Origin of the sequence: Bremerella cremea (genome assembly GCF_039541315.1) — a bacterium.
In the GTDB taxonomy this organism is placed as follows: domain Bacteria; phylum Planctomycetota; class Planctomycetia; order Pirellulales; family Pirellulaceae; genus Bremerella; species Bremerella cremea.
The window spans coordinates 288,358-346,028 of record NZ_BAABFZ010000005.1; the positions used below are offsets into that span (position 1 = coordinate 288,358).

Consider the following 57,671-nt stretch of genomic DNA (forward strand, 5'->3'; position numbering starts at 1 on the left):
GGAACTTCGCCTCTATGCCGAAACCAGCGGCAAGAACAGCATGATCATTTCGTCGGCGGCCGATCTCGATCTAGCCGTGAAAGACCTGGTGCGGGGAGCCTTTGGTCACGCGGGGCAGAAGTGCTCGGCGACAAGCCTGGCGATTGTGCAGCGCGATGTTTACGAGAGCCCGCAGTTCCGCAACCAGCTTCGCGACGCGGCAGCCAGCCTGCATGTTGCCTCGGCGTGGGATCTTTCGGTCGACGTGACGCCGATCATTCGCCCACCGCATGACGAGCTTCAACGTGGCCTGACTCAGCTTGATGAAGGGGAAGAGTGGCTGCTTGAGCCGCAGATGCTCGAGGGCAACCCTTGCCTTTGGAGCCCTGGCATCCGTCTCGGCGTGAAGCCAGGCAGTTGGTATCACCGAACTGAATGCTTCGGACCAGTGCTCGGTATCATCCCGGTCGATACTTTCGAAGAAGCGATTCAGATCCAAAACAATAGCGAGTTCGGTCTGACGGGTGGTCTCTACTCGTTGGACGTGACTGAAATCGAAACCTGGCGAAGCAAAGTCGAAGTCGGCAATGGTTATATCAACCGCACCACGACCGGCGCGATCGTCCAACGTCAACCTTTTGGTGGCTGGAAGAACTCGTCGGTTGGTCCTGGTGCCAAGGCTGGTGGTCCGAACTATGTCGCGGCCTTCCGCAACTGGACCCAGGTCGCATTGCCAGCGACAACGTCGAAGGGAGATGCCCTTCCGGCCCAATTGCTGGAACTTCTGCCAACCGAACGTGATCGCGTCGAACTTCGAACCGCCGCTGCCAGCTATCGGTACTGGTGGAACGAGATGTTCTCGAAACAGCACGATCCGTCGCAGCTCCATGGTGAAACGAACGACTTTCGCTATCGTCCATTGCCACAGCATGTGGTCCGGGTCGAATCGGACGATGTTCGCTTGCTCGACGTGCTGAAGAGCTACGTCATCTGCCAGATGGGCAACGTGCCATGGAAACTAAGCGTCGCCCCAGGCGTGACATTGTTCAACAAGGCTCCATCGAAGGTTCAGTCACAGATTAAAACGGAATCGACGGCGGCCTTCCTTGAACAGCTTCGCCACAGCACCCCTGGCAGCGTCCGCGTGCTGGGTGCCGCTCCGGAAGTTGCTTTGGAGGTAAAGGGCTTTGGACATCGGGTTCTCGCCGGTGAAGCGATAGCCAACGGTCGCCTTGAATGGCTCGGTTACCTCCGGGAACAATCGATCACCGAGATCGTTCACCGCCACGGCAATACGACCTCACGAGCACCTCGCCGGTAAAAGCACGACATCGGCCGGGATCGATGGTAGGATTAGGGGCAATCGGAAACGTCAGGTTTCCTTGCCCCATCCCCTGCCCCATGCAATTCGATCCCAGTCATGCCGACGCTCTTTCGGAAATCTCTGTGCGCTATCTCCCTCGCAATTGCCCTTTTCGCCACTGTCCAACCAGCGATTGCCGAAGACCGCCCGAACATCGTCTGGATCATCGCCGACGATCTGGGTCCGGAGCTGCGCTGCTACGGATATGAAGGTGTCAGCACGCCTCATATCGATCGGATCGCCACGGAAGGGCAACTCTTCCGCCGGGCGTTTTCCACGGCTCCGGTTTGCTCGTCGTCCCGATCGGCATTTATCACCGGCGTCTATCAGACTCGGACCGGTACGCATCAGCATCGAACCGAAGTCAAACTTCCGCTGCCGGCGCCGGTCGTGCCGATCACCAAGCTTCTACGCGACGCCGGCTACTTCGTCACCAACTCGAACTCCAGCTTCAAACGCCCTGGGAAAGAAGACTACAACTTCTCCCACGATGGCAAACTGTTTGACGGCACCGATTGGTCAAAGCGAGCCGAAGCGCAGCCGTTCTTCGCTCAAATTCAAATCCACGAACCGCATCGCGACTTCGTCAAGACAAACGACATCCATCGCGCTGATAACGTCAAGATTCCTTCGTATTATCCAGAACACCCGGTCATTCGCGCTGACTGGGCCGAATACCTCGCCACGATCGAAGTGCTCGACAAGCATGTCGGCCAGGTGCTGGCCAAGTTGGAAAAGGAAGGCGACCTCGACAATACGATCGTCTTCTTCTTCGGCGATCATGGACGACCGCACTACCGCGGCAAGCAGTGGCTGTACGAAGGTGGTTTGCACACGCCACTGATCGTTCGCTTGCCCAACAAGCAACACGCAGGACAAACTCGCCAGGAAATGGTCAGCTTGATTGATGTCTCCGCAGCGACCGTTGCGGCGGCTGGTCTACCGGTGCCAGAGTGGATGGACGGTCGCGACCTTCTAGCGGAAGACTTCGCCGGGCGAGAGATCATCTTCGGCGCCCGAGACCGCTGCGGCGACGCGGTCGATCGAATTCGTTCGGCGCGAACCGACCAGTTCAAATACATCGTGAATGACTTCCCGGAACTTCCCTATTCGCAGCGAAGCGGTTACAAGGAACTACAGTACCCTGGTATGACGGTTGCCCGAGTCTTGAAGCAGCAGGGCAAACTGACTGGCCCGCCGGCGTTGTTCTGGGAAAAGACGCGACCAGCGGAAGAACTGTACGACCTGAGCGCGGACCCAGAAGAAATCAACAATCTCGCCGACGACCCTGCCTATTCGAAGCAACTCGAGATGTTGCGAGCCGAAGTCAAAGCCTGGCGTGCGGAAACAAACGACCAAGGTCTGCTGCCAGAACCTCGCCTGCAAGAAACCCTCGAGGCGAGCCGACGCTGGGCAGACAACGTGATGAAGCGGCGCGGGCTCTCGCCAGAGACCTCGCCAGCAGAATACCTGAAGTGGTGGGAACAGGAATTAGGGGTCGAGTAATTCGCCTTATTCGAGCAAATCAGTCGACTAATGTGAATTCCGGTTTTCTGAAAGATTCCATGTCCAATTCCGTTCGGGTTGGCTCTTCTTTATTGGAGTCCACTTGATGCCAAATTCCGAACCCCCAACGCCGACGCCCATTACCACCTCGGAAGCGAGTTCTGAGCGTGATGCCCGGTTCGTCCAGCTCTTCGCCCAGAACCAGCAGCGGATTGCGGTCTATCTGAAGACGTTGGTCCCTGATCAAACCGCGGCCGACGATATCTTTCAAGAAACGATGCTCGTGCTGTGGCGCGAGTTCGATCGCTTCGAACCCGGCACGAACTTCGTCGCTTGGAGCTGCACCGTCGCCCTGAATCAGGTACGTGCCTGGCGGAAGAAGCAGCAGCGGGATCGCCTGCAGTTTTCGGACGAGTTCCTCGAGGCGTTGGCCCATGATCTGGATGCCCAGGAAGAGCATTTGCATCGCCGCTATCAACTGCTGCACGATTGCCTCGCTGACCTGCCTGACCATCATCGGCAATTGATCGCGTATCGCTATTCTGCGGGACAAGCGGTCGACGAGATCGCCACGCAAACTCAACGCAGCATCGATGCAGTCTATCGCCTGCTTAGCCGAGTGAGAAACACACTTCAGCAATGCGTCGATAGGAAACTGATTGGGGAGGAATCCGCATGAGCGACGCTTCCCTGGAACTCCGACGTCTGAGCGACAAACTCTTTGACGGACAAATCACGGCCGAAGAACTTTCGCGGCTAGAAACGCTCTGCCTGGCCTCGCCGGAACTACGTCGGCAGTTTATCGCGCTTTCGCACTTGAATGCCTCGCTGCAGCATCAGGGAACGTCGGCAGAAATTCCATCGACTGTACTTCGCTCGCAATACTCTTCATCCGTTGCCGATCGTCGTCCGACTTCCACTTTGATTTCTGGCATATCCGTAGCGATCGCGGCCTTGTCTTTATCGCTGCTGATTATGTTTCAGCTTTCCCCGAGGCAAAGCGACTCGTCAACCTTCGCCGCCATCACCACCACCCCCGGCAGCCACTGGTTATCGGCTTCGATCCCCACCTGGAACGACTCCCGCATCGGTGCTGGCCATGTTCAGCTTGCCGACGGCATCGCACGGTTCGCTTTCGACAACGGCGCAACGGTCGAGATCGAAGGCCCTGCTGAACTAGAGATCCTCGACTCGATGCACTGCCGACTCGTTCGCGGCAAGCTGGTGGCAACCATCACGCCTGAGTCGCAAGGCTTTCGGGTCGATACTCCGGACGCCGTGCTGATCGATCAAGGAACGAGCTTCGGTGTGAATGTCTCGGACGAAGGTCTTTCCAGCATGCAGGTTTTCGAGGGACTGGTCGACGTCGAACATCTTCAATCCGGCACACGTCTTTCTGTCAAACAATCGGAAACCGCGACGATCTCAGCTGATGGCGTCGCGAAGTTTGCCGACGTCAACGAAGCCTTTCTCGCCACCGATTCCGCGCCCCCTGCCCCAAGGCCGCAAGTCCAAGTCACCACGGCAACCGGCGGCGGGAAAGATCAATGGATCATCCGCGACGACGAGCTGCGTTATGGTCCCGGAGACCTGCTAATGATCAAGCTCGCCAAAGAAGGCTTCTCTGGCTTTGACCGCAAGATCTACCTGCAGTTCGATCTCACCGCAATCGATCTTACGCAAGTGAGCGAAGCCACCTTCGACATTACTGCGGCGCCGACCGGAATTGGCTATGCCTCGCGCATGCCCGATGCGACCTTCGCGGTTTACGTTCTTACGGACGATCAACTCGACGACTGGCAGCCCGAAATGTTGACTTGGGAGAACGCCCCGGCCAATGTCGACGCTGGCAATCAGCTTGCGGCGGAAGCTGCCCGGCTGGTCGGACAGTTCACGATTCCTCGCGGACAGAAGCAAGGCACGTTCCGTATCGACTCGAACGATCTTGCGGAAACGATTCGCTCTGATACGGACGGACGCGTGACGATCGTTCTCGTTCCCCAGACACGGGAAGCCATCAGCGGTGCGCTGGTACATGGCTTTGCCGGGTCGCTTCACCCCACGTTACCACCTCCGACGCTGCGATTGATTTTGAACGATTAGTCGTCGCGACTTGTCCCCTATCCCCCATGGATGCCCAACCCATGCAAAAGATGCTTACCGCTGCGACGCTCGCTGTCGTGGCACTCGTTTGTGCGGCAATTTGCCCTGGTCCAGCTTCGGCGCAGCAGCCGCGAAGTATCAGCGGAATCTATCCGAATCTCGCTTACTGGAATAACCATGGCGAGTGCGGCATTGGCGCAGTCGTTCCTTGGGCCGGAAAGTTGTGGGTGATCACCTACAGCCCTCACTCGCCCAAGGGATCTTCCGACAAGTTGTACTCGGTGACGAAGGATATGCAGCTTGAGCCGTTTGCCGATAGCGTTGGCGGTACGCCTGCCAACCGGATGATCCACCGCGAAACGAATCAACTGCTAATCGGTCCGTACGTAATCAATAACGAAGGCAACATTCGTGTGCTAACGCCAGAAGCGATTCCAGGTCGTCTCACCGGTAACGCTCGTCATCTGTTCGATCCGGCGAATAAGGTTTACTACGCGACCATGGAAGAAGGCTTCTACGAAGTCGACATGAACTCGCTGGAGGTGACACCGCTGTTTCAAGACGATCAGTCGCACGGCAGCAAAGTGGGACCAGACCCTACTGCCCACAAAGTTCCCTTCGCTGCGCTGCCAGGGTATCACGGCAAAGGACTTTACTCTGGCCAAGGGCGTTTGATCTATGCCAACAACGGCGAAGCCTCGAAACTAGCTCAGTCCCGCCCCGACGTTCCTTCTGGCTGTCTCGCCGAATGGGATGGCAAGAGCAAGACCTGGAATGTCGTGCGAAGAAACCAATTCACCGACGTTCGCGGTCCTGGCGATCTGCTGGGCAACCCCAACCCAGAAACCGACCCGGTGTGGGCAATCGGCTGGGATCATCGTTCGCTCATCTTAATGCTGCTGGACGACGGCGAGTGGGTCAGCTATCGATTGCCAAAGGCTTCGCACTGCTACGACGGAGCCCACGGCTGGAACACCGAATGGCCACGAATTCATGACATCGGCGAAGAAGACTTTGCCATGACGATGCACGGCATGTTTTGGCGTTTTCCTAAGACGTTTACCAAAGCAAACTCGGCTGGCATCGCCCCCCGATCGACTTACTTGAAGGTGATCGGCGACTATTGCCGCTGGAATGATCAACTGGTCTTTGGCTGCGACGACGCCGCGCAAAGCGAATTTCTGAACACGCGAAAAGTCAAAGGCAAAGTCGCCGGGCCAGGCCAATCGCACTCGAACCTCTGGTTCACCTCGCCTGATATCCTCGATCAGTTGGGGGCACCGCTGGGCCGTGGCAGCGTCTGGGCCGCCGATCAAGTCCAGGCCAACGAACCTTCCGATCCCTATCTGTTTTCCGGATTCCAGCATCGCTCGCTCTGTCTGCTGCATGGCAACAAGCAGCCGGTGACCTTCACGCTGCAAGTCGACCGTGAAGGTAATGACCAGTGGTCAGAGCTAACGCAAATTACGGTGCCAGCAGGCGAAACCGTCTGGCACGCGTTCGACGAGAAGGAAACCGGTGTCTGGCTGCGAGTTGTTACCGATCAGGCCTGCGAGCAGGCGACGGCACAGTTCCAGTATCGCAACGACGACATCCGGAACAGTGCCGATGCAGCGATCTTCAATGGTGTTCGCACCGGCGACTCGACCAGCTATAGCGAAGGACTCGTCCGCGTACGTGGCGAACGGCTGCAAACCCTCGGCTTCGCGGCAACGCAAGTCGAAGATGGGAAGGTCGTCCACGAAGGGATGTACGAACTGGACGGCGATTTAAACCTGGTCGATATCAAGGATCCCGCCGCCTTGAAGTGGACGCGAGACAACATCGCCATTCCTGAAAACGTGCTGACGATTGACGAAGCTTCGATCTTGTACATCGACAACAACGGCAATCGCTGGCGTCTCCCCAAACAGAAGACAGCGGAAACAAAGTCCAGGGACTTTGGTCCTGTGCGGATCTCACGAGAAGTCGCGACCGAGCGTGACTTGCTTCACTGCGGCGGCAGCTTCTACGAACTGCCGGCCCGAAACGCCGCGGGAATCGCCAAGGTTCGTCCGATTTGCAGCCATCCTTTCTCCATCCACGACTATTGCAGCTACCGCGGCATGATGGTTTTGACCGGCGTCGATGCCACCGCTGAAAGCGAGCACATCATTCGCTCGGAAGATGGTCGTGTGGCGATCTGGGCTGGGGTGATCGACGACCTTTGGAAGCTGGGCAAGCCGATCGGCCAAGGTGGCCCCTGGAAAGAGACCGCCGTCGAGGCAGGCGTCCCTTCGGATCCTTACCTGCTGACTGGCTACGACCAGCGTACGCTGACAGCAAGCAGCGATCGCTCGACCGACCTTCAGCTGGAGGTCGATATCGATGGGACCGGCAACTGGCAAACATTCGAGACGCTCTCGCTGCAAGCCAACCAACCGCAAACCTACGAGATTCCTTCGCAGGTCCAAGGATACTGGATCCGTTTTACGTCGAAGAACGACGCCACCATGTCGGCGCAGTTGACGTACGAATAACAGATTTTGTCTGACAACCTGAAGGGGTGAACGTTTGGTAAAGTTTGATCAAACCTTCACCCCTAACTTGATTCCTGTACACCACCCGGCCAAAATGCGTTCGTCTTGGATGGACGTCTTTTCTTATCGATGGCGTGGGATGGATGGAATGATATCGATCGACGAAGATTTCATCGCTGCCGCAGCCCCTAACGCGGCGGCTGCCAATAACGGTCGTGGTCTTGTCCTGAAGAATAAGTTCGTTGCCCTGCATCACTCCGACGACAACACGTTGTTGTTCGGCGAATGCCAGGGAAGCGGCAAGACTCCTTATCACTGCTCGGCCGACTTCACGAATCCTGCCGCGGTCACGTATCGCTGCAGTTGCCCAAGCCGACAGTTTCCCTGCAAGCACTCGCTCGGCCTGCTTTACGCCTATGTCGATGGCAAATCGTTCACACCGGCGGAAGTCCCGGAAACCCTCGCCAGCAAACGCGAGAAAGCCGCCGTTCGGGCCGAGAAAAAGAAGGTCGACGCCGACAAGCCCCGCAAGGTCAACAAGTCGGCACTGGCCAAGAAGATCAAAGCCCAACTCGACGGACTTGATCTGCTCGAGAAACTGACGCTCGATCTGGTTCGCCTTGGCATTGGCAACATGAATGCCAAGGCGGCCCGTGATATCGAGAAGCAAGCAAAACGCCTGGGGGACGCTTACCTGCCTGGGGCACAAACGGCCCTGCACCACTACACAAAGCTTTTCTTCGACGAAGACGAAGCGAAAAGTTCCGCCCAGCAGGAACGCATCTACAGCGAAGCACTCGATCAACTTGGCCGCTTGCACTCGCTCGTAAAACAAGGTCGCATCTATCTGAACTCTCGCCTGGAAGATCCGGAACTCGCCCCAGAGACCGAATCAGCCATTGCCGCCTGGCTGGGCCATGCGTGGCAACTTCGCGAGCTGAAAGACGCCGGACTGGTGCAAACCGATGTCGAACTGGTTCAGCTATCGTTCAACAGCTACGACGATGTCGCCCGTCGCGAATGGGTCGATACCGGTACCTGGATGAACTTAAAAACGGGAGCGATCCAGCTCACCCAGAACTTTCGCCCCTATTCCGCCGCGAAGTACATCAAGGAAGAAGACAGCTTCTTTCAGGTCGCTCAGGTCGGCGAACTTTGCGTATACCCAGGCGATGAGAACCCGCGCGTTCGCTGGGAAACGATGACGATGCGCCCCTTAGCCGCAGGGGATTTCCCCAAGATCCAAAGCTTCGGCCATGCCAGCTTTGCCGAAGTGATCAAGAAGGTGAAGACGCAACTGAAGTCCCCGCTCGCCGATCGCCTTCCAGTCTATGCCCTCAATTATCAGCAGATCGGTCAGGTAGGCGACAAGCTGGTGGCTGTTGATGCCAAGGGAGAACGCCTGGTGTTGACCGAACAAGGTTTGGACGAAGAGCCCAATACTTGCAATCTGCTGCCGATGCTTCCGCTTCCTTTGCTTCAGCAGCAAACGCTGATCGCTCGCTTCCGTCATGACCTGGATACCCGCAAGCTCGAGATCAAGCCTCTATCGATCGTCAGCCGCGACGCTATTCATCGCTTGACATACTAACTTCGTTTTCCGCATTGGTTTGTAGGAGTCCAACCGATGAGTATCGCCGTTCTCGGCCAGGTCTATGACGAAGTCCGACGCCTATCCATCGCCGGAAGTAGCGTCGCTAGTGGTGACTTCCGACTGCAGAAATTGATTGCTCCGCTTGAGAAGTCAGGCGAGAAGGCTCCGGTCTTCAAGAAGGTTGCCGAGGCGGTCACGCGGTTGGTCGAAAGCACCGAGAAGAGTTCCGCCGAAGCGCTGCTCGACCTCAGCACATTAGTCAACGCGATCCTTTACACGCAAGGTCAAACGGGTCTGGAAGGCGAGCTTGCGCCCGTGACCCAAGTCGGCACCGGCATCCTGCCAAAGAGGACGCCATCGAGCATCTTGAAAACGCTAAACATTGCTCTCACGCAAGCAGGCTCGGGTCGGTTGGAGGTAATCCAAGAGTCGCTCCGTCGCGAACCCTTCCCAGATCCTCGCTTGCTGGAATCAGCGATCGACGCCCTCGATGGCACTTACCACGAAGTGAGCGATCTGGTCGAAGAGAAGATTCTGCCGCAATATGGCATGGCGATCATTCCGCTTCTGCGCGAGAAATACGACCTGAAAGGCAAGGCAGCCGATGCCCGTCGACTGTCGGTCTTGCATCGCGTCGATCCCGAGGGCACCAAGCCCCTGATTCACGAGGCGCTGGAAGATGGCTCCAAAGAAGTCAAGATCGAGGCGATCTCCAAGCTACGTGAGCCGACCGATCTTCCCTTCCTGATCGAACAGTCCAAGGCCAAGGCTGCCGCTGTCCGTGACGCCGCTTTCACGGCACTTGCGGAGATCGAGAGCCCCGAAGCGGCCGAGGTCATCGTCCAAGGCCTGACGGGCAAAGCGTCGCTGAACCATGTCCGTGGCGGGCTGACCAGTCGCCATCCGCACGTGCTGGAAACGATCATCTCCGAGATTCGTAAGTCAAGTAATAAGATCACCACGGCATCTCCGGCCGACCGCAAGTCAAAGCCGCATGTCAACGAGTGCGAGCGACTATGCGGTTTGATTGATGCATTGGCCGAGCGCACGGATCCCCAGACGGAATCGCTACTACTCGAACTTTTCGGTCACCGTGACCAAATTACGAAGGCAGAAAGCAAAGACACCGTCTATCGCAGCGAGCCGAAGATCTTGCAGAGGATGAATGAATGCACCGACAAGACCCGTGAACTGTTGATTCAGGAACATGAAAGCCTCGATGAAACAGGCCTCAAACTGGCTGTAATGGCGGCGATGCAGGTCGACAATCCAAAGCGATTCTACGACTTGTTTCATGGCTACATCGAGAACGGCAAGTCCGCTTCCACTAAGAAGCGCGATGCTCGTAACAAAGCGGACTTAATCGCTACCACCATTCGCAACCACGTCGAATATGGGCATCGCTATTGGCATACTGATCGTACCTCCGAGCATCAAGTGGCCGCGCGTCGCGATGCGATCGACCCGCGTTGGCTCGATCTCGCGATCAAGCACGACGAGATGGTGCTTCTGATTCCACTGGCCCGCCCCGGACATAAGAAATCGCACGATCGCCTTGCGGCCGAGATGAAGAAGATGCTAAAGGCAGCCAAGCGTCCTGACTATCAGATCGGCGACGTCTTGTCGGCCGTATTGCGATCGGATCACCCGCAGAAGGTTGACCTGGTGATCGAAACAATTCACGCGATGGTCAAGTGGGGCCACGCCTACTACTTCTACATGATCTCGGATCTGATCCCGCGATTGCCGAAGTCGGAGGCCCCTCGCTTCGAAGCGCTGTTGGCCGAACTACCTGACGTGATGGCGGACCGCCTGATTCAAAGCATCGCGGAACTCAAAAACAAATCCGAAGCGAGCTAAGTGGCTCATCGGCTTCGACCTCAACGCATTTACCGAACTCATCCAGACGCAAGGACCCGCCCATGGCGAAAAAGTCACCGGCGAAAGCAGCACCTCCTTCCGATTCCAACAGCGACCTTCGGGCCCCGGCCGAGCAGATGTATGCCGAGGAAATCGAAACGCTCATCCAGGAAGACAAATACGACAAGCCGCCCGGCTGGAAGATGTCGGCCCGCGCGGTGCATACGTACATCTGCGGCGGCAAGGCCGGCAAGCTGACCATCACGCCTAAATACATTGGGCACAATCGCCTGGTCGAGATCGCGATCGCCACGCTCGTTACCGATCGTGCATTGCTCTTAATCGGCGAACCAGGGACCGCGAAGAGCTGGCTATCGGAACACCTGGCCGCCGCGATCAATGGCGACTCGACCAAGGTGGTTCAAGGCACCGCAGGTACTACCGAAGAACAGGTCCGCTATACCTGGAATTACGCCATGCTGATCGCGCATGGTCCCAGCCGCGAGGCGTTGATCAAAAGTCCGATCTTCCGCGCCATGGAATCAGGCACGCTTGCCCGGTTCGAGGAAATCACCCGTTGTGCGTCCGAAGTTCAAGACGCCATGATCTCGCTCCTTTCCGAAAAGCGGCTCTCGGTTCCGGAGCTGGCGGTCGAAGTCCCGGCCCAAAAGGGCTTTTCGATCATCGCTACCGCCAATACCCGCGACCGCGGCGTGAACGATATGTCGGCAGCCCTCAAACGGCGATTCAATATCATCGTGCTGCCTACACCAAGTTCGATTGAAACCGAGATTGAGATCGTCGGGAAGCGGGTTCAAGAGCTGGCCTCGAATCTGGCGTTGAAGTCAGAACTCCCCGCCGCAGACGCCATCGAACAGGTCGTCACCATCTTCCGAGAACTACGCAGCGGCCAGACGCTCGATGGCAAGAACAAACTGAAGTCGCCATCGGGTGTCCTTTCCACGGCTGAGGCCATTTCCGTGCTGGCCAATAGCATGGCTTTGGCCGCCAGCTTTGGTACCGGGACTGTTTCGGCCGAAGACGTCGCCGCAGGCTTGCAAGGAGCGGTGGTCAAAGATGAAGAGAAAGATCGCATCGCCTGGCAAGAGTATTTGAGCAATGTTCTGAAGAAGCGAGGCACGACCTGGCGTCCGCTGTACAACGCCTGTTCGGAGCACAACGCGTGAGTTGGAAGATCCACGTCTTCGGCGTGCGTCATCTCTCTCCGATGGGAGCGTGGCAGCTACGTCATTACCTTGACGAGATCCGACCTGATGTCGTCCTGGTGGAAGGTATCGACGACGCGACTCCGCTGATCGAAGACATGACGCGCAAGAACACGCGTCCTCCGATTGCGATCCTTTCGTATACCGATTCACTACCGGTCCGGACGATTGTGACGCCTTTTGCCCGTTACAGCCCGGAGTATCAAGCGATCTTGTGGGCAAAGGAGAATGGCGCGGAGGCTCAGTTTTTCGATCTCCCATCGGAATGCTTTCTCGGACTGCTCGATGCCGAGTACGACCTGCGTGACAAAGAACGCCGCGAGGCCCTCGAAAAGGAACCGGAAGAATCCGAAACGCCGGAGCCAGTCGATCTTGCCGAGCCAGAGCCCAAGCTTTCCCTCTACCAACAAGTTGCCCAACAAGCAGGCGAAAGCGATTTCGACACTTATTGGGAACGCTACTTCGAGCACAACTCGGCCCAGGGAAGCTACCAAGGATCTTCGTTCGAGTTCGGTCAGGCCGTCCGTGAACTAGAAGAAGACCAACCGCGTTGGCGGGCCGAGAACCTCGTTCGTGAAGCGTACATGCGGCGGCGCATTGAAGAAACGATCGCGGACGGAACGCCTCCGGAAAAGATCGTTGCGGTGGTAGGGGCTTTTCACGCTCCGGTCCTACATGGCGACTTGCCCGCCATGACCGACGACGAACTGGCATCGCTGCGTCGGCGGTCAAGCAAGTTGACCTTGATGCCTTACTCCTATTTCAAGCTCTCTTCCCAATCAGGCTATGGGGCTGGTAACCGAGCCCCAGCTTACTTCGAGCTGCTCTGGAGTTCGCTGAACGAAGGGAACGTCCGGGGACTTTCGCATCGCTACCTATCCCAGGTCGCAACGCATTTGCGTGCCGGCGGAACGCATCGCGCGACGGCCGAGGTGATCGAAGGGGTTCGCCTGGCAGAAACGTTGTCCGCTTTGTACGAAGGTCAGGCGCCGACTCTTTCCGACCTGCGAGACGCGGCCGTCACCTTGCTGGGTCATGGTGAACTGGTCACGGTCAAAGATGCCTTGGTTCGCGTCGATGTCGGCACCGAGATTGGCGAGTTACCAGAAGGAGTCAGCCAAACGTCGATTCAGGCGGACTTCGAGCGGGAACTGAAACGGTTGAAGCTCAACAAGTACAAGACGGCGGTCCCTCAGCCGCTGGAACTCGACCTACGCGAGAATCGCCAGGTCAGCAGCGAAGAAGCGGCGTTCCTCGATTTGAACCGCTCGTCGCTGCTACATCGCTTGCTGATGCTGGATATTCCATTCGCCTCGCTACAACCAAGTCGACAGTCGGCGACTACCTGGTCCGAAAAGTGGGAGATTCAGTGGACGCCCGAAAGCGAAATCGCCTTGGTCGAAGCCGTGCTCGAAGGGGAGACGATTCTGCTGGCGACCGCCTTCCGCTTCAACACGCTGCTCGATCGCTGCACGACAATCGCCCACGCCGCCGTCCTGGTCAACAAAGCTTGCCAGTGCGGCATGATGGAAGCGATGGATCAGGCCCGCCGTCGCTTGCAGGAACTGGCCGCCGGGACGTCCGATCTTGTGGCGTTGGCCCGAGCCATGTACGAACTGTCGCTGGTCGTTCGCTACGGTAGCGTTCGTCAATTCGATCCGCAGCCGCTGATCCCATTGATCGAAGAGCTGTTCGTTCAAGCGTCACTGGCGCTGTTTGCTTCGTGCGGATGCGACGATTCCGCGGCGGTCGAAGTGCGGCACGCAATCGACTTGATCAATCAGGTCTCGCTCGAGTTTTCCGAGCACGTCGACGAAGCGATGTGGGTCGACAAGCTGCGGTTGCTTTCAGATGCCGACGATCGAAACCCGCAACTTTCGGGATATGCCTGCGCGATCTTGCTGGAACGTGGCCTGATTCCGAATGAAGCCCTTTCGCGGGAAGTGTCGCGGCGGCTATCGCCCGGCGTTCCTTCCGACCTGGGGGCTGGCTGGTTTGAAGGTCTCGCTCAGCGGAATCGCTACGCGCTATTGGCACGACAAGCCTTGTGGGAACAATTGGCCGAATACGTTACGTCACTGGACAACGACCAATTTGTCCGCGCGTTGGTCTTTCTGCGCAGGGCTTTCTGCACGTTCCTTCCGCGCGAACGACGCCAGATTTGCGAGAACCTGGGGGAGCACTGGGGCTTGAATAAAGATCAAGCGGCCGAACTGCTCGAGGCACCTCTTTCGGAAGAAGAGGAAGCCAAGCTCGATGAACTGAACGATTTCGATTTCGACGACCTGTAAAGAGCGAACTGACTATGGATGCCGAACAACTCGCTCGCTGGCGACTGATCCTGGGTGCTGCCTCGCAAGAGACGCTGGGCAACATGGGTGGTGGCTGCACGCTTTCTTCGACACAGATGGAAATGGATGCGGCTCTGGCCGAGATCTATGGCGGTGGTTGCGAAGAACTTTCACAGGATGAGTGGGCCGAAGGGGACAAGTCGAGTATGCCTTCGAGCATCAAAGGGCGTGTCACACCGAAGGTGGCCAAGTGGCTCGATCAGGTTCGCACCTTCTTTCCAACCGATGTCGTCACGCTAATCCAGCACGATGCGATCGAGCGACGTGGCATGAAAGAGCTGCTCTTCGAGCCAGAGATCTTGTCGAAAGTAGAACCATCGCTCGATCTGGCTAGCACCGTTCTGCAGCTCAAGAACCTGGTCCCGGAAAAAGCCAAGGACGCGGCACGCGAGCTGGTGCGTACTGTCGTGGAAGATATCCGCAAGCGACTGGAACAACGCTTCGTGCAAGCCGTTCGCGGGGCCTTGAATCGCAATCGCCACTCGCCGTTTCGTAGCTTGCCGAATCTCGACTGGCCGCGGACAATCCGCCAAAACATCAAGAACTACAACCCAACCGTCAAGACGATCATTCCTGAGCAGATCTCGTTCTTCAGTCGCCAGCAGCGGCAGAATGACTGGAACATTATCATCGCGATGGACCAGTCGGGCTCGATGCACTCGTCGCTGATTTTTGGAGGCATCATGGGAGCCATTCTGGCTAGTATGCCGGCGGTCGAGACCCACGTGGTCGCATTCAATCACGAGGAAGTGGTCGACTTGACCGAGCATTGTCACGATCCGGTCGACCTGCTGTTTGGTGTACAGCTTAGTGGTGCCGAAGATTACTGGATGGCGACATCGTACTGCGAGCGTTTCATGCATACGCCTGACAAAACGCTGTATATCGTCCTGGGCGATCTGTACGACACCAGCCCCAACGAGAACCGTTTCGTGCGGAAGATGGAAGCGATGCTGGAAGGTGGTTTGCACGCGATCGGCCTGCTGGCGATTTCTGACCATGGTAAACCGTCGTTCAACGAAAACCTGGCCAACAAGTTGGCCAAGCTGGGGATGCCTTGTTTTGCCTGCACACCGAACCGATTGCCCGACATGCTGGAAGCAGTCTTGCGGCACCAAGACCTCCATAAGTTCGCCGAGACTGCCGCGACGAAGGAATAATAGGACCTTTGCGGCGACTTTCACGCGGAAAGAATCTCACCAATCCCTTTCCGGCGTCATGGTTCCCCCTAAAATAGAAGTGTTAGCCCTGGCCTTTCCCCATTCGGCTGTTGGCTTTCCGCCTCAAACCCCACAACCTCATGCCGCTTCCTGGGACGCGCCTCTGCCCAGGGAAGGACGTATTGGCTTATGCCCCCATCGATACGGATCCTTCTGATTGAAGATTCTTCCGACGAAGCTGGTCAGATCCAGCGGTTTCTCCACGAGACGGAAGAACAATTCGCGCTCGCCCATGTCGAGCGACTCGAGGATGGTCTGTCTCATCTGCGGCAAGGGGAAGTCGATGTTGTGCTGCTCGATCTCGATCTGCCCGATAGCGCCGGGGTCGCTACAATCCAGTCGGTTCACAGCCAGTTCCCTCGTGTTCCAATGGTGGTGCTTGCGAACCGTTCCGACCGGGAACTTGCTTCGCGGGCGATCCAGGAAGGTGCCCAGGACTGCCTCCCCAAGGAACAAATCGATTCCGGATCACTGACGCGATCGATCCGTTACGCCATCGAGCGAACGCACCGGCAGTTGGCCGAGTCGACCCTCGAAAACTCCGAAGCACGCTATCGTGGGCTGGTCGATACGCTGCCGGTATGCGTATTGCAAAAAGATCTCGACGGCCGGTTCATCTTCGCCAACCAGGCCTACAGCGAGTTCACCGGGCACGTCGTCGCCGATATCCTCGGCAAAACGGACTTCGATCTTTCGCCCCACGATGTCGCCGAGAAGTTTCGCGACGATGATCGCAAAGTCGCCGCGTCTGGTCAGCAGTTTCGCGACATTGAAGAGAACACCACCGATGGCCATACGACCTGGGTCGAGGTCATCAAGTCCCCCATTCGCGACGCCCAGGGAACCATTGTCGGCACCCAGGCAATCTTCTGGGACGTGACCCAGCGTCAGATGGCAATCGAAACCTTGCGCAACGCTAAGGAAGCCGCCGAAGAGGCGAACCGGGCCAAGAGCGAATTTCTGGCGAACATGAGCCACGAGATCCGTACGCCGCTTAACGCTGTGATCGGCATGGCCGAACTGCTTCTCGATACGTCACTCACCCAGACGCAGCGTGACTATCTGAAGATGGTCCACGAGTCGGGCGAGTCGCTTCTGTCGGTCATCAACGACATCCTCGACTTCTCGAAGATCGAAGCCGGCAAGCTCGATTTGATCTCGAAGCCGTTCGACATTCGCGAAACGGTTGGCGACATGATGAAGCCGCTCGGGATACGGGCCGGCAGCAATGGCCTGGAATTGACCTGCCATTTTGCCCCAGAAGTTCCAGCGGTGATCGAGGGAGACTCACATCGATTACGTCAGATTGTGGTGAACCTGGTTGGCAACGCGATCAAGTTCACCGAACAGGGCGAAATCGACTTCGACGTCTCGGTCGAATCGACCGATGGCGATAACGTGTTGCTCCACTTCCAGGTTCGCGATACCGGCATCGGCGTACCGGAAGACAAGCTGAGCACAATTTTCGAGGCATTCGAACAAGCCGATTCCGGATCGACGCGGCACTATGGCGGTACCGGTCTGGGACTGGCAATCTGTGCTCGACTCGTCGATCTGATGCGCGGCGAAATCTGGGTCGAGAGTGAAGTTGGCACGGGAAGCACATTCCACTTTAAAGCTCCCTTCCCGATCAATCGCGTTAGCCCGATTGGCCAGCCGCGATCGGCGGCCCGTATCCAAGGCACGCATGTGCTGATCGTCGACGACAACGCCACCAATCGAACCATCCTCGACGAAATCGTGCGCAGCTGGGGAATGCGGGCCCAGTCGGCCGCTAACGCGGACCAGGGTCTGACCATGCTGAAGGAAGCCAAGTCAATCAACGATCCCTACGCGATCCTGTTGACCGATGTCGAAATGCCAGGACGGGATGGGCTCGATCTGATTACCTCGATGCGGGCGATCCCCAGTTTGGAGAAAACGCTGGCGATCGTGCTCAGCTCCTCCGATCGACCTTCGACGCGTGGCCGCGGCGAAAACCTCGACATCAGTGCCTTCCTGATGAAACCGGTGAAACAGTCCGAACTGTTCGACGCGATCATTGTCGCTTTGGGCGTCGCCGCGCCCGAGGACGATCACGAAGGATCGACCGCGAGTCGACTGCCACGGATTCGTCCGTTGAATGTGCTGCTGGCCGAAGACAACCGAGCCAATCAAAGGCTGGCCATCGCGCTGCTGGAAAAATGGGGGCATACGGTCACCCTTGCTACCACCGGCAAAGAAGCGGTCCAGATGTGGGAAGCCAATACGTACGACTTGATCGTGATGGATGTACAAATGCCTGAAATGGACGGCCTTCAGGCGACGCAGACTATCCGCCAGCACGAACAACGTCGGGGGGGACACATTCCGATCATCGCGATGACTGCTCATGCGCTTTCGGGCGATCGTGAAAAATGCCTTGCCGCCGGAATGGATGGCTACACTTCGAAGCCGCTCCGAATCCAGGAACTGCACGACGCTATTTCGCAGTTCTTTGCGTCTTCAGAGCCAGCCGCGGTGTCGCCGCCCGCCGTCACAAGGCCGAGTTCGATGGATTGGTCGCATGCACTTCGGGCTTGCGATGGCGACAAAGACCTGTTATTCGACCTGTTGCATCTGTTTTTGGAAGAAACGCCAGAACTGCTCAGTCAGCTCGACGAGGCGATCGCCGGCAGGCAAAAGGACTCGATCTATCGAGCAGCCCATACAATTGTGGGCTCGCTGCGGATTATCGGGCCGACCGAAGCAGGCCAGATTGCAGTCGAGATCGAGAAACGTGCCCGTAGCGAAAGCATCGATGGAGTCGAAAAGCTTTCGGAAGACTTGCGAGGCAGCCTGGATCAACTGCTATCATTGGCTGCCAACGTCGTTGAGGGCCGCGAGACGTTACCCTAAACCGCTACTCTAGGGGGATTCATGCGGCTGAATACGCATGTGTGCCAGTTATGACTGTTCCGCAATCTGTGCGGCCCCAAATTCATGATCCAGTTTCGCGAATGGGAATAAGATTCGCATAGATTGGGATCTACATTTCCTGGACGTGTTACAACCGTGAGGAACACGGAGACACGCTAGATTAGCGCGCACGATTAGCATCTTTTGTGGGCATCCCACGGGGACCCGCAGAATAAGACGGGAGAAGTATGCCAGAAGCGGAATGGGAACGGTTGTCCTCGGAAGCCCAGAGGGAAAAGGGTGCCAACTGGAGGCGTTGGGGACCCTACCTGGCGGAGCGTCAGTGGGGCACCGTTCGTGAGAGCACGGCCGAAAGCGATCCATGGTTGAATTTCACCCACGAGGAAGCCACTTGGCGAACCTATCGATGGGGCGAAGACGGCCTGTTGGGCATTTGCGACCGCCAGTGTCGCCTCTGCTTTGGGCTGGCCCTATGGAACGAGAACGACCCGATCTTGAAGGAACGTTTATTTGGGCTGACCGGTCCGGAAGGGAACCACGGGGAAGACGTCAAGGAAGCGTATTACTACCTCGATTCGACTCCCACGCATTCGTACATGCGGGCCCTGTATAAGTACCCCCAAGCCGAGTTCCCCTACCAGCATCTTCGCGAAGAGAACGCCCGTCGATCGCGCCAAGAGCCGGAGTACGAACTGACCGATACCGGCATCTTCGACGAGAAGCGCTACTTCGACGTCCAAGCGGAGTACGCCAAAGCGACCGCTGAAGATGTCCTCATCCGCATCACCATCTCGAACCGTGGACCGGAAGACGCCCCGCTGCATTTGCTACCCACCTGGTGGTTCCGCAATACGTGGGCCTGGGGACCAACTCTCGAGAAGCCCGAAAAGAAACCATCCCTCACCCAAATCGGTCCGGACGAAGTTCACGTCAAGCACGAGACCCTCGGCCAATACCGCATCTACGTCGATGCCGGCCCCGATGGCGAGCAGCCGACCTGGATGTTCACTGAAAACGAAACGAACACCTGGCGGTTTGAGGATCCCAACAGTCGTCGCCCTTCCTGCAAAGATGCCTTCCACCTGTCTGTGGTTGAAGAAGTCGATGGAGTCGTCAATCCAACACCATCCGGCACCAAGGCCGCTCCGCACTTCAAGTGTGTTGTGCCGGCAGGTCAATCGGTCCAGTTCCGCTTGCGTTTGGCTCCGATCGACGATCTGCCGGTGCAGCCATTCGGTGCCAGTTTCGACGACGCCTTCGATCAACGGATCGACGAAGCCAACCGCTACGCCAAGTCGCGTGTCGCACCAGGGCTTTCGGTCGAAGAACAAATGATCCTCCGTCAGGCCGACGCCGGCTTGCTGTGGACCAAGCAGTTCTATCACTACGTGATCCCGCGCTGGCTCGAAAACAAGAACAATCCCAAGAAGGACCAGGGCCATCCGATGCCAGGGCAGCCAAGCCCTCGTAACGCGGACTGGGGTCACTTGTACAACCGCAACATCATCTCGATGCCGGACAAGTGGGAATATCCTTGGTATGCGGCCTGGGATTCGGCGTTCCATTTGATTCCGTTCGCCAAGATCGATCCGTTCTTCGCCAAGGATCAGGCCATTCTCTTCCTGCGAGAATGGTACATGCATCCCAACGGGCAACTGCCGGCTTACGAATGGAACTTCAGCGACGTCAATCCGCCGGTACACGCTTGGGCCTGCTGGCGGGTCTATCAGATGACCGCCGCCGAAGGAAAGCCGGACCGCGTCTTCCTGGAACGTGTATTCCAGAAGTTGCTGTTGAACTTCACCTGGTGGGTTAACCGAAAAGACATCCGCGGCAAGCACGTCTTTAGCGGTGGCTTCCTCGGTCTCGATAACATCGGAATCTTCGACCGCTCGAAACCGCTGCCGACAGGTGGCCACCTCGAGCAAGCCGACGGTACGGCCTGGATGGCGTATTTCTGCAGCAGCATGCTGTCGATCGCCTTCGAGCTGGCCGATGGCAACCCTGCCTACGAAGACATGGCGTCGAAGTTCTTCGAGCATTACGTCTCGATCGCGGAAGCGATGAACTCGCTCGACGGTACCGGTCTGTGGGACGAAGAAGATGGCTTCTACTACGATCACTTGCACCTCAACGGCCGCAGCATTCCGCTGAAGATTCGCTCGATCGTCGGGCTGATTCCTTTGCTGACGGTCGACGTGCTATTCGATCGGACAATGGAGAAGCTGCCTGAGTTCCGCAAGCGTATGGAATGGTTCCTGAAGTTCCGTCCGGAACTGGCCAAGTTCATGACCTACATGGAACACGAACCGAACGGCTCGGACGAAGGTCGCCGCCTGCTTGCGATCCCAACCAAGGAACGCTTGCTGCGAATGCTGCGTTATCTTTTGGACGAGGACGAATTCCTCTCGGCGTATGGAATTCGCTCGCTGTCGAAATACCACGAGCAGCATCCGTTTGAATACGAACTCAACGGCGAGAAGCTGTGCGTCCAGTATCAGCCAGCCGAATCAGACAGCGGTCTGTTCGGGGGCAACTCGAACTGGCGTGGTCCGATCTGGTTCCCACTGAACTACTTGATCATCGAAGCACTCGAACGATATCACCAGTTCTATGGCAACACGATGCGTGTCGAATGTCCTGCTCGTTCAGGCAAGTACATGAATCTGCAAGAGGTCGCCGACGAAATCCGGAAGCGTCTGTCAAAGTTGTTCCTGGCCAATGCCGAAGGGGATCGACCGAGCTACTGCCGCAGCGATGTCCTGCTGAGCGATCCGAACTGGCGTGATCTGGTGCTGTTCTACGAGTACTTCGATGCGGAAACGGGCAAGGGTCTCGGAGCGAGCCACCAGACCGGTTGGACCGCACTGATTTCGCCGATCCTCGATACGCTCGCCACGCGGCGTCATCACAAGAAGACACCGCAGCAGCCAGTCGAACAGCCGATGCCGACCGAAGAACACGTTTGAATTTCGTAGTCAGCATCTGAAACACCTTACGGGGCAGGCCTTTGGTCTGCCTCGTTTTTTTGTGGACATCGATGATACGCTTTCCCACTGCATTCCGCCGAATCTAGTCGCCGGTCAGGTGGGAAGGAAGAGGCGATCAACGATCCCAATTTCACGATCACGACAGTCCACTTGGCCAGCGTCAGTCGCGTCCGCATCAGCTCGACCATCTCGGCATCTCTCCGCATTGGTTTCCATCGTCGTCTCTCTCGCGAACCCGCTACTGCGCCGACTGCTATACCAGAGACCTCAAAACGTTTTGCATTGCCCGAATTGCGAGAGTAGATTGAACCCCACCTGCCTCAAGCCTTTCCCTTTCCGAGCCACGCCATGCGAAACTGGATCAGGTTCTTTCTGCCGTCGCTTTGCCTCGCCTTCGTTTCGATCGCTGCCGCGGCACCGGCTGAGTTGACTCGGCCCCTGCCTGATACTTTTCCAGACTTGTACGCTTGGCGAGATACCTGCAACGTTTACGTCTGGAAACATCAGGACGAGGCTCTGCTGATCAACATTGCCGATGGCTCCGTCGTCGATCATTTGCCGAAGATTGGCGTGAAGAAGGTGACCTGTCTGCTGCTGAACAATCACCATCGCGAAAACCTGCAAGGGATCGGGCGGCTCGATCTGGAGACGGTTCAGATCGTCGCCTCCACGATCGAAGCAGAGATCCTGGCTTCGCCGACCATATTCCGCAAATGGCAACCAAAACTCGGAGACCAGTATTCGGTCTACGGCGCTAGCTACGTTCGTCCACCCAATACACCGATCGAAGTCGATCAGGTTCAAGCAGCCGGGTCGAAGTTCACGTGGCACGACTTGACGTTCGACTGCCTTTCGACGCCAGGACATTCCCCTGGCGAGATGACCTACGTGATTCGCCAGCACGATCAAACCGTCGCTTTCAGTGGCGGGCTGATGCACGACGGTGCCAGGCTAACCAACTGGTTCGATTCGGAATGGGACTACGGCTTTGCCGCCGGCATTGACGCGCTGCTCACGTCAGTCGAACAGCTAGGCACTCGCAAGATCGACGTCGCTCTTCCAGTGCAAGGGCCCCCGATCCATAACGCTACGCAGCAGCTGGAAGCCTACCGTCAGCGATTGCAGACGTTTCGGGCCGAGTACGTTCGCGGCTATCCGGTCTTCGATAAAGATCCCGCCAAACGGGACCGGATCTCGGTTCCGACGAAGGTGCCCCATCTGAATCGAGTCACGCCCCACCTTTACAAGTTAAGTCACGATTTTCAGGGTCGCAATTTTGCGATGCTGATCTCCGACGAAGGACACGGGCTGATCCTCGACTGTGGGCTCTTTCCGGCCGAAGTTCTCGACGAAATCATCGTTGGGGCGCGGCAACACTTAGGCCTGAAAAAGATCGACGCCTTCTGGATCTCGCACATGCATGGCGATCACTTCCTGCTCGGGCCCATGCTGAAGGAGAAGTATGGGGCTAAGGCGTGGACGCTCGACAAGATCGTCGACCGCTGCGAGAATCCGTCCCGGTACGACTACGCGGCGCTGGTCAACACGTACGGTGATGGCTTCGACGGGATGAAGATCGACAAAGGCTTTCGCGCCGGCGAACGAATCGACTGGCAGGGCTATCAGATCCAGGTCGACTGGTTGCCGGGGCAAACCGAGTTTGGTTGTTGCCTGTGGCTCGATATTGATGGCAAACGCATTGCGTTCACCGGCGACAATCTCTTCGGCGATCCCACCGATGAAACCCAAACCGCCCACGACTGCGTCGTCTGCCGCAACAGTGCCATTCTGGAAGAAGGGCACATTCTAGGGAGCCAATATTTGCTCGACTTGAAACCCGACATCGTGATGGCTGCCCACTCGTACGTCATGCCGGAGCCGGAAGGCATCTTGCGACGATACCACACCTGGTCGAAGCAGATGGCACAACTCTACCGCGAGATGCTACCAGAAACGAACTACGAATACCTCTTCGATCCGTATTGGGTTTCGGCCTATCCGTATCGAGTCGACCTGAGCGATGGTCAGCCCCAGATGGTCGAGGTGACGGTCCGTAACTTTCGCGATTCCCCGCAACAACATCGCATTGAACTGGTTCTTCCGCCTGGCATCACGGCTAAGCCTACGGTGCTAAAGGGAACCGTTCTCCCTCGGAGCCGGCAAAAGTTTTCGATTGAACTGCAAGCCAGCGGCGAGCTTTCCCGGCCGGGGATTCAGATCATTCCGTTCGACATCGAACTCGACGGAGAGCACTACGGCCAATGGTTCGATTTCATCGCTCGAACTGAAAAGAGTTCGCCCGCAGAATGATCGGGCGGCAAGGGAACAGTGGCGCGAGGCGGATTCGCGTCGAGCCACTGTTCGATTTCCAAGACCTACGGTCGGGCTGAACCAGGGTCTTTGTAATCCAGCAGGAACTTTCGTCGTTCCTGGAAGAACTTCTTCAGCGACGCCCCCTGGTTTTCGCGACCAGATTCTTCGACCGAGGTCACTTGTTGGAAGCCTTCGAGCGAACCAAGCTTCCGCGTGTCGGTGACGACGTCCGCTTCAATCAACTTGGCGTGTTGCGTGATCACTGGCTCGATCTCGCCGGGGGCCATCGACTTTTCGGCGATCTCGCGGACGTACTCCAAATACTTCTTTCGCAGATTTGGCACCGCCAGAAGCTTGCTGCGAAGAGGCATCCGTGGATTATCGATCGACACGAGCGGATCGAGTTCGACACCGCCGTGGCCTGGGCCACCGGGGCCCCCCATGCCACCTCGCCCGCCAGGACCACCTGGGCCTCCACGGCGGAAACCTCGTTCATTCGGCTCACCACCCGGAGGGCCGAACCCTTGCGGTGGATTGTTGCCCGGCTGGGCCTGACCACGATTGCCTTCGCGATTTGGTGGACCTTGGAACCCGCCTGGTCCCATGCCTGGAGGTGGCCCTTCAGCGCCACCCCGTCCCATTCCCATCGGAGGTCCTTCACCGCCACGGCCCATGCCGCGCGGTGGACCGCCCGGCCCACCGGGTCCGCCTGGGCCACGGCCTACGCCGCGACCATCTGCGAACGCTTCGTTCATATCGTGAGGGATCAGGTGAAAGCGTTTGTCGCTATCGAGGAACAGGTAGTAGTCGCTCGCTCGCGTCCAGTAGCCATCGCTGTTGACCAAGGCCACGTCCAACGCGAGAAACTTCAGCGTTTCGTCGATGTCGAGCAGTGGCTCCAGTTCGCGTTCCAGCTTCTCAGGTGGGGTTTCTTCCAGCGTGCGGCACAGTCGAATGAGAGCCGCCCATGCCTTCTTGCCATCGTTCGACTTCATGTCGTAGCGGCGTTCGTACTCTTCAGTCGATTCCCCCATGTAACGCAGACCACCGTCACCATTGGGACTTCCGCTGACCTTCCAACGGGTCCCCTTCGAAGGATCGAAGTGTTCGGAAATGAAGGTCTTGTCGAACTGCTGGACGTTCGCATAGACGCCCCAGCTTTCGCCGTTGATGACCACGCGAACGTGATTCACCTTCGGAACAGGTATGTATTGACTGGCGATATGCGAGTAAAGCACCGTGCTGAGCAGCGATTCATCTCCGGCACAGTTGAGCAGGTTCAGCGTTTTGTATCCAAGGAGTTCCTGATCTTCGTCAGCCAAGTCTAGCTTGACGTTGAACGATCGCTTGTAGCCGGTCGGCACCATGAAGTACGAGGACATTCCACGAAATCGCATTCCGACGTTCGGATAGACCTTGCCATCCACCGTCAGCTTCGCAGGCACCTCGACATCGGTTCCGTGGAAGTCTTCCAACTCCTTTTCCCAGTCTTCGTTTTCGAACTCGAAGAAGAGGGTGCGTAAGGCGGTTGGCTCGTATAGCCCTGCATCGGAATAAGTTTTGACGTCTGCCGGAGCAAGCTGCGGGCCTGGGCTCGGGGCAGGTCGATTCCCACCTCCACGACGGCCACCGCCACCTTCCGATTTGGCCTCTTCGCGGGCTTTCGCGCGTTCTGCTTGATCGAGCCAACCGTTCTCGTCCAGGTCGAACTCTTTGACCAGCTTGCGATCTTCACGACCGCCCCCAAAACCAAAGCCTCCGCCAAAACCGCCGGGACCTCGGAATCCCCCTTGGCGACCACCTGGTCCGCCAGGTCCACCAGGACCTCCAAAACCAGGAGGTCCTTGGGCGACGGAAGTTGTTGTGAAAAGGGATACCAACAGGAGTAATCCCAGCGAAATGATCGAACGTTTCATAAGGTAAACTCTCGAGTCTTGATGGCGAAGGTGCAACTTCGTAGCAGCCTTGGCCGTTAAGCTTGATTCTCTGGATTCGGGCCGGATGGCTTCACCCAGATAGTGAGCGTGGCTTTGTTTTGTGGTAGATCAATCGTTTTGATTTCGACTTGAACGACATCCAGGCCCGTTCTCTGTCGTAGATCATTCAACAGCATTTCCCGATGGTCATCTCCCAACCATTCAAGGCGGTCGTACTCGATGCTGTACTTGGGAAGCTTGTCCTTCTTATTTCCCTTGCCGTTGCCGTTGCCGTTGGTGGCTTCCTTTTCGTTTCCGGCGTTGGGCTTCACCTTTTCCGGATCCGCCCCTACCAAGGTTTCCTTCAACAGCATCGAAGCAAAGATCACCGAGTTCACCACCGCGACTTCGGCGTAGCTGGTCTTCTTATTCGCCAAAGAGTTGATGACTGCGATCCCAATCACGATGAACAAGTAAGTCATCTCTTTGGGCCGAATCGAATCCGTTCGATACCGCAAGACGCCGAACACCGCGAACAGACCAAGCGCCAGTCCGAGGTCAAGTTCGAGCTTCTTCATCGTGAAGCAGATGAAAAACACCACGATGTTCAACATCACCGCCGTGAAGGCGAACTCTCGCTGCCGCTGACTGGGATAGATCCCAAACACAACAATCAGCGAAAGAAAAAACAGGTTGATCAAGAACCGGACCAGCAACTTGTACAGGTCAGTATCGAAGAGAGGGACTTCCAGGAATTCCATAAGCGCACGTAAAGGTCTGTTTCGGATCGAGTGATTCGACCGACGGAAATCGGCTGAAGACAGGCGATCGTCGTTCCACGTGGCGAGAAGATATGCCAGAAAGGCCAAGGGCTGGTGGATAACGAACCGCGATAGAATGTTAAACCTGCGTTAAGATCGCAAGTTCCGGCCAGCAGGAAAGAAAAGTCCGGTTTTTACCGTTGATTGTCTCAGACGCTCGATTGATGGACCACTAAACCCCCGCGCATTCTGTTACACGGTCCCCTGCCCGAAAAGGGTTCGTCACGCTGACCATTGGCTGAGGGGGACCGCGAAGTCAACGGAACGGGGACGTTGCTGGTTCCGTCTCGGAGCTAGCAATCAACCAGCTAGTCGGCCGCACTTCCTCTCCCGCATGCACAGGATCGTTCGAGACTCTTTACTGCCCCGCGCAACAAAAAACCGGACTGGCAATCACCAGACCGGTTTGATGTAAATTGAGGCTGTCAAACAGCTTAGAAGTAGCGGCAGAGGGACTCGAACCCCCGACACGCGGATTATGATTCCGCTGCTCTAACCAGCTGAGCTATGCCGCCTTAGGAACTCTAGAAGTTAATTTTTCCGGTCTAGTTCGTCAACGGGGGGCCGACCTCTTGCTAAACAAAGTTGTCGGTGGGGCGGCTTACCATTGGAAAATGCGGAATAGATCGACCGTTTGCTCCAGTCGCGCGGCCGTTTTGAGGAATTGATGGCCGGGCGTCATGCAGTTGGTTTCCTATTGTCGCGGCTGTCCGTAATAATGGAATGTTTCCCGCCGCGCTAATCCCTTTGCCTACTTCTCTTAGCACTCTATGGCATCTCGCAAGCAAAAACGCAAGCAGTCCCCTGCCCCTTCCCAAACGATGCCGCGCTGGATGCTGGCAGCCGGGGGTAGTCTTCTTCTGATCCTGGTTCTAGGATCGCTCGTCACCGCCGATTGGTACTACGCGATGCCTGCCGACACGAAGGTCACTTATGTGGGGGCGAATACCTGCATCAAGTGCCACGAGAAAGAACACGCCGAGTGGGCCGGGTCCGACCACGATCTGGCAATGGACCTGGCAACCGACGAAACAGTGTTGGCCGACTTCAACGACGCCGAACTTCCGCATCACGACCTGACGTCCAAGATGTTCCGTCGCGATGGCAAGTTCATGATCAATACCGAAGGCCCTGACGGCCAGATGCACGATTACGAGATCAAGTATGTCTTCGGTGTGCATCCGCTGCAGCAATACATGGTCGAAATGGAGCCACCGACGCCTGGTTCGCCTCCCGGTTCGATTGGTCGCGTGCAAGTCCTGCGCGAATCTTGGGACACGGTTCTGAAAAAGTGGTTCTATCTTTCGCCTCCGGATGTGAAAGAGAAGCTCGCCGTCGATGATCCGTTGCATTGGACCGGTCGCACACAGAACTGGAATCACTACTGTGCCGACTGCCACTCGACCAATCTGCAGAAGAACTTCGATCTGGCGACCAACAGTTATCACACGACCTTCACCGATATCGATGTCAACTGCGAGACCTGTCATGGTCCTGGCAGCGCTCACGTTGAACTGGCCAACGCGACCAGCTTGTTCTGGGATCGTAACCTTGGCTATGGTCTCCGCAAGCTGAAGGGGGATTCGACCGAAGCGCAACTTACCCAGGTCGAAACCTGCGGAACGTGTCATTCGCGTCGCCAGGTGATCTGCCCAAGCTATCAACTGGGAGATAACTTCTACGACCAGTTCAACAACGAACTGATCGCCCCGCAGACCTATTACTGCGACGGTCAGATCATGGAAGAAGACTATGTCTACGGCTCGTTCCTGCAGAGCAAGATGTTCCACAAAGGGATCCGCTGCACCGACTGCCACGATCCACACACAACCAAGCTGAAGTTCGAGGGCAACTTGCTGTGCACTTCGTGCCATCAGCATCCCGCCGGTAAGTACGATACGCCAGCCCATCATTTCCATAAGACCGGCTCGACAGGGACCTCGTGCGTCGAGTGTCACATGCCAGAGACGACTTATATGGAAGTCGACCCACGTCGCGATCACAGCATTCGTATTCCGCGTCCCGATCTGTCGGTTGAACTGGGAACGCCGAACGCTTGCACCAAGTGCCACCTCGACAAAGCCGACCTGCCGCGTGAAGAGCATCCCGATGTTACCCGTTACGATCAGTGGCTGGCCCTTGCTCGGGCCGGTGACGAAGACGTGAAGGCCGGCTTGGCGGGCGTGGATCGCTGGGCTTTAGATGCTGTGAACCAATGGTATGGCGACACGTCGAAGATCCCGAAAGAAGAACATTTCGCTCACAAGCTGGCCCGAGCCTGGAGCAACGAACCGACCGCCGGCGAAGGCCTGGTCGAGATGGTTCGTGATACGAAGCTGCCTGGGATCGTTCGTGCCAGTGGCATGATGTACCTGGCCAACTACCTGAATGAAGACTCGGTTCAAGCCGCCCTTCGTTTCATGTCGGATAAAGATCCTCAGGTCCGTATCGCAGCAATTGAAACGCTGCGCGACGTTCCGCCTCTTTCGCCGAACCTGCAAGCCAAGGTGCTCGATGCCTTGCTAATCCGGCTCAACGACGAGGATCGTTCGGTCCGTACCGCCGCGGCCTGGTCGCTGGCGAACGAGGATTCGCGGGCACTCGAACTTCGCGGCGAGAGCGAAGCATTCGTGAAAGCACTTTCCGAGGCAATGGATGCGATTAAGCGTGACAACGATCAACCTGCTTCGCATCTTTCGATGGGTGTGCTGTACGAGCGGATGGGTAAGATCCCGGAAGCGGAGAAGGCATATCGCACCGCGATTCGGCTCGATCCAGGATTTACCGGCCCACGATCAAATCTCGTGACATTGCTTCAGCAACGGCAAGATTCCGAAGAACAGCAAATGCGGCAACTGGTGATCCAAGGCCAGCGACCTGCCGCCGAAGCGATGGCGGAAGACCTTGGCAAACGAGCCGTAGAGATCGCCCGGCTTCGCATCGAGGAATTGAGGAACATCGAACGCGACGTCAGCCAGCAACCTAACTTCGCCCCGCTGCAGTATCAGTATGGCTCGGCATTGTACATGGCAGCGAAGCATACGTCCCCCGAGACAGCCGAACCGTTCTTCAACGATGCGTTTGATGCGTATAAGAAGGCGAAAGAGCTCGATCCGAACAATGCTCAGTACGCACTGATGTACGTTTTGATCTCACAGTACCTCGAACGCTGGGACGAAGCCGATCAGGCGATCGCCAACCTGACGGAGCTCGTTCCCAACAACCCAGAGTTCATGCAGTTGAAACGCGAAATCGATGCCCGCGTTTCGCCACGCCAACAACAACAGCGGCAACGCTAAGCAGGCTGCCGCTGATCTGAATGCGACGGATCCGCGAGAACTAGCTTCCGCCAGCCAGTCGCTGCTGAATGATCTCCGCGTGATGACGGACATGGCCGACCGAGCACCGTCCCAAGTTGCGGACGGTCCACTGGTATCCGGCCGCGGTCCCTTCCAGGTCGAGCGCACCTTCTGGAAGGGTGCGGAACAGTTCCATCGTCGACTGGCGAATCAGGTAGAGCTCTTGCAGAAGTTGGTGATACGGGCGGTCATTGAAGTTAGAGTTCGCCATGAACAAATCCTGGTCGAACCCTGGTAGCTCGGTCGTGTCACCCCGAGCGAAGCGGAGTGCGCGATACGAAAAGACCCGCTCGGTATCGCTCATGTGACCAATCACCTCTTTGATGGTCCACGCGTACGGCGGGTGAACGATGCTGGCCTCTTCTTCCGAGACAAGCTTGAGTCGCGGAAACTCTTCTTCGAATTGCCGGGCCAGCGTCTCGACGCAATCTGCTTCCGGGGCAAGGTCGAGATATCGCTGGAAAGGTGGAAGATCGGTCATCTTTTCCCCATATTTAGTAAGAGCTGGTTAATGGCAAACCACATCGATAAGAGCCGGTTGGCGGCCGGAATGTTCGTGAAACTTCCTTGATTCTCGTGCTATCTCCCGATTCCTCCAAATGGGTCATTATGGTAAATTGTCCTGCTTTAACGCAAAACGTGCGTCCACCAACTTACACTCCCTCATTCTGACGAGTCGGCTCCCTATGAAGGCGATTGCGGTTAAACCCGGGACACCTAACAGCGTTCACCTGCGTGACATTCCTGAACCCACCCTCGATCAGTTCCCCAACGGCAAGGGTGTGCTGGTGAAGGTTCTGAAGGTGGGCGTCGATGCCACGGACAAGGAAATCAACGAAGCCCTCTACGGCAACGCCCCTCCCGGGGACGACTTCATGGTGATCGGTCACGAATCGTTCGGCATTGTCGAAGCCGTCGGCGAGAACGTCACCCGCTTCAAGCCAGGCGACTACGTCACCGCGACGGTCCGTCGTCCCGGTAGCTCGATCTACGACAAGATCGGCACCTACGACATGACCAGCGAAGAAACCTACTACGAACGCGGTATCAACCTGCTGCATGGTTACCTGACCGAAAAGTTCGTCGACGAAGAAGACTACATCATCCGCGTGCCAGAAGGTCTGACCCACCTGCACGTGCTGATGGAACCAATGAGCTGTGCCGCCAAGGCCGTTCATCAGGCTTACGAAGTTCAGCGTCGTATGAAGGTCTGGAGCCCGAAGGTGGCCTGGGTCATGGGTGCCGGCCAGATCGGTCTGCTGACGACCCTGGCACTGCGTCTGCGTGGCCTTCAGGTTTGCACGATCGCCCGCTCGGCTGGTCCTCACCTGAAGTCGGAAATCGTCGAAGGCATGGAAGCAACCTACGTTGCCACCAAAGACACCGACCTCGACGAACTGGTCAAGAAGACGGGCCGCCCTGACATCATCGTCGACGCGACCGGTAGCAGCATCATCGCTTTCGAGAGCATGAAGTACCTCGGTCTGAACGGCGTGCTGGTCTTCACCAGTGTCACCGGCGACAGTGACAAGCACGAGTTGCCAACCTCGAAGATCAACCTGGAATGGGTTTTGGGCAACAAGCTGCTGTTGGGTAGCGTGAATGCCAATCGCGACCACTTCGAGATGGGTATCCGCGATCTCGCTTTGGGCGAAATGATGTACCCAGGCGTGACCGAAAAGATTCTGACCAACCCAGTCGACGGCCTGGAAAACTACGCCGAAATGATGCGACTGCTGGTCGAAGACAACTCGGCCTTGAAGGTCTACGTCAACGTCGCCTCCGAATAGTCGCGACCTGACCTCGTAAACTTTGGCAGGGTCCGCGGTGCGGCTCAGGAGTCTGGCGAAATCGAACATAAGATTTCGTTAGTCATCTGATCCTTACCGCGGACCCTCCTTATGCGCGGATGGATTTCCTGGTGTGCCCGATTTGCTAGAATGATTCCAGCGAGGGAAATCTCGGATGATCACCCTTTTGGCCCCACCCGAACAACAGGACGACCCGATATGAAAAAGCCATCCAGTGGCGGCGGCTGGCAAGCGATTCGGTACACGTTTCAAAAAGCGCGTGAAGCGGGCGGGTACTGGAAGTTCTGGAAAGCAATGCGGAGCAAGAATGCGTGCAAAACGTGTGCGCTCGGCATGGGTGGCCAGAAAGGGGGCATGGTCAACGAACGTGGCACCTTCCCCGAGGTTTGTAAGAAGTCAATGCAGGCCATGGCGGCCGACATGCAGGGCGCCATTCCAGCCGAGTTCTGGCAAACCTACAGCATCCCGCAATTGAAGAAGTTCACTCCCTACCAGATGGAGCATGCCGGCCGCTTGACCGAGCCAATGCTATGGGAGGCCGATACGCAGCACTATCGTCCGATCTCTTGGGACGAGGCACTTGGCCGCGTGATTGGCAAGCTGAAGCAACTTTCCGCCGACGAAACCTTCTGGTACTTCAGCGGCCGCAGCAGCATGGAGGCGGGCTTCCTACTGCAGTTGTTCGCTCGCTTGTACGGTACGAACAACGTCAACAATTGCAGTTACTATTGCCACCAGGCAAGCGGCGTCGGCCTGGCCACCACCGTCGGCAGCGGAACCGCCACGATTGTGCTCGAGGATGTCGAGCACGCCGACCTGGTCTTCGTGATCGGTGGCAACCCTGCCAGCAATCACCCACGATTGATGTCGACCTTGAAGCATGTCCGTCGTCGCGGCGGCGAAGTGATTGTGATCAATCCGGTGGTCGAAACGGGTCTGGTGAACTTTCGCATCCCGAGCGATCCGATCAGCATGCTGTTCGGTACCAAAATCGCCACGCTCTACGTTCAGCCCGACATCGGCGGCGACCTGGCACTGCTCTGCGGTATCGCCAAGCGCGTCCTCGAAGTGGGCGGGCAAGATCAGGACTTCCTCGATAACCATTGCGAAAACTCCGAAGCGTGGCTGGCCTACCTGCGAGATCTTTCTTGGGACGAAATCGAAACAAAGTCAGGCGTCGGCAAGCTGAAGATTGAAGACATCGCGCAGCGATACATCCAGGCCGAACGGGTCATCTTCAGTTGGACCATGGGCATAACGCATCATGCCCACGGCGTGAACAATGTGCAAGCGATCGCGGCATTGGCAGCCCTACGAGGCATGGTCGGCAAGCCGGGCTGCGGCCTGATGCCGATCCGTGGTCATTCCAACGTACAAGGCATTGGCTCGGTCGGTGTGACCCCAACGCTGAAGCAGGCGATATTCGACGGGCTGGAAAAAGAATACGGCGTGCAACTGCCAACGACGCCAGGGCTCGATACGCTTGGCTGCATGGAAGATGCCCACTCCGGCAAGTTGAAGATGGGCTTCTGCCTGGGGGGCAATCTGTATGGATCGAATCCTGACCTGGCGTTCGCGGCGGAATCCATTCAGCAGCTCGATACGATGGTGTACCTCAGTACGACGCTGAACACTGGTCATGCGCATGGCCTGGCGAAGGAAACGATCATCTTGCCAGTGCTTGCTCGCGATGAAGAGCCTTACCAGACGACTCAGGAATCGATGTTCAACTACGTTCGAATGTCGGAAGGTGGCCCACGTCGACTGGCTGGCCCGCGCGGCGAAGTCGACGTGATCGCTTCGCTTGCTCAAGGGGTTCTTGAAGACAGCACGCCGATCGACTGGCAATCGATGCAAGACACCAACAAGATCCGCGCTGCCCTGGCAAAGGTGGTTCCCGGCTTCGAAAAGATCGCCTCGATCGACAAGACCAAAGAAGAGTTTCAGATCGACGGACGAACGTTCCACACGCCCAAGTTCCCCACGCCAAGTGGCCGCTTGATTCTGCACACGCACGAGATCCCTGACTTGAAGGGGACCGGCGAAAATGAACTTCGCCTGATGACGGTGCGTAGTGAGGGTCAGTTCAATACGGTGGTTTACGAAGAGTATGACATCTATCGCGGGATCGACCGCCGTGATGTGATTGTGATGCATCCCGACGACTGCCAGCGTCTGGGAATTTCGGCCGGGCAGAAGGTGTCAATCCAATCGAACATCGGCAAGATCGATGGCTTCACTGTCCACGCCTTCCCTGACATCAAACCAGGCAACGCTCTGATGTATTATCCCGAAGCGAATACCTTGGTGTCCCGTACGGCCGACCCCCTATCGAAAACCCCCGCTTTTAAGGGCGTAGTCGTTACGGTTCGCCCCGTTTAGCCTTGAACTCCCCTCCCCAGTCCTGCCATCCCCATCACGACTGTGTTCCCTTCCTGGCGTGCCTTGTAAAATGAAGGTGCGCGGCCTGTTACTCGATCGAAATTGTTCCCACATGACCTGGAAAAAGGACGACCTGCTTTGCTTTCACTTGGGTGTAGCGATGCGAAAAATTTCGCGAATCTATACTGAAGGCTTGGCATCTTATGATGTAACTCCGGCGCAGTTGTTCATGCTGTCGTGCCTACATTCGTGCGACGGCCAAAAGCCGAGCGAACTGGCCGATCAGGTCCACCTGGATGCGAGCAGCATGACCGGTTTGCTGGATCGAACCGAGAAGGCGAAGCTGATTCGCCGCATGCGGGACCCGGCCGATCGTCGCGCCTTGCGGATCTATTTGACCGATCTCGGCTCGACGACAATCGAGGAGTTGAAACCGGTGATCGCCCAACTGCAAGAGCGGGTCCACCACACGTTTTTCGAGGGATACAACGACGAACAAATTGCGAGCTTCATGGAGATCCTTCGCAATGCGGGCCAGTCGTCTGACCGACCTCTTTGATTTGCTTCCCAGGAGCTTCTTTTCATGTCAATGATCGAACGCCTGCAACACCAGCTTCAAACAGCTCGTGGGTTTACTAGCCGCATTCTGGGCGACTTTCAAAAACCGGAAGACTGGGTCGCCCAGGTCTGCAACCAGAGCAATCACGCGCTATGGTTCATCGGGCACATGGCGACGACCGACAACTTCTTCATTTCGCTGCTGGCCCCAGAAAAGCAACTCGCGAAGGACGATTACCAAGAGATGTTCGGTCTCGGCTCGACCCCTTCGCCGAAGCTGGAAGATTACCCGCCGATTGAAGAGGTGCGTGCCTACATGGACGATCGTCGGCAGGTGCTGCTAGAGATTTTAGGCGGTCTCAGCGATGAGGATCTCAGCACGAAGACTCCTGACGGAACGCCTGATTTTCTGGCCGACTATGGGCAGGTCTTTGAAACGGCGATCTGGCACGAAGGGCTTCATAGCGGTCAGTTGACCATGGTCCGGCGTTCGCTCGGACATTCGCCCACGACGCCCCCCCCAGGCACGCAGCAAGGCGTTTAAGAGACCGCCGTCACCATCAATTTCTCGGCCGCTTCTAAACCGAGTGCGGTCACGCGGCCTTCGATGTCGATGGTCACGATGCCTGCTTCGGCGCGGCAGGAAATCAGCTTCGCTTCGCATCCCGGCTGAAGCGACTCTTCGCTGAGGTAGCGCAGGAAGTCCGAACTCTGCTCCATCACACGTACCAGGCGGAATGGCTTGCCGGGTTCCCACTGGGTGAGCTTCACCCCTTGCTCGGTGCGAATTTTACCGTCAGCAGTTGGGATTGGATCGCCATGCGGGTCGGACGATGGATAGCCCAGATATTGATCGATGCGATCGACCAGGAAGTCGCTGACGGCGTGCTCCATGTTCTCGGCCTCTTCGTGGACTTCGTCCCAGGCCAGATCGAGCGTGTGCACCAGAAACAATTCAATCAGCCGATGACGCCGCAAGACGCGCAAGGCAAGCTTTCGACCGCTGTCGGTCAGGCGAACCCCTTCGTACTTGGTATACGAGGCCAGACCCGTTTCGCTGAGGGTCTTCATCATGCTGGTGACGGTGCCGGGCGAGACTTCCAGGGCAGTCGATATCTCACCGGTCGACGCCGCTTTTTCCGGTGCCTGTAAAGAGATCTGATAGATCGCTTTAACGTAGTTCTCGATCGTCAAGCTAGGCATGAGGGAAGGCTCCGGATGGGTTGAGGCACCGGAATTTTAAACGGTTCCCCCCTAAGCGGCAATCTGACGTCGCTTCGTTTTGTCGGGCCCTGACGGAGCCGCGGTGGGTCTTCCCACGATTTCATGCTCGTGCAGAAAGTCGACTAGATTATCGATGTCGACCCACAGGTTCGACTCTTCCGTCACGATGTTCCCATCGATCGGCTTCGCCGCGTGCCAAAAGAACGAGTGCCCGCAGGCAGCAGCTAGTTCCGCGAAGCAATCGTAGGGACGGTAAGGCGTTCCCAGTTCAATGACCTTCGTCCCGGGAGGTGCGAAGACCATATTCGCCAGGCCGGCACCATGGGGTCCCATGATCACATCGGCCTGTTGGAACAGTTCGATCTGCTCGCGAACTGACATCGTTTCGAGGAAGTGTCGTTCGAATCCGAGTCGCTCGAGCTTTGGCATGAACTCGTCTTCGTTCAAACAGTTGCGCAGCTTCATGCGGCCTCGCGAAACATAGACCAACTTGCGAGGCTCTTGCTTCACCTTCGACCAGGGCAAGCTGGCAGCAGTCTCGAAAAGGAACTGCGTCTCTTCTTCGCGAACCGGATGCTGATCGTTGGGAACGCAGACCATGTCGGCTTGAACATGCGCATAGTAGCTTTCCGGGATGACTTTCTTCGTATCGACGCCGAAGAGAGCGAGCATCTCGCGATGGTATGGGCGGCTCATCGGGGCGTACAGCTTGTCGTAGGTGACGCCTGCCTTGGCGAACAAACGCAGCTTTGGAATCGCTTCGGTGAGGAAGTGAAAGTAGTTGTTGCTGGACCAGCCGAAGGAGATTACACCGAGGGTACCGGAAACCTTTCGCAGACGCGGCAGATAACCTTGATGCAAGTACTGCGGAATCGTTCCGTGATCGCTCATCCCAGGGAAACGAATCATGCCGAAATCGAGGAGATGACAATTGTCGTTGGTCATCACCGCGACGCCACGCGAAGCGACGCGGGCCTGCTTTAAGCTCGTCAGCGAGGCACCTGCCAGATTGCGCTGGACCGGGCCATAGAAATAGTTCCGGAAGGTATCGTGCTTTGCGCCGCTGGCCTGAGCCAGGACCGGCTCGATTTCTTCGATCGCTCCACCCATCGTTCGCGGTGGGCCGACCACTTCTCGGGCAGGCTCGAGATCTGCCACCGAACCACTAGCGCAATTCTTTTCCACCCACGACTTCGAAAGATCGAAGTGAGTTGGGGGTGGTGTCCCCACAAGACGATTCCAGGCAGTTCGAGTTCGACGGCGCAGCTCGTGCCGCGCGCGAATAAGCGACTTCACTTCCAGCATCCTCAAATGGCGATCAATCAATGGAGGCTGAAAGTATCGAAATTCTTTAGGAATGAGGCAATAGATATTATCTTGCCACCACCCCCACCCGGTGGGCGGGGTCGTTCCTAGTCGATGATGCCACGCTGTTGAAGCAGTTCGTAAATCTTATCGACACACTCGTCGATACCCAACTCGTGCGTTGGCAACACCAAATCGGCGTTTTCCGGGACTTCGTAGTCGTAACTAACGCCCGGGAAATTGGTGATCTCGCCGCTATCAGCCTTTTCGTAGATGCCCGAGTCATCACGCTTGCGGCAGACTTCGACTGGGGCCGAAAGGTAGACGGTCAGGAACTGGTCGGCACCGATCGCATCGGCGGCCTTCTGACGAACTTCGGCATTGGGTGCCAGGAAGGCTGCGATACACAGCACGCCCGAGTCGTTCAGCATGCGAGCGATCTCGCTGCCGCGACGCAGGTTCTCGCTCCGCTGCTCGGCGGTGTAGCCCAGATCTTTGCTGATACCACGACGAAGGTTCTGCCCGTCGAGAACGATGCTGGTCTTGCCTTCGTCGAACAAGCGACGCTCCAAGGCATAAGCGATCGTCGTTTTGCCGGCACCGGTCAAACCAGTCAGCAGCAACGTGGCTGGCTTCTGACCGAAGCGAGCGGCTCGTTCTTCCGCCGAGACATTCCCCTTCGACGACTGCAAGGTTTCGTCACCTTCGACGTCCCACAGTTCGTCCTGGTCGCTGGAATCGCGATCGATGATCATACCAGCACCGACCGTGCGGTTGGTCATGTAGTCGATCAGAATGAAAGCCCCGGTCGTCTTGTTCTTGGCGTATGCATCGTAGCAAACTGGTTGGTTCAGCTTGACCGAGCAGCGACCAATTTCGTTAAGCTTCAGGGCCGGCGAATCGGCACGATGCAGCGTGTTGACGTCGACGTTGTACCGTACGCGCGAAATGCTGCCGGTCATCGATTTGGTCGCGTGCTTGACGAAGTACTGCTTGCCTGGGACGAGCGGTTCTTCCGACATCCAGACGACCATCGCGTCGAACTGGCTGTCGACCTTCGGACGGTTGCCTGGGCGGACGATGATATCGCCGCGGCTGCAGTCGATTTCGTCCTCGAAGGTCAGCGTGACCGACATGGGCGGGAAGGCTTCTTCGACATCGCCATCCATGGTGACAATGCGTTTGACCTTGCTGGTCTTCTTGGATGGCAACACCATCACTTCTTCACCGGGACGAATGGTTCCCGAAGCAACCGTTCCGCAGAAACCTCGAAAGTTCAGGTCTGGGCGATTCACCAACTGAACTGGGAAGCGGAAGTCTTGCAGGTTACGGTCAGAACCGATGTAGAGGTTCTCGAGCATGTGCATCAACGTGGCACCTTCGTACCACGGCATCTTCTCGCTCTTCTCGACCAGGTTGTCCCCCTTCAACGCTGAAAGCGGAAGGAAGTGGACGTCGTCGGCCGACATCTTGGCGGCGAAGTCGATGTAATCTTGCTTGATCTTCTCGTAGACTTCCTGGCTGTAATCGACCAGGTCCATCTTATTGATCGCGACCAAAATGTGACGGATGCCCAGCAGCGACGTGATGAAGCTGTGGCGTTTCGTCTGGGTCAGCACGCCATGTCGGGCGTCGATCAGAATGATCGCGAGGTCGGCGGTCGAAGCACCGGTCGCCATGTTTCGCGTGTACTGCTCGTGCCCGGGCGTATCCGCGACAATGAACTTGCGCTTGGCGGTCGAGAAGTATCGATAGGCCACGTCGATGGTGATGCCCTGTTCGCGTTCTTCTTTGAGACCGTCCATGAAAAGGGCCGGGTCAATCTCGCCCCCGACGGTACCGTGCGTGGCCGAGTCTTTCTCGATCGCAGCCAGCTGATCTTCGTAGGCCGCCTTCGATTCCATCAGCAGCTTGCCCAGCAGCGTGCTCTTACCGTCGTCGACGCTTCCGCACGTGATAAACCGCAGCAGTTCCTTCTTCTCGTGCTGGGCGAGATAGGCGTGAATGTCGGTGGCGATCAGGTCAGATTTGTGAGACATGGTTCTTCGTATTCAATGATTCGTGGAGAGGAAGGTCATCCAGTTCGCGGTTAGAAGTAGCCTTCTTCCTTCTTCTTCTGCATCGAGGCGCCCTGATCCTTGTCGATGGCGCGACCTTGACGTTCCGACGTCGTGGTGAGCAGCATCTCTTGGATGATATCGGGGAGCGTGACCGCTTCCGATTCGACCGCACCCGTCAACGGATAGCAGCCCAACGTGCGGAAGCGAACCATCTTCTCTTCCACTTTTTCGCCTGGCTCTAGCTGGATTCGATCGTCGTCGACCATGATCCACATGTCGTTGCGCCATACGACGGGACGTTTCGCCGAGTAGTACAGCGGAACAATCGGAATGTTCTCGAGGTGGATGTATTGCCAGACGTCCAGCTCGGTCCAGTTCGACAGAGGGAACACGCGGATGCTTTCCCCCTTGTTAACCTTGGTGTTGTACAGATTCCACAGCTCGGGACGCTGGTTCTTCGGATCCCAGCGGTGATTGCGGTCGCGGAACGAGAAGACACGTTCCTTCGCTCGCGACTTTTCTTCGTCACGGCGAGCACCCCCGAAAGCGGCGTCGAATTTGTATTTGTCCAAGGCCTGCTTCAGCGAAACCGTCTTCATCAAGTCGGTATGGCGAACGCTGTCCTCGAACGGGTCGATTCCCAGCTTCTTGCCCTCTTCGTTGATGTGCACGATCAGATCGAGCCCCAGTTCCTTGCGAGCGTAGTCTTCGCGGAACTGAATCATTTCCTTGAACTTCCACGTGGTGTCGACGTGCATCAAAGGAAATGGCGGCTTGGCAGGATAAAACGCCTTCATGGCCAAGTGGACCATGACCGACGAGTCTTTGCCAACCGAATACAACATCACTGGGTTCTCAAACTCGGCCGCAACTTCGCGGATGATATGGATGCTTTCTGCTTCCAACTGTTTGAGATGCGTAATCTGATAACCGGACATCGATCAATCGCTGTGGGTTTAGGTTAGGCAGGTTGGTCGGCACGCAGGGTGCCATCTGCCGGCAAGTGCGGTTCTCTGTGTCTGTCAGGAAAACCAGGAGAGAATCGCCCGATTATAGGGGTCGTAACTAATATCAACAACGACACTAATCGGCCGTAAGTTGAATCAACTCAAGGCTCTTTGCGACCTTTCGGCCAAACTTTCAAGATCACGCTGGGGTGATCGTTGCCTGGGGTCTCGTACTCGTGGACGTTTCGGATCTCCACGTTTTTGGTCATGTTGTGGTGCCGAGCTTCTTTGACTTCCTCGACCCAGCGGCCTCCCTTGATGGTCAGCAGCCGACCGGCGGCCAGCCAGTGGCTATCGAGCCAAAGCAGCAGCTTACGCACCGGGGCGACCGCTCGGCAGACGACTGCATCGAAGCTAAGATCTTCCAGAATCTCTTCGGCACGATTGTGATAGACCGGGACTTCCAGCTCAAGCTTCTCGACGATGGCCTGCATGGCGTGGGCCTTCTTACCCACTGAGTCACATAACGTGACACGCACATCGGGACGCAGGATCGCGATCACGATGCCAGGCACCCCGCCGCCGCTTCCCATGTCAAGGATTTCTTCATTTGGCTTGAGTTGCCCGGCCAATGCCAGGCTGTCGATCAAGTCGCGAGAAACGAACTTGTCGTAGTCGGTATGACGCGTCAGATTCAGCGACTGGTTGATTTCCCACAGGATATCGATGTAGCGCTGCAGTTGGTCGCGGATCTCGGGCGGAACCGGAGCTCCATACTTCGTCAAAGCCTCTTGCAGCGTGCTGCTGGCAGGGCCAGATTCTGGAGTTGGCGAAATGTCTTCGCTCATGCTGACTTTCGGTGAGAACTTTCCTAAATGCACAGGCCAGGACATGTCGGCCTTTTGATTCCCACCATTTGACCATTCTTGGCCCGTTTGGGCCATGACACGTTTGCGCTGACTACTGCTTTTCGTGCCGCGAGAGGACCACAATGCGGTGGGCCGTAAGATGAGGCTTGGTAAGCTGCCCCAGTGGCGAGATCTGGCCGTAGATGCCTACTTCCATCCGCGAATACCGCCGCAAGTTGAGTCCTGGCGAAGGACTGACAAACTGCAGCACATTCCCCTGAGAGTCGGTCAGGGCAAACGGCGGCGTGTACTGATTCGGATCGCGTGTGGCCGAGGCCCGCGTAATCACCGGCATAAGCCAACCTTTTCCGTCGTAACGCGGGTCGAAGCCTTCTGCTTTGAACGAAGCGGCCGGATCGTCAGATGGTTTCATCTCTTCCAGCACGACCGAATCGATCGGGGGGGATCGCAGCGGCCCTGTGCCAGGGACAAACGCCTTCTTGGCGCCCAGTTTTCGCTCGGAAAGCTCGTTGAACTCTTCGATTTTTTCCTGCACCAGGCGGGCTTTGCCACGTTCCAGCGGGGTTTCCCCTTCGTCGACCAATCGCTTGGCCTGGCTGAGCAGTGGCTTGAAGTTCCATTCGTCGGCCGGCTTGATGCACTCTTGGCTGACCTTTAGTTCCAGTTCACTCAGGGTTAGCTTGATCGACGGATCGAACGCTTCGACAGCAGGCTTCTCGACCGGCAGTGGATCGCCCGTAAGTCTTGCTGCGGCCGGCGTTTCCGATTCGGCGTCGTAAGACACCGGACGTATTGTGCTGACGTTGTTCTGGGCTTTCTTCCAGAATTCGGCCTCTTCGATCGCTTCTTTCGTAGCGACTTTATCCTGCTGCGGTCGAGGTGGGGCCGCGACTGGTTCTGGGTAAAGCGCTTCGATGAAATGCTTGTTAATCCAGCGGAATTCGCCCGCTGGGGGTGCGATACGGTAGAAGGCTTCCTTCTTGCCGGTTTGCTGATCGCGAAGTTCCACGATCCCCAGCACTTCGACCGGTTCGTTTTGATCGAGCTTCACGTGCACAACGTGGTGCAAATCGCTGATTTGGCTGCCGATGTAAGAGGGAGCATCCACGACTTGAACCGTCGCGAAACGTCGGTCGTCGCCGTACGAGAGGGCTTTGACTGGCAGCAAGCTGAATTCGTTCTCGGTTGGCCGAATGGCCATCCAGCCACCATCATCTTCGCGGTAGACCTCGACGATCGTATTTTTTTCGAGGTAAGCGGTCGGATAGTAGTTCTGACCAGGACCGCTGCGGGTGAAAACCTGGGCGGTCGTCACTCGGGCTTTGTACGGTTCCGCTCCTGATACCTCGGCGCAAATACCAATGACAACAGTAGATAGGAGCAAACAGAGCAGTCGGTGACATTTCATGGCCGGATTCCTCAGGCAAGAACTTGAGTTCGATGCCGGAGGAAATACCGAATTCTGCGGTAGCACACAAGATTGATTTCAGTGCTATCAGCCCACCGCGTTTAGAACTTGTGACCCTTTTGCGGGCCATCCTTCGTCAGCGAGAGGATCTCTGGACCATTCTCGGTCATCAGGATCGTGTGCTCGAACTGTGCGCTCAAGCTGCGATCGCGGGTACGGACTGTCCAGCCATCGCTCGCATCGAGCTGCGTGCTAGGACCACCGACGTTGATCATCGGCTCGATCGTGAAGCAAACGCCTGGCATCAAGCGGACCGAGTGAGCGGCACGCGTTGGAACGTGCGGGATGGAAGGATCTTGGTGGAAGCGACGACCCAGACCGTGACCGACGAATTCTTCGACCACGCCGAAGTTGTACTTCTTCGCTTCTTCGACAATGACACGGCCGATTTCCGAGACGCGGCATTCGGGATAAATCGCACCGATTGCCAGGTACAAGCAGTCAAACGCACACTGCGTGACTTGCTTTGCTTCTGGGCTGACTTCGCCGATCAAAAACGTTTCCGACTGATCGCCATGCCACCCGTCAACTATCGAGGTGACGTCGACGTTGACGATATCCCCTTCTTTCAGCTCGTACTTGCCCGGGATCCCGTGGCAAATCACTTCATTCACGCTCGTGCAGCTGCTTTTCGGGAAGCCCTGATAGTTCAAGCAGGCCGGCGTATGGCCATGGTCGAGCGTGTACTCGTGGATCATCCGATCGAGTGCCTCGGTGGTGATGCCTGCTTTGACGTGAGGGCGAACGAAGTCCATCAGTTGCGCATTGAACTGACAGGCAATTCGCATGGCGTCGCGTTCAGAGTCCACGAGTTGGAGATGACGTCGTCCGTGAAGCATATCGATTCGAGGGGTGAAGTTTCGGGGTAGCTAAAAAGGAAACACGCAGTCTATCAGGGTAATCGACTCGGCAACATGCAATTCTCGCAAATTCCTTGGACAGAATTTATCCACAAGGTTGGTTTTGCGCGAACGTTCCGATGAAGGGGATGCCTCCTATGAATTGTCAGCATCCCAAGGGACCATTAGAATCGTTACCTTCTAAAGCATGCGGGAAAGCCCTATGGGCAAACATTTTGCGGCGATCCCCACGCTATCGAGCCCTGACAGCACCCATTGCGGAAGCGGCAACGCCGCCAAACATCCCTACGGATATCACCGATGCCTCGCTATAACCCGGCCGAAATTGAACCGAAGTGGCAACAATATTGGGAGCAGAACAAGACCTTCAAAAGTCCTGAACTGCCGACCGGGGAAAAGATGTATGTGCTGGACATGTTCCCGTATCCCAGCGGAGCCGGGCTGCACGTGGGCCACCCGGAAGGCTACACCGCGACCGACATCGTTTGCCGTTTGGCGCGCATGCAAGGCAAGAGTGTTCTCCATCCGATGGGCTTCGATTCGTTCGGATTGCCAGCGGAAGAGTATGCCATCCGCACCAACACGCATCCCCGCGTTACCACCGAAAAGAACATCACCGAGTTCGTCCGTCAGTTGAAGATGATTGGCTTCAGCTACGACTGGGATCGCCAGATCGCAACGACCGACGTTGAGTACTTCCGCTGGACGCAATGGATCTTTCTGTTGCTCTTTGATACCTGGTACGACGCCGATGCCGGCAAAGGCCGACCGATCTCGGAGTTGCCAATTCCAGCCGATGTGACAGCGGAAGGAGAAGACGCTGTTCGCAGGTATCAAGACGAACATCGTCTCGCCTACGTGAGCGAAGCTCCAGTCAACTGGTGCCCTGCCCTGGGTACGGTTCTCGCTAACGAAGAAGTCATCGACGGCAAGAGCGAACGAGGCAATCACCCCGTGCAGCGTCTTCCGCTGCGGCAGTGGATGCTCCGCATTACTTCCTACGCGGAACGCTTGGAGTCCGACCTCGACTCGCTCGACTGGTCCGACAGCATCAAGCAGCTTCAGCGAAACTGGATCGGTCGTTCGACCGGTGCGGAAGTCGACTTCTTCCTGGGCACTGAAGAAGAGTTCACGCCGTGGGAAATCGAGCGCAAGACCGCAGGCTACCCGCGAAAGCCGGGAACCGACGTGCTTCGCGTCTACACAACCCGACCTGACACGCTCTACGGTGCGACCTACATGGTGATCGCGCCGGAACATCCGTTGGTCGATCAGTTGACCACTGCCGATCAATCGGCCGCGGTGAAGAAGTACTGTGAGCAAGCCGCCTTCAAGTCAGACCTCGAACGTACCGAGTTGGCCAAAGACAAGACGGGCGTTTTCTCGGGTTCGTATGCCATCAATCCTGTGAACGGCAAGCCCGTGCCGATCTGGATCGCCGACTACGTTTTGGCGAGCTACGGCACTGGGGCCATCATGGCGGTGCCCGCGCACGACGATCGCGACTTCGAGTTCGCTCAAAAGTTCGGCATCCCCGTGATTGCTGTCGTCGATCCTGGCACGAAGTCCGATATCGATCGCGACGCGGTACTCGCAGGCACCGCCTGTGCCACGTTTGATGGTGTCGCCATCAACTCGGGCAAGTACGACGGCATGAAGACGGCCGACGTCAAGTCGCAGATCGCTCTCGATTTGGAACAAGCTGGCCTTGGCAAAGAAGCCACCAACTTCAAGCTTCGCGACTGGTTGTTCAGCCGTCAGCGATTCTGGGGCGAACCGTTCCCCATCTTGAAGGAACTCGACGAGAACGGCGAACCGAACGGCAAGATCCGCGCGGTGCCGGTCGATCAACTTCCGGTCGACTTGCCGCAGATCGAAGACTACAAACCAATTGGCCGACCAGAGCCGCCGCTCGAAAAGGCGGACGAGTCATGGTTGTACCCGGTGATCGATGGTGTCCGTTACAAGCGCGAAACCAACACCATGCCGCAGTGGGCTGGTTCGTGCTGGTACTACCTCCGCTTCATCGATCCAAAAAACGATCAGGTCTTCGTCGATCGCGAAAAAGAGAAGGCCTGGATGCCCGTCGATCTTTACATCGGTGGTGCCGAACATGCCGTGCTGCACTTGCTGTATGCCCGCTTCTGGCACAAGGTGCTTTACGATCGCGGCTACGTCTCGACCAAAGAACCATTCCAGCGTTTGGTGAACCAGGGCATGATCCTGGGCGAAATCGAGTACACCGGCTATCAGCTTGAAGGTGGCAAGTGGATTGGCAGTAATCAGGTCGTCCGCGAAGACGATGCTTTCCACGACGGCAAAGGCAACACGGTCACGGCGGTCAAGCTGACCGAAGAGCAGATTGTGAAGAAGGGGGACGGCTTCGTCCTGGCCGACGACAATAATGTCCGCATCGACGCGCGAGCCCACAAGATGTCGAAGAGCCGCGGCAACGTGGTCAATCCAGACGTCGTGGTCGACGACTTTGGTGCCGATAGTCTTCGCTTGTACGAGATGTTCATGGGGCCTCTCGAAGCAACCAAGCCATGGGCCATGGATGGTGTGAAGGGGGTTCGAGGCTTCCTCGATCGGGCGTGGCGTATGATCGTCGATCACAATGCCGAGACGCTCGAGCTGAACGCGGCCGTCCAAGACGTCGAACCGACGGAGGAACAAAACAAGACGATCCACCGTACGTTGAAGAGCGTAACCCAAGACTTGGGCAACCTCAGCTTCAACACGGCAATCGCGCGTTTGATGGAGTTCACCAACTTCTTCACCAAGGAGTCGACGCGGCCGAAACAAGCGATGGAAACCTTCGCATTGATGCTCTCGCCGCTGGCACCACACCTGGCAGAAGAATTCTGGCAGCTTTTGGGGCACGAAAAAACTTTGGCGTACGAATCTTGGCCACAATACGTCGATTCGTTCACCGTTGATAACGAAGTCGAAGTTCCCGTTCAGATTATGGGGAAAGTTCGCGGCCGTATCACGGTTCCAGCCGACATTAAGAAGGACGATCTTGAAGCACTGGCAAAAGCCGATCCTCGTGTGCAGGAGCTTCTGGAAGGAAAGCAAATCGTGAAATCGATTGTTGTTCCTGGTCGTCTCGTAAATTTCGTCGTGAAATGAACTTAGCGACACCTTAAACCGGTTGACGCCAAGTGTTTTAAGACGGATGCTACAGGCAAAGGTTCACGTTTACTTCGGGTGTGCCTGACAGGGAAGCGGGACCGAAATGGCAATTTGGTTAACCATCGGAGTCGGGGCAGCCCCGACCCACAAGGAAGATTCGCATCCATGACGCACGCTTGGCACGACGTGACCCCCGGTGAGGACATTCCAAGGGAATTCTGTGCGGTCATCGAGATCCCCACTGGATCGAGCATCAAGTACGAGCTGGACAAAGACACCGGCCTGCTGCGGATGGACCGCATGCTCTACTCGGCCGTTCACTATCCAGCGAACTACGGATTCGTTCCGCAGACGCTCGCCGAAGATGACGACCCGCTAGACGTTCTGGTTCTCTGCCAGGAACCTGTCGCTCCGCTGACGCTGATTACGGCTCGCGCGGTTGGCTTGATGACGATGGTCGACAGCGGCAAGCTGGACCACAAAATCATCGCCGTCGCCGTGACCGATCCGGAATACTCGTCTTACAACGAGGCGATGGATCTGCCAAATCATCGTCGAAACATGTTGCGACGCTTCTTCCAAGACTACAAGATGTTGGAAGGGAAGTCGGTCGAAGTCGATGAGATCCTGCCATCCGAATTGGCGCTGCCAATCATTAACGAAGCGTTGGAACGCTATAGCGAACAGCGCCGTCGCGGGTTTTATCGAAAGTAATCGTCTTGCCCTTTAAGGCGCACGACTTGCACAAAGTTGCGCTAATTAATCGGTGGTGGCGTGCGCGCTCACTTGCGTGCACCTGGGGTCGCCCGTTATCGTTTGGGGCGCACCGATCAACACTCACCCAATGCTTTGCTTTTCCTTGACGGAGAGAAGGTGACCCATGCGTAATGTCATCTGCCTGGTACTCGGCGGAGGCCGCGGAACTCGGCTCTACCCATTGACCAAATACCGCTCGAAGCCAGCTGTTCCGCTGGCGGGTAAATATCGCCTGATCGATATTCCCCTCTCCAACTGCCTGAACAGCCAGATGAATCGCATCTATGTGCTGACGCAGTTCATGTCGGTGAGTCTCCATCGCCACATTCGACAGACATACCGCTTCGATCACTTCAATGGTGGTTTCGTCGAGCTTTTGGCTGCTCAGCAGACCGCCGGCGAAGGTTCCGACTGGTACCAAGGCACCGCCGACGCCGTTCGTAAGAACCTGCGATACATCCAGCAGCACGGCATCGAGTATGTCTTGATCCTCTCCGGCGACCAGTTGTACCGGATGGACTACCGCGAGATGCTCGACTCGCACATTGCTTCCGGCGCCGACGTGTCGATCGCCGGGCTGCCAGTCCACTCGAAGGAAGCTGGTGGTCTGGGCATCATGAAGATCGACGAAACGGGCCGCGTTCAAGGCTTCGTCGAAAAGCCGAAGACTCCGGAAGAACTCGCGCACGTTCGCACCGATCCAGCTTGGATCGACGCCCGTGGCATCGATTCGCAGGGTCGCGACTGCCTGGCCAGCATGGGTAACTACCTATTCAACCGCGACACGCTGGTCGAACTGCTGGAAAAGACCGATTACCAGGACTTCGGCAAAGAAATCTTCCCGGCGGCCATTCGTGCCAAGCGGGTTCAGATGCACATGTTCGACAGCTACTGGGAAGACATCGGTACGATCAAGGCTTTCTACGAAGCCAACATCGCCACGCTGGCCCACAAGCCACCCTTTGAGTTCGTCGAAGAAGAAGCTCCGATCTTTACACGAGCTCGCTTCCTGCCACCAAGTATGCTGATGGACAGCACCGTCAGCAACGCGATGATCGCCGATGGTTGCCAGATCGCCAAAGGCTGCACCATCAAGAACAGCGTGATCGGTTTGCGTAGCGTGATCGAAGAAAATGTCACCATCGAAGACTCGGTGCTGATGGGCTGCGATTACTACCCAACCAAAACCGAGAACGAAGCGGACGATACTTGCGGTCGCCCTTGCATGAAGATCGGTGCTGGTAGCGTGATCAAGGGTGCCATCGTCGACAAGAATTGCCACATCGGCAAGAACGTCCGCGTGATCAAGACGGACGACATGCCCGACAAGGAATACCCAGAAGGCGTGACTATCGTCGACGGAATTCCATGTATCGAAAAGGGTGCCTACCTGCCAGATGGCTGGACCCTTTCGTAAGTCAGGTGATCTGCGAAATAACTTCGCTTCGCACTGCGAACCAACTCAAAAGCCCATCGCCAGGACAACTTGCGATGGGCTTTTTTCGTGGGTTAGTTCGCTTCAGGACGTTTCCACTGATAAAGCTGCACGTACCCGCGGTGGCCGGCCGGGACGATCTTGCCATCCGCGCTGCTGGCCAATCGCCACACTTCGGCGTCGACCTTGGCAACTGCCAGTCGCTTGCCACTTTCCAAATCAAAGAACTCCAGCCAACCATCACCTTCGAGCGCGACAAGCGTTTTCCCTTCGTCGCAAAGAGCCATGTCGCGCAGGTAAGTCGACCGGATCTGCATCGAGCGGATCACGCTCCCCGATTCGATATCGATGATCTGCAAGTCCTGTTTCAAATAGACTTCGCTCACATTCGCCGCCACCAGCGACTTGCCATCGGCCAGAAAGAATTGCGGTCCCACCAAGTGCGGCACTTCCACAGTTTGCTTGAGCTTACCGGAAGCGACTTCATAGATGCGAATCTTGTCTTCACTCACCGACGTACACGCCACGAGTGAGCTATCTGGGCTGAAGGCAACCTGATCGACGAACGCTCCTTCTTTCACGTCTTTGAAGGAATGGACTTTATCTTCCTCCGGCATCTTCCAGATCGATACCTCTTCCATTCCGCCAAGTGCGATGGTCTTGCCATCCGGCGAATAGGCGACCATCGACAATCCGGACGGGCCGAAGTTCCCCTGTACGCTAGGTCCATCGAGCTTCCCTTCCCGGAGCGCCTCGGGGAGTTTCACCAGCACCACTTGCGGCTGACCAAAGGTGAACACCATTTGCTTTCCATCTGGCGAGAACAGCACCCGATCGATCGTCTCGGCTGGGAACGGTTCGTGAATGACATCTTTCTGCTGCCCGGTCGCCGCATCCCAGATAATCGCATCGGCGTTGCCGCCGCCGGTGGCCATCAACTTGCCATCGCTGGAGATGGCCGTCGTCACGATGCGATTGTTTTGCCACTGCTGCGGCTGCGTCACTTCCTTGGCGTACAGATCCCAGACGGCAATCATGCCATCGCCACCGCCGCTGACCAGCAGATGACTATCCTGCGAGAACGCCAGACAAGCGATGCTGCCGGTATGCGTAATTTGCAGCGGAGCGAACTGCTCGGTTTCGACATCCCAGACTTGGGCCGATCCCTTATCGTTGCCGACCGCGATGTACTTGCCGTCCGGTGACACCGCCAGCGAGACCACCCGAAAGCCATCCACTTTGAAAGACTGCACCACCTTGGAGGTCGCGATGTCGCGAATCTCGACTTCCGGATCGTGCCAGCCTGCGGCGATCGCAACTCGTTTGCCATCGGCGAATAAAGCGAACACTTCGACGCCACGTGGAAGTGGTCCAACTTCCTGAGCGACTTCGCCACTGGCCACATCGATGAAAGGAAGCTTTTCGGAAGTCGCGTTGGTCGCGAGCCATTTGCCATCGGGCGAAAAGGCGACCACACGTGCATTGTTCCCATCGATCTTGATCGAGCGCTTCTCGCCGGTTTCGACGTCCCATAGAAAGACGGGCTCTTCGTCATCGGCCCCTGCACGGTCTTTCCCGATCAAGACCGTTTTACCATCGGGAGAAAACGCGACACTTTGCGGGCCACCTCTTTTCACGACAGGCAAACTCTTGAGCACTTCGCCGCTCGACGTATCCCACAGCACAACCGATTTCCTGAAGTTGCCTGCCGATACCAGCCACTTGCCATCGGGCGAGAACGCGACGCCTGCCAGACTGCCGAGGTGCATCCGCTCCCCTTCCCACAACAGCTTGCCAGTCGAGAGCTCGAACATTTTCACACGACCATTGTTGGAATCAATCGCGGCCAGCGCTGTTCCATCCGGCGAGATCGCCACGCCTGCCAGCCGATCGAGGCTTTTGTCGAATGCAAACCGCTGCAGTAAGTTCCCGCCCACTTGATTCGGTGGCAGGAACATCGGCACGAACGTTTGCTGGTCCCGTGCTGGAGCCAGCATTGCATTGATCTGCGGATCGTTCACCGATCGCGTATGGGCATAAATCGTTCGCCATAAGAGCTGCGGCTCTTCTTCGAGCGTCCCAGCCCCCAGCTTCATCGCCGCTACCAGCAGTTGAGCGCTGCGTGACGAATCGGCCTCGACAATCTGCTCACTCGCCGGATGAACGCCCTCCTTCCGAACATGCTCGAGCAGTGTTTCGTATTTCCACCACCACTGCGCTGGATCGGGTGACGCGGTACCTTCTGCAGTTAAGGGGGGCAACAACTGGAGCGATGGTTTATCGTATTCCAACTGGATTTCGAAGTCGTCCTCTTCCTTCGGCTTTTCGACGGTTGGCGTGTCGATCGGCTTTTCAGCCTTCGGCGACGGAGCGACCTTTGCCGATTCTTCTGTTTTGGGTTGCTCTGGTGGCGACTCAGGCACTGGCTCTTTCGTTTCGCAGCCCAGCAGCAGAAGCATGTTGACCAACAAGGCCCCGATTCCCCACGCCCGAACAGAACGTGGCTGAGGAAGGATCGCGAAAGAAGTCATAACAGTTCGAGGGGGTTAACGGCAGGAAACGTCGTCGGAATCGCCTTCCAACACGACCCCCATCCTACCGCAAACCAGCCCCCAGTCAGAACAATTTGCGACAATTAGAAATGTGTGAGTTCAAACTTACTCGGCAACTTCGACGGGTGGTTTTCGCCGGGACAGTGCGAACCAGATGGCCAGTGGCATCACGATGAAGTTCCCGATTTCGAACCAGATCGGATAAGGTGCCATCCACTGGTTGAAGCCGACCGCGACCAACAGCAGCACGGCTACCGGAATCGCAGCTCCCCAACTACCGATCCAGTTCGCCACCTTCACCCCTAGAAACGCGAGCAGTCCCCACATCGGGATCACGGTCGCCAAGACCCACGCGGGATAGCGTTCGACATGCAGGCACACCTCTTCCATGCTTCCGTCGAAGTCTTCGGGAAATGGATGGACGACGGCGCTATAGCCTTCCACTGCGATCACCAGCACAAAGGCCACGACCATGCCTGCGATGAATCCGCCAATCGCTTTCAGGAACGCCATCGATGCTCTTTCAAGTCGGAAGGGAATGAGGTAAGTCCATGATCAACGCAGGGGTGTGGCGAACTACTTAAAGCGAATGAGTCGTTCGCTGGGCACGACTTCTTCGACTTCACCCAACTTAAAATCGTTGGCGAACTGCTGGATGTCCCCATCGTAGGTCAGCATGTAGATAAATTTACCCGTCTTGCTGTCGGTCGAGCCAAAGGCAGCGCGGGGACGATACTGCTTGATGATGCCTCGACGCATGTCGGAATCGGTAGCAGACATTTCCAGGCGAATAACGTTCTGCGCCCCATGCTCTTGAATGAACTCTTCGAACGATCTTGGTCCTCGATTTCCACCAGGAGGGCCACCTCCCATGCTGGGCCTTCCTCCACCAGGTCCAAATCCAGGACCGGCCGGGCCAGGTCGATTCATGCCTGGCGGCTGGGAACCACCGGGATTCATCGCGAGCGGTCGCCCATCCACGAAGTGCCGGCCTTGGAAGTGTGTCGCCAGTTCGGCTCGATCAGGCTCGCCATCTTTTTTCAGTGCTTGGCCAATGGCATCGGTGAACGGCATCGCAATCACTTGCACTCCCTCGACTTCCCGAGGACGCAAAGGCTCGCCACTTGTGAGAGCCGAAGGGATGGTCTCGCCACTATTAAGTGGCCTCCAGATGACAAACGCCCTTCGCGTATCCATTCCGTACCACTGGTCGTTGAAGTTGCCGTCGAGCCAGTTCGTCAGTTCTGGCAGGAACAAGCGATCAATCACCATCACCACGAACGGGCTCGATCCCATCTGCTGCTGGTACTTGTTGTGCTGCTCCGCCAAACGCGTGAATTCGTCGACCCCAAAGTTCAGATAGGAAGGACCGATTTCCTGAGCGTCTTTCATCAATGGCAAATCAGCACCGATGTAATTCCAGACCTCGCGATTGGCATTCGACTGTTCCAGCGCTAGATCTGCTGCTTCTTTACTGTCTGCGGGAATGTCGGTATCGAGATAGTCCAGCAACAAGTATTGGCACTTCGCTTGAGCATTTTTGATCAGCGTGCCATTCTGTGACGTGGCGATGTAGGCATCCATTCCCGTTCCCAGGAAAAAGGGAATCTCGCGGTATTCGGTGCCCATCGCATGAATCTCGCGTTGGAGACGAGCGACCTGTTCCAAGTCGACTTTTGGAAAAGGCGAGTCAGGCAAACGCTTGGTTGCCTCGATGAGCTCGTCGTATTTTTTCAGGGCCGATCGATAGAGATTACGAGGCATGTTCGTTGGCTGCGACGCTTGAGCTTGCTGCTGTTGGCTTCTTTCCAGTAGTGCCGCTTGCTCTTCGGGTGGCCGTTCGTTGGCGACGTTCATCTCATTGACTACTTGCCCCAGCGCCGTGTAGTAGAGGGAGATGGCATTGGCGACTCCGGCATCCTGGCGATATTCCGCCAGCTTTTGCCCTGCCGCTTTGATCCGTTGTTCCTGGTCGCTGGCCATCTTCTTGACGTCCTGCTCCATCTGCGAATGGAGATGCTTGGGCAAAGCGGGGAGGCTTGCGGCCTCTCGCTTGAGGGCGTCGAGCTTCTTCGTTTCCTGCTGCACGGCATAAACGAACTGCGGATAGTCGTCCTTCCCCTGAATCGATTCGAGCGCCTCGATAAATCGCAACGTGCTCTCGAACTGCTTTTCCATGATCGCCAGATGGGCACCGTAGGCGATTTCCTCGTTGTTGGCTTGCTGCTCCATCGCTTGCCATGCGGAACCGGCAAACGAGTAGGTCATCATCCCGATCACGACCAACGCGACCAGGCCCACGCCGCCGAAAATCAGCGGAAGAAATTGCTTCAGATTCGGTCCCTTACTGCTCTTCTTTCGCGAAACGGAAGCCAACGGCGCATGCGTGCTGGAAGCGGCCGACGAGGACGATGGAAAGTCGCCAAACAGATCGTTGCCGCCGCCCAACGGATCGCCGCCGAACAAATCGTCCCCGGGCATGCCGGCCGACGTGTCAGGCTCAGACGCTTTCGCCGGGGCTGGCTTGGCCTGCATTACCTTGGCGACAAACTTTTGACCGCACTTCTGGCACGAAACGTTCTTGCCGGAGACTTTGGCATCGGCAACAGCATATTTGGCGCTACAGTTGGGACAAACGATGAGAAGTTTTGACATGGGACTGGCTCTGAGGGGGTACCGAGTTCAGGCCGAATTATAGCCCCTCGCATTAGCCGTTTCCATCAGATCGATTGGCGGTCCACCAACCAGTTTCGTTTAAGTACCGACGGCCTGCGAAGCCCATAGCTTGAGGCCGCGCAGATAACGCCGCTTCGGCTTAAACCATTCGCTTTCCAGAAGCTGCAGCACCTTTGCCGCCACTGCCCGACCAGGCACGTGGGGCGAATCGATTTCGACCAATTGGCCAACGACATGCAGTGCCAAACTTTGATGCCGCTGACAGTCGCGGTTCATCAAGTTCAACAGCAACTCGTCATCTGGCCGCGATCGCACGATCCACTCGGCGACATCCTTGGGCCAACGTTTGCGCTGCTGGAAGTCGTTAAGAATCTCGTCCAGGCCTAGCGGTTCCTGGCGGCCGCGATTCTGCTGGGAAGGGTCCACGGCTAAACGTTATTGAGAAGGGCCTGGTAGCCTTGGTATTCGCTCTTCCAATCGCCGTAGACCCCTGAGAGGCCACACTCGACGCATTTGCAGCCCAGGTAGAACCAGCGAACGTCCTCGCTGTCTTCGTAGAGCGAGACGCCTGCCATGACCTGGAAATGAGTCCCATCGCAGGTACAAATCATGTCGAAGATTTCTTCGACTTCATCGACGTAACTGTCGCTATCGCCGATGCCATGCTCGGTATCGCACTTCACGCAAACGCGACACGCAATGCCTTCCTCTTCGTTCATCAGCACTTCGAAGACGTCGCCGCTACAAACTTCGCACTTCGCCGTAGCGAACTGCGTCGCTTCGTACTCGTTCTCGATGCTGTATTCGATGATTTGCGATTTGAGAGTTTCCATGCGGGAAGCCTGACGTAAGTGTTGATGGGATGAGATGTGGGTGGAAAGCAAAAAGCCCCTCGCATCGTGGATGCCAAGGGGCTTTCGATAATCGGTTTGACGTCCCGGGCCATTGCCCGCGGCGATGTGACCGCGCGAGTTACGGGGCCATCAGCAGCTTGCTTGGGTTTTCCAGCAAGCTCTTGACGTCGTTCAGGAATCGCTGGGCCGTGGCTCCGTCGACTAGGCGATGGTCGTACGACAGGCTCATTGGCATCATCAAGCGAGCGACGATCTGGTCTTTGACCACAACCGGCATCTTACGCGAGCGACCGACCAACAAGATGGCGACTTCTGGAACGTTGATGATAGGCGTACTGTAGGTACCGCCGATCGCGCCCAGGTTGCTGATGGTGAACGTGCCACCTTGCAGCACCGACATCTCGAATGAGTTACCACGAATGTCGCTGGCGGTTTGCTGCAGGTTGCGAGCAATATCCGGAATCGACATGCGATCGGTGTTCTTCATGTTCGGCACGACCAGGCCACGTTCCGAATCGACAGCGATGCCGACGTTAACGTAGTCTTTGTAGATGACCTGTTCGTTTTCCATGTCGATCGTGGCGTTCAGTTCTGGATGCTCCCGCAGAGCAACCGCGACAGCCTTGATCAGAAATGGCATGGTGGTCAGCTTGACGCCTGCTTCGGCGTAGTCGTCTTTGCTTTGCTGACGCAGCTCTTCCAATGCGGTGATGTCGGCATCGTCGAAGTTGGTCACGCGTGGTGCGGTCGTCCAGCTCTTGGTCATTTGAGCGGCGGTCACCTTGCGGATCTTCTTCATCTTTTCGATGCGAACCGGACCGTACTTGTCTTCGTGAGCTTCGCCGGTCAGCGATGGCAGAGCACCGGTTGCGGCCGGAGCGGAACCGCCCGACTTCGCACTGGAACCGCCACCTTGATTCAGGTCACGCACGGTACGCAGAACGTCTTCGCGTTCGATACGACCATTTGGTCCGGAACCTTGAACGTTACGCAGGTCGACGCCCACTTCGCGAGCGAACCGACGAACGGCAGGACCGGCCGGAACGCTTTCGTCGGCACTTGGTGCTTCGCTAACCGGAGCTGGCGGAGGGGTGACCGGACGTGGCGCAGCGACCGGGGCCGGAGCTGGCTTCGGTGCGGCAGGAGCAGCCGGGGCGGGCTTTTCTTCAGCGGCTTCAGGTTCCGCAGCAGCCGGAACGGCTGGTTCCGGAGCCTTTTCTTCCGCGGCCGGGGCAGCTGGAGCAGGTGCCGAGCTTCCGCCGCCAGCGCCGTCGATGGTGACGATCGGAGCGTGAACCGCGACGGTGTCGCCGGTCTTCACGAAAACCTTGGTGACCTTGCCACCTTCGGTGCTAGGAACGTCGACCGTTGCCTTATCGGTTTCGATTTCGATCAGAGTCTGACCTTTTTCAACCGAGTCACCGACCGAAACGTGAACGGCCAGCACATCACCCGATTCAATTCCATCACCCAGGTCAGGAAGTTGTACGTCTATTGCCATGGTGAATAACCTTGCTTGGAATGCTTATCTTCAGTCGCTACGAAAAGCCAGCGTGGGCTCGGCAATCGAGCCCACGGTTCGCTGTTAGGCGAAGTATGGGTTGGGCTTTTCAGCGTCGTAGTTCAAATCCTTGATGGCCTGAGCCACTTCGGTCCGTTCGATCTTGCCGGTGCGTGCGAGTTCGTACAGGGTGGCAATGACGATCGATTCGGCGTCGACCTCGAAGTGACGACGCAGGGCTTCGCGAGTTTCGCTGCGGCCCATACCGTCGGTGCCCAGGGCGACCATGTTGCCCGGTAGATACGGACGAACCTGTTCCGCCCAGGCACGAACATTGTCCGATGCCGAGATGAACGGTCCTTCCACACCTTCCATAATCGTCTCGATGTACGACTTCTTGGGCTCTTCGGTCGGATGGAACATGTTCCAGCGTTCGACATCTTGCGAGTCACGACGCAGCTCGGTGTAGCTGGTCACGGCCCAGACGTCGCTGGCGATGTTGTACTTTTCCGCCAGGATCTGAGCGGCGTCGATCACACAGCGGGTGATCGTACCACTACCCATGAGCTGAACCGTTGCCCGAGCCTTGTCGGCTGGCTGATTCTTCAGCTTGTAGATACCGCGAATGATGCCTTCTTCGGCACCTTCAGGCATCTCGGGCATGGCGTAGTTTTCGTTACCAACGGTGACGTAGTAGATCGCCGTGTCGCCTTCTTCGTACAGCTTCTTCATGCCGTCGAGCACGATGACAGCCGTTTCGTAGGCGTAGCACACGTCGTACGAACGAACCGTTGGGAAGGCGATCGCGTTCAGGTGGCTGTGGCCATCCTGGTGCTGCAGACCTTCGCCATTGAGGGTCGTACGACCGGCGGTACCACCGATCAGGAAACCCTTGGCACGCGTATCGGCCGCACACCAGACGAGGTCGCCGATGCGTTGGAAGCCGAACATGCTGTAATAGATGAAGAACGGAATCATGTTGATGCCGTGCTGCGAGTAGGCGTTGCCTGCCGCAATGAACGACGACATCGAGCCTGCTTCGGTGATCCCTTCTTCCAGGATCTGACCGTCTTTAGCTTCCTTGTAGTACATCAGCTGATCGGAGTCGACCGGTTCGTACAACTGACCCGAATGGGCGTAGATACCAACCTGGCGGAACATACCTTCCATACCGAAGGTACGCGATTCGTCGGGGACGATCGGCACGATCTGCTTGCCGATGTTCTCGTCCTTGCACAGCTTGGAAAGCAGGCGGACGAA

At 56.9% G+C, this 57,671-nt stretch carries 38 protein-coding genes and 1 tRNA gene (2 of these 39 only partly in view); 21 read left to right on the forward strand and 18 right to left on the reverse strand.

All coding sequences use genetic code 11. The annotated features are described in order from the left end of the window. The 13 genes from ABD890_RS18200 to ABD890_RS18260 all read left to right on the forward strand — a co-directional run. Positions 1-1,300: the end of a proline dehydrogenase family protein gene (locus ABD890_RS18200; RefSeq protein WP_345093017.1), read on the forward strand. Its footprint begins 2,237 nt before the window's first position; the window shows 1,300 of its 3,537 coding nt (coding positions 2,238-3,537); the start codon falls outside the window, past its left edge; its stop codon occupies positions 1,298-1,300. Positions 1,301-1,399: 99 nt separating this feature from the next. Then, positions 1,400-2,848: a sulfatase family protein gene (locus tag ABD890_RS18205; protein WP_345093020.1), complete on the forward strand. Its 1,449-nt coding sequence runs from the start codon at positions 1,400-1,402 to the stop codon at positions 2,846-2,848. Between the two features lie 106 nt (positions 2,849-2,954). Then, complete coding sequence (locus tag ABD890_RS18210) at positions 2,955-3,527, forward strand: sigma-70 family RNA polymerase sigma factor (RefSeq protein WP_345093023.1); 573 nt, start codon at positions 2,955-2,957, stop codon at positions 3,525-3,527. Next, complete coding sequence (locus ABD890_RS18215) at positions 3,524-4,951, forward strand: FecR domain-containing protein (RefSeq protein WP_345093025.1); 1,428 nt, start codon at positions 3,524-3,526, stop codon at positions 4,949-4,951. The genes ABD890_RS18210 and ABD890_RS18215 overlap by 4 nt, the downstream gene beginning before the upstream one ends. A 41-nt stretch (positions 4,952-4,992) precedes the next feature. Beyond that, entirely contained in the window at positions 4,993-7,470 is a 2,478-nt protein-coding gene (locus ABD890_RS18220; protein WP_345093028.1) for a hypothetical protein, read from the forward strand. A 148-nt stretch (positions 7,471-7,618) separates the two neighbouring features. Then, positions 7,619-9,061 (forward strand): SWIM zinc finger family protein, encoded by a 1,443-nt coding sequence (locus ABD890_RS18225; RefSeq protein WP_345093030.1) that lies wholly within the window; start codon positions 7,619-7,621, stop codon positions 9,059-9,061. A 36-nt stretch (positions 9,062-9,097) separates the two neighbouring features. After that, a complete protein-coding gene (locus ABD890_RS18230) occupies positions 9,098-10,924 on the forward strand; it encodes a hypothetical protein (protein ID WP_345093036.1) in 1,827 nt (608 codons plus the stop codon). 62 nt (positions 10,925-10,986) lie between these two features. Further along, on the forward strand, positions 10,987-12,111 hold the full coding sequence (locus ABD890_RS18235) for an ATP-binding protein (protein WP_345093039.1): 1,125 nt from the start codon (positions 10,987-10,989) through the stop codon (positions 12,109-12,111). Beyond that, complete coding sequence (locus tag ABD890_RS18240) at positions 12,108-14,441, forward strand: DUF5682 family protein (protein WP_345093042.1); 2,334 nt, start codon at positions 12,108-12,110, stop codon at positions 14,439-14,441. The genes ABD890_RS18235 and ABD890_RS18240 overlap by 4 nt, the downstream gene beginning before the upstream one ends. Positions 14,442-14,455: 14 nt before the next feature. Continuing rightward, positions 14,456-15,661, forward strand: a complete 1,206-nt coding sequence (locus ABD890_RS18245; protein ID WP_345093045.1) for a VWA domain-containing protein — start codon at positions 14,456-14,458, stop codon at positions 15,659-15,661. Positions 15,662-15,850: 189 nt separating this feature from the next. After that, positions 15,851-18,598, forward strand: a complete 2,748-nt coding sequence (locus ABD890_RS18250) for a hybrid sensor histidine kinase/response regulator (protein WP_345093048.1) — start codon at positions 15,851-15,853, stop codon at positions 18,596-18,598. A 248-nt stretch (positions 18,599-18,846) separates the two neighbouring features. Then, positions 18,847-21,588, forward strand: coding sequence for an MGH1-like glycoside hydrolase domain-containing protein (locus ABD890_RS18255; protein ID WP_345093050.1), 2,742 nt, complete (start codon positions 18,847-18,849; stop codon positions 21,586-21,588). Positions 21,589-21,957: 369 nt separating this feature from the next. Beyond that, complete coding sequence (locus tag ABD890_RS18260; protein WP_345093053.1) at positions 21,958-23,919, forward strand: MBL fold metallo-hydrolase; 1,962 nt, start codon at positions 21,958-21,960, stop codon at positions 23,917-23,919. Between the two features lie 65 nt (positions 23,920-23,984). Here the strand turns inward: ABD890_RS18260 and ABD890_RS18265 are convergent, their stop codons facing one another. The 3 genes from ABD890_RS18265 to ABD890_RS18275 all read right to left on the reverse strand — a co-directional run bounded on the left by ABD890_RS18265 (position 23,985) and on the right by ABD890_RS18275 (position 27,174). After that, the gene (locus ABD890_RS18265) at positions 23,985-25,838 is read right to left on the reverse strand and encodes a CotH kinase family protein (protein WP_345093056.1); all 1,854 of its coding nucleotides are present in this window, start codon (positions 25,836-25,838) and stop codon (positions 23,985-23,987) included. A 56-nt stretch (positions 25,839-25,894) separates the two neighbouring features. Beyond that, positions 25,895-26,599 (reverse strand): DUF4956 domain-containing protein, encoded by a 705-nt coding sequence (locus ABD890_RS18270; protein WP_345093059.1) that lies wholly within the window; start codon positions 26,597-26,599, stop codon positions 25,895-25,897. Positions 26,600-27,100: 501 nt separating this feature from the next. Then, positions 27,101-27,174: transfer RNA gene (locus ABD890_RS18275), tRNA-Met, on the reverse strand. A 255-nt stretch (positions 27,175-27,429) separates the two neighbouring features. On the opposite strand from ABD890_RS18275, the gene ABD890_RS18280 reads away from it, so the two are divergent. Beyond that, positions 27,430-29,958: a HEAT repeat domain-containing protein gene (locus tag ABD890_RS18280; RefSeq protein WP_345093062.1), complete on the forward strand. Its 2,529-nt coding sequence runs from the start codon at positions 27,430-27,432 to the stop codon at positions 29,956-29,958. 40 nt (positions 29,959-29,998) lie between these two features. On the opposite strand, the gene ABD890_RS18285 is transcribed toward ABD890_RS18280, so the two are convergent. Beyond that, positions 29,999-30,499: a DinB family protein gene (locus ABD890_RS18285; RefSeq protein WP_345093065.1), complete on the reverse strand. Its 501-nt coding sequence runs from the start codon at positions 30,497-30,499 to the stop codon at positions 29,999-30,001. Between the two features lie 205 nt (positions 30,500-30,704). On the opposite strand from ABD890_RS18285, the gene ABD890_RS18290 reads away from it, so the two are divergent. From ABD890_RS18290 to ABD890_RS18305, 4 genes are all read left to right on the forward strand, one after another. Continuing rightward, positions 30,705-31,808 (forward strand): glucose 1-dehydrogenase, encoded by a 1,104-nt coding sequence (locus ABD890_RS18290; protein ID WP_345093068.1) that lies wholly within the window; start codon positions 30,705-30,707, stop codon positions 31,806-31,808. A 219-nt stretch (positions 31,809-32,027) separates the two neighbouring features. After that, a complete protein-coding gene (locus ABD890_RS18295; protein WP_345093071.1) occupies positions 32,028-34,211 on the forward strand; it encodes an FdhF/YdeP family oxidoreductase in 2,184 nt (727 codons plus the stop codon). Positions 34,212-34,323: 112 nt separating this feature from the next. Beyond that, entirely contained in the window at positions 34,324-34,770 is a 447-nt protein-coding gene (locus ABD890_RS18300; RefSeq protein ID WP_345093074.1) for a MarR family winged helix-turn-helix transcriptional regulator, read from the forward strand. Between the two features lie 24 nt (positions 34,771-34,794). Further along, positions 34,795-35,313, forward strand: a complete 519-nt coding sequence (locus ABD890_RS18305) for a DinB family protein (protein ID WP_345093077.1) — start codon at positions 34,795-34,797, stop codon at positions 35,311-35,313. On the opposite strand, the gene ABD890_RS18310 is transcribed toward ABD890_RS18305, so the two are convergent. From ABD890_RS18310 to map, 7 genes are all read right to left on the reverse strand, one after another. Further along, complete coding sequence (locus ABD890_RS18310; RefSeq protein ID WP_345093080.1) at positions 35,310-35,972, reverse strand: metal-dependent transcriptional regulator; 663 nt, start codon at positions 35,970-35,972, stop codon at positions 35,310-35,312. The two genes, ABD890_RS18305 and ABD890_RS18310, sit on opposite strands and share 4 nt — an antisense overlap. A gap of 51 nt (positions 35,973-36,023) precedes the next feature. Next, entirely contained in the window at positions 36,024-37,178 is a 1,155-nt protein-coding gene (locus ABD890_RS18315; protein ID WP_345093083.1) for a glycosyltransferase family 61 protein, read from the reverse strand. A 227-nt stretch (positions 37,179-37,405) separates the two neighbouring features. Then, positions 37,406-39,337, reverse strand: a complete 1,932-nt coding sequence (gene cysN, locus ABD890_RS18320; protein ID WP_345093087.1) for a sulfate adenylyltransferase subunit CysN — start codon at positions 39,335-39,337, stop codon at positions 37,406-37,408. A 50-nt stretch (positions 39,338-39,387) separates the two neighbouring features. Further along, positions 39,388-40,296 carry a sulfate adenylyltransferase subunit CysD gene (gene cysD / locus ABD890_RS18325; protein ID WP_345093090.1) on the reverse strand — a complete coding sequence of 303 codons (909 nt, stop codon included), beginning with the start codon at positions 40,294-40,296 and terminating at the stop codon, positions 39,388-39,390. A gap of 170 nt (positions 40,297-40,466) precedes the next feature. Beyond that, positions 40,467-41,153, reverse strand: coding sequence for a 16S rRNA (guanine(527)-N(7))-methyltransferase RsmG (gene rsmG, locus ABD890_RS18330; protein ID WP_345093093.1), 687 nt, complete (start codon positions 41,151-41,153; stop codon positions 40,467-40,469). 112 nt (positions 41,154-41,265) lie between these two features. Next, positions 41,266-42,582, reverse strand: coding sequence for an SH3 domain-containing protein (locus ABD890_RS18335; protein ID WP_345093096.1), 1,317 nt, complete (start codon positions 42,580-42,582; stop codon positions 41,266-41,268). Positions 42,583-42,683: 101 nt separating this feature from the next. Then, complete coding sequence (gene map / locus ABD890_RS18340) at positions 42,684-43,481, reverse strand: type I methionyl aminopeptidase (protein ID WP_345093099.1); 798 nt, start codon at positions 43,479-43,481, stop codon at positions 42,684-42,686. Between the two features lie 321 nt (positions 43,482-43,802). Between map and leuS the strand changes: the two genes are divergently transcribed. The 3 genes from leuS (at position 43,803) to ABD890_RS18355 (ending at position 48,810) form a co-directional block, all read left to right on the forward strand. Continuing rightward, positions 43,803-46,634 (forward strand): leucine--tRNA ligase, encoded by a 2,832-nt coding sequence (gene leuS, locus ABD890_RS18345; RefSeq protein ID WP_345093102.1) that lies wholly within the window; start codon positions 43,803-43,805, stop codon positions 46,632-46,634. A 168-nt stretch (positions 46,635-46,802) separates the two neighbouring features. Then, a complete protein-coding gene (locus tag ABD890_RS18350; RefSeq protein ID WP_345093105.1) occupies positions 46,803-47,351 on the forward strand; it encodes an inorganic diphosphatase in 549 nt (182 codons plus the stop codon). A 166-nt stretch (positions 47,352-47,517) separates the two neighbouring features. Continuing rightward, positions 47,518-48,810, forward strand: a complete 1,293-nt coding sequence (locus tag ABD890_RS18355) for a glucose-1-phosphate adenylyltransferase (protein ID WP_345093108.1) — start codon at positions 47,518-47,520, stop codon at positions 48,808-48,810. Between the two features lie 92 nt (positions 48,811-48,902). On the opposite strand, the gene ABD890_RS18360 is transcribed toward ABD890_RS18355, so the two are convergent. The 7 genes from ABD890_RS18360 to aceE all read right to left on the reverse strand — a co-directional run. Then, a complete protein-coding gene (locus ABD890_RS18360; RefSeq protein WP_345093110.1) occupies positions 48,903-51,359 on the reverse strand; it encodes a WD40 repeat domain-containing protein in 2,457 nt (818 codons plus the stop codon). 126 nt (positions 51,360-51,485) lie between these two features. Then, entirely contained in the window at positions 51,486-51,893 is a 408-nt protein-coding gene (locus ABD890_RS18365; protein ID WP_345093113.1) for a hypothetical protein, read from the reverse strand. A 63-nt stretch (positions 51,894-51,956) separates the two neighbouring features. Then, the gene (locus tag ABD890_RS18370) at positions 51,957-54,035 is read right to left on the reverse strand and encodes a zinc-ribbon domain-containing protein (protein WP_345093117.1); all 2,079 of its coding nucleotides are present in this window, start codon (positions 54,033-54,035) and stop codon (positions 51,957-51,959) included. A 99-nt stretch (positions 54,036-54,134) separates the two neighbouring features. Next, positions 54,135-54,482, reverse strand: a complete 348-nt coding sequence (locus tag ABD890_RS18375) for a hypothetical protein (RefSeq protein WP_345093120.1) — start codon at positions 54,480-54,482, stop codon at positions 54,135-54,137. Between the two features lie 2 nt (positions 54,483-54,484). Continuing rightward, entirely contained in the window at positions 54,485-54,889 is a 405-nt protein-coding gene (locus ABD890_RS18380; RefSeq protein WP_345093123.1) for a hypothetical protein, read from the reverse strand. A 139-nt stretch (positions 54,890-55,028) separates the two neighbouring features. Further along, positions 55,029-56,411, reverse strand: coding sequence for a 2-oxo acid dehydrogenase subunit E2 (locus ABD890_RS18385; protein WP_345093126.1), 1,383 nt, complete (start codon positions 56,409-56,411; stop codon positions 55,029-55,031). 84 nt (positions 56,412-56,495) lie between these two features. Continuing rightward, positions 56,496-57,671 carry the 3' portion of a pyruvate dehydrogenase (acetyl-transferring), homodimeric type gene (gene aceE, locus ABD890_RS18390; RefSeq protein WP_373356489.1) on the reverse strand. 1,527 nt of this gene lie beyond the right edge of the window, so only the last 1,176 of its 2,703 coding nucleotides appear in the window; the start codon falls outside the window, past its right edge; its stop codon occupies positions 56,496-56,498.

Coding starts and splice junctions, on each gene's coding strand:
- ABD890_RS18205 (WP_345093020.1), top strand. CDS start 1,400: ATGCCGACGCTCTTTCGGAAATCTCTGTGCGCTATCTCCCTCGCAATT.
- ABD890_RS18210 (WP_345093023.1), top strand. CDS start 2,955: ATGCCAAATTCCGAACCCCCAACGCCGACGCCCATTACCACCTCGGAA.
- ABD890_RS18215 (WP_345093025.1), top strand. CDS start 3,524: ATGAGCGACGCTTCCCTGGAACTCCGACGTCTGAGCGACAAACTCTTT.
- ABD890_RS18220 (WP_345093028.1), top strand. CDS start 4,993: ATGCAAAAGATGCTTACCGCTGCGACGCTCGCTGTCGTGGCACTCGTT.
- ABD890_RS18225 (WP_345093030.1), top strand. CDS start 7,619: ATGATATCGATCGACGAAGATTTCATCGCTGCCGCAGCCCCTAACGCG.
- ABD890_RS18230 (WP_345093036.1), top strand. CDS start 9,098: ATGAGTATCGCCGTTCTCGGCCAGGTCTATGACGAAGTCCGACGCCTA.
- ABD890_RS18235 (WP_345093039.1), top strand. CDS start 10,987: ATGGCGAAAAAGTCACCGGCGAAAGCAGCACCTCCTTCCGATTCCAAC.
- ABD890_RS18245 (WP_345093045.1), top strand. CDS start 14,456: ATGGATGCCGAACAACTCGCTCGCTGGCGACTGATCCTGGGTGCTGCC.
- ABD890_RS18250 (WP_345093048.1), top strand. CDS start 15,851: ATGCCCCCATCGATACGGATCCTTCTGATTGAAGATTCTTCCGACGAA.
- ABD890_RS18255 (WP_345093050.1), top strand. CDS start 18,847: ATGCCAGAAGCGGAATGGGAACGGTTGTCCTCGGAAGCCCAGAGGGAA.
- ABD890_RS18260 (WP_345093053.1), top strand. CDS start 21,958: ATGCGAAACTGGATCAGGTTCTTTCTGCCGTCGCTTTGCCTCGCCTTC.
- ABD890_RS18265 (WP_345093056.1), bottom strand. CDS start 25,838: ATGAAACGTTCGATCATTTCGCTGGGATTACTCCTGTTGGTATCCCTT.
- ABD890_RS18270 (WP_345093059.1), bottom strand. CDS start 26,599: ATGGAATTCCTGGAAGTCCCTCTCTTCGATACTGACCTGTACAAGTTG.
- ABD890_RS18280 (WP_345093062.1), top strand. CDS start 27,430: ATGGCATCTCGCAAGCAAAAACGCAAGCAGTCCCCTGCCCCTTCCCAA.
- ABD890_RS18285 (WP_345093065.1), bottom strand. CDS start 30,499: ATGACCGATCTTCCACCTTTCCAGCGATATCTCGACCTTGCCCCGGAA.
- ABD890_RS18290 (WP_345093068.1), top strand. CDS start 30,705: ATGAAGGCGATTGCGGTTAAACCCGGGACACCTAACAGCGTTCACCTG.
- ABD890_RS18295 (WP_345093071.1), top strand. CDS start 32,028: ATGAAAAAGCCATCCAGTGGCGGCGGCTGGCAAGCGATTCGGTACACG.
- ABD890_RS18300 (WP_345093074.1), top strand. CDS start 34,324: ATGACCTGGAAAAAGGACGACCTGCTTTGCTTTCACTTGGGTGTAGCG.
- ABD890_RS18305 (WP_345093077.1), top strand. CDS start 34,795: ATGTCAATGATCGAACGCCTGCAACACCAGCTTCAAACAGCTCGTGGG.
- ABD890_RS18310 (WP_345093080.1), bottom strand. CDS start 35,972: ATGCCTAGCTTGACGATCGAGAACTACGTTAAAGCGATCTATCAGATC.
- cysN (WP_345093087.1), bottom strand. CDS start 39,337: ATGTCTCACAAATCTGACCTGATCGCCACCGACATTCACGCCTATCTC.
- cysD (WP_345093090.1), bottom strand. CDS start 40,296: ATGTCCGGTTATCAGATTACGCATCTCAAACAGTTGGAAGCAGAAAGC.
- rsmG (WP_345093093.1), bottom strand. CDS start 41,153: ATGAGCGAAGACATTTCGCCAACTCCAGAATCTGGCCCTGCCAGCAGC.
- ABD890_RS18335 (WP_345093096.1), bottom strand. CDS start 42,582: ATGAAATGTCACCGACTGCTCTGTTTGCTCCTATCTACTGTTGTCATT.
- map (WP_345093099.1), bottom strand. CDS start 43,481: ATGCTTCACGGACGACGTCATCTCCAACTCGTGGACTCTGAACGCGAC.
- leuS (WP_345093102.1), top strand. CDS start 43,803: ATGCCTCGCTATAACCCGGCCGAAATTGAACCGAAGTGGCAACAATAT.
- ABD890_RS18350 (WP_345093105.1), top strand. CDS start 46,803: ATGACGCACGCTTGGCACGACGTGACCCCCGGTGAGGACATTCCAAGG.
- ABD890_RS18355 (WP_345093108.1), top strand. CDS start 47,518: ATGCGTAATGTCATCTGCCTGGTACTCGGCGGAGGCCGCGGAACTCGG.
- ABD890_RS18360 (WP_345093110.1), bottom strand. CDS start 51,359: ATGACTTCTTTCGCGATCCTTCCTCAGCCACGTTCTGTTCGGGCGTGG.
- ABD890_RS18365 (WP_345093113.1), bottom strand. CDS start 51,893: ATGGCGTTCCTGAAAGCGATTGGCGGATTCATCGCAGGCATGGTCGTG.
- ABD890_RS18370 (WP_345093117.1), bottom strand. CDS start 54,035: ATGTCAAAACTTCTCATCGTTTGTCCCAACTGTAGCGCCAAATATGCT.
- ABD890_RS18380 (WP_345093123.1), bottom strand. CDS start 54,889: ATGGAAACTCTCAAATCGCAAATCATCGAATACAGCATCGAGAACGAG.
- ABD890_RS18385 (WP_345093126.1), bottom strand. CDS start 56,411: ATGGCAATAGACGTACAACTTCCTGACCTGGGTGATGGAATTGAATCG.